General features: G+C 66.1%; 56 protein-coding genes, 3 tRNA genes and 1 pseudogene (1 of these 60 running past the window's edge). 31 read left to right on the top strand and 29 right to left on the bottom strand.

The features are described from left to right. Nucleotides 1-38: 38 nt before the first annotated feature. Nucleotides 39-280: pseudogene (locus GVY39_RS09330) on the top strand (Tn3 family transposase); the annotation flags it as partial. Between the two features lie 5 nt (nt 281-285). On the opposite strand, the gene GVY39_RS09325 reads toward GVY39_RS09330, so the two are convergent. The 10 genes from GVY39_RS09325 to rpmH form a co-directional block, all read right to left on the bottom strand. Continuing rightward, nucleotides 286-711 carry a hypothetical protein gene (locus tag GVY39_RS09325; RefSeq protein WP_159922168.1) on the bottom strand — a complete coding sequence of 142 codons (426 nt, stop codon included), beginning with the start codon at nt 709-711 and terminating at the stop codon, nt 286-288. Nucleotides 712-1,009: 298 nt separating this feature from the next. Next, complete coding sequence (locus GVY39_RS09320) at nt 1,010-1,735, bottom strand: GNAT family N-acetyltransferase (protein WP_159922518.1); 726 nt, start codon at nt 1,733-1,735, stop codon at nt 1,010-1,012. Nucleotides 1,736-1,978: 243 nt separating this feature from the next. Further along, on the bottom strand, nt 1,979-3,001 hold the full coding sequence (locus GVY39_RS09315; RefSeq protein ID WP_159922169.1) for a ParB/RepB/Spo0J family partition protein: 1,023 nt from the start codon (nt 2,999-3,001) through the stop codon (nt 1,979-1,981). Between the two features lie 67 nt (nt 3,002-3,068). After that, nucleotides 3,069-4,025, bottom strand: a complete 957-nt coding sequence (locus tag GVY39_RS09310) for an AAA family ATPase (protein ID WP_223521673.1) — start codon at nt 4,023-4,025, stop codon at nt 3,069-3,071. A gap of 2,010 nt (nt 4,026-6,035) precedes the next feature. Next, nucleotides 6,036-6,833, bottom strand: coding sequence for a 16S rRNA (guanine(527)-N(7))-methyltransferase RsmG (gene rsmG / locus GVY39_RS09305; RefSeq protein ID WP_159922172.1), 798 nt, complete (start codon nt 6,831-6,833; stop codon nt 6,036-6,038). A gap of 139 nt (nt 6,834-6,972) precedes the next feature. After that, the gene (locus GVY39_RS09300; protein ID WP_159922520.1) at nt 6,973-7,479 is read right to left on the bottom strand and encodes a protein jag; all 507 of its coding nucleotides are present in this window, start codon (nt 7,477-7,479) and stop codon (nt 6,973-6,975) included. A gap of 160 nt (nt 7,480-7,639) precedes the next feature. After that, on the bottom strand, nt 7,640-8,722 hold the full coding sequence (yidC, locus tag GVY39_RS09295) for a membrane protein insertase YidC (protein ID WP_159922174.1): 1,083 nt from the start codon (nt 8,720-8,722) through the stop codon (nt 7,640-7,642). A 4-nt stretch (nt 8,723-8,726) separates the two neighbouring features. Beyond that, nucleotides 8,727-9,125 (bottom strand): membrane protein insertion efficiency factor YidD, encoded by a 399-nt coding sequence (gene yidD, locus GVY39_RS09290; RefSeq protein ID WP_159922176.1) that lies wholly within the window; start codon nt 9,123-9,125, stop codon nt 8,727-8,729. Next, entirely contained in the window at nt 9,122-9,553 is a 432-nt protein-coding gene (gene rnpA / locus GVY39_RS09285) for a ribonuclease P protein component (RefSeq protein ID WP_159922178.1), read from the bottom strand. The genes yidD and rnpA overlap by 4 nt, the downstream gene beginning before the upstream one ends. A 21-nt stretch (nt 9,554-9,574) precedes the next feature. Then, on the bottom strand, nt 9,575-9,718 hold the full coding sequence (gene rpmH / locus GVY39_RS09280; RefSeq protein WP_006550910.1) for a 50S ribosomal protein L34: 144 nt from the start codon (nt 9,716-9,718) through the stop codon (nt 9,575-9,577). Nucleotides 9,719-10,351: 633 nt separating this feature from the next. Here rpmH and dnaA point away from each other — a divergent pair. The 7 genes from dnaA to gyrA all read left to right on the top strand — a co-directional run bounded on the left by dnaA (nt 10,352) and on the right by gyrA (nt 22,812). Beyond that, nucleotides 10,352-12,289: a chromosomal replication initiator protein DnaA gene (dnaA, locus tag GVY39_RS09275; RefSeq protein ID WP_159922180.1), complete on the top strand. Its 1,938-nt coding sequence runs from the start codon at nt 10,352-10,354 to the stop codon at nt 12,287-12,289. 881 nt (nt 12,290-13,170) lie between these two features. Further along, the gene (gene dnaN, locus GVY39_RS09270) at nt 13,171-14,346 is read left to right on the top strand and encodes a DNA polymerase III subunit beta (protein WP_159922182.1); all 1,176 of its coding nucleotides are present in this window, start codon (nt 13,171-13,173) and stop codon (nt 14,344-14,346) included. Between the two features lie 243 nt (nt 14,347-14,589). After that, nucleotides 14,590-15,870 carry a DNA replication/repair protein RecF gene (recF, locus tag GVY39_RS09265; protein ID WP_159922184.1) on the top strand — a complete coding sequence of 427 codons (1,281 nt, stop codon included), beginning with the start codon at nt 14,590-14,592 and terminating at the stop codon, nt 15,868-15,870. A gap of 354 nt (nt 15,871-16,224) precedes the next feature. After that, a complete protein-coding gene (locus tag GVY39_RS09260) occupies nt 16,225-16,785 on the top strand; it encodes a DUF721 family protein (RefSeq protein ID WP_159922186.1) in 561 nt (186 codons plus the stop codon). Nucleotides 16,786-16,918: 133 nt separating this feature from the next. Continuing rightward, entirely contained in the window at nt 16,919-17,830 is a 912-nt protein-coding gene (locus GVY39_RS09255) for an alpha/beta fold hydrolase (protein ID WP_159922188.1), read from the top strand. Between the two features lie 313 nt (nt 17,831-18,143). Continuing rightward, the gene (gene gyrB / locus GVY39_RS09250) at nt 18,144-20,189 is read left to right on the top strand and encodes a DNA topoisomerase (ATP-hydrolyzing) subunit B (RefSeq protein ID WP_159922190.1); all 2,046 of its coding nucleotides are present in this window, start codon (nt 18,144-18,146) and stop codon (nt 20,187-20,189) included. A 109-nt stretch (nt 20,190-20,298) separates the two neighbouring features. Next, nucleotides 20,299-22,812 carry a DNA gyrase subunit A gene (gyrA, locus tag GVY39_RS09245; protein ID WP_159922192.1) on the top strand — a complete coding sequence of 838 codons (2,514 nt, stop codon included), beginning with the start codon at nt 20,299-20,301 and terminating at the stop codon, nt 22,810-22,812. Nucleotides 22,813-22,920: 108 nt separating this feature from the next. Here the strand turns inward: gyrA and GVY39_RS35225 are convergent, their stop codons facing one another. Further along, entirely contained in the window at nt 22,921-23,202 is a 282-nt protein-coding gene (locus GVY39_RS35225) for a hypothetical protein (protein ID WP_159922194.1), read from the bottom strand. A gap of 21 nt (nt 23,203-23,223) precedes the next feature. Here GVY39_RS35225 and GVY39_RS09235 point away from each other — a divergent pair, with 21 nt between their 5' ends. After that, entirely contained in the window at nt 23,224-24,132 is a 909-nt protein-coding gene (locus tag GVY39_RS09235) for a DUF3566 domain-containing protein (RefSeq protein ID WP_159922196.1), read from the top strand. Nucleotides 24,133-24,357: 225 nt separating this feature from the next. Then, nucleotides 24,358-24,431 (top strand) — tRNA-Ile (locus GVY39_RS09230). 439 nt (nt 24,432-24,870) lie between these two features. Here GVY39_RS09230 and GVY39_RS09225 read toward each other — a convergent pair. Then, a complete protein-coding gene (locus GVY39_RS09225) occupies nt 24,871-25,563 on the bottom strand; it encodes a metalloregulator ArsR/SmtB family transcription factor (protein ID WP_159922198.1) in 693 nt (230 codons plus the stop codon). A gap of 126 nt (nt 25,564-25,689) precedes the next feature. Here GVY39_RS09225 and GVY39_RS09220 point away from each other — a divergent pair, with 126 nt between their 5' ends. The 3 genes from GVY39_RS09220 to folE are packed head-to-tail and all read left to right on the top strand — an operon-like array spanning nt 25,690 to nt 26,879. Then, entirely contained in the window at nt 25,690-25,881 is a 192-nt protein-coding gene (locus GVY39_RS09220) for a hypothetical protein (protein WP_159922200.1), read from the top strand. Next, a complete protein-coding gene (locus GVY39_RS09215) occupies nt 25,863-26,279 on the top strand; it encodes a hypothetical protein (protein ID WP_159922202.1) in 417 nt (138 codons plus the stop codon). The genes GVY39_RS09220 and GVY39_RS09215 overlap by 19 nt, the downstream gene beginning before the upstream one ends. Before the next feature lie 54 nt (nt 26,280-26,333). Further along, nucleotides 26,334-26,879 (top strand): GTP cyclohydrolase I FolE, encoded by a 546-nt coding sequence (gene folE, locus GVY39_RS09210; RefSeq protein ID WP_223521677.1) that lies wholly within the window; start codon nt 26,334-26,336, stop codon nt 26,877-26,879. A gap of 71 nt (nt 26,880-26,950) precedes the next feature. Here the strand turns inward: folE and GVY39_RS09205 are convergent, their stop codons facing one another. Both GVY39_RS09205 and GVY39_RS09200 read right to left on the bottom strand, forming a co-directional pair. Beyond that, nucleotides 26,951-27,754: a MerR family transcriptional regulator gene (locus tag GVY39_RS09205; protein WP_159922206.1), complete on the bottom strand. Its 804-nt coding sequence runs from the start codon at nt 27,752-27,754 to the stop codon at nt 26,951-26,953. Continuing rightward, nucleotides 27,747-28,283, bottom strand: a complete 537-nt coding sequence (locus GVY39_RS09200; RefSeq protein ID WP_159922208.1) for a VOC family protein — start codon at nt 28,281-28,283, stop codon at nt 27,747-27,749. Before GVY39_RS09200 ends, GVY39_RS09205 begins: the two co-directional genes overlap by 8 nt. Before the next feature lie 228 nt (nt 28,284-28,511). Here GVY39_RS09200 and GVY39_RS09195 point away from each other — a divergent pair, with 228 nt between their 5' ends. After that, entirely contained in the window at nt 28,512-29,156 is a 645-nt protein-coding gene (locus GVY39_RS09195) for a DUF4097 family beta strand repeat-containing protein (RefSeq protein ID WP_159922210.1), read from the top strand. 215 nt (nt 29,157-29,371) lie between these two features. Here the strand turns inward: GVY39_RS09195 and GVY39_RS09190 are convergent, their stop codons facing one another. The 3 genes from GVY39_RS09190 to GVY39_RS09180 all read right to left on the bottom strand — a co-directional run bounded on the left by GVY39_RS09190 (nt 29,372) and on the right by GVY39_RS09180 (nt 30,413). Beyond that, nucleotides 29,372-29,740: a VOC family protein gene (locus tag GVY39_RS09190; RefSeq protein WP_159922212.1), complete on the bottom strand. Its 369-nt coding sequence runs from the start codon at nt 29,738-29,740 to the stop codon at nt 29,372-29,374. Nucleotides 29,741-29,742: 2 nt separating this feature from the next. Further along, nucleotides 29,743-30,138 carry a VOC family protein gene (locus GVY39_RS09185; RefSeq protein WP_159922214.1) on the bottom strand — a complete coding sequence of 132 codons (396 nt, stop codon included), beginning with the start codon at nt 30,136-30,138 and terminating at the stop codon, nt 29,743-29,745. Between the two features lie 202 nt (nt 30,139-30,340). Next, a tRNA-Ala gene (locus GVY39_RS09180) sits at nt 30,341-30,413 on the bottom strand. Nucleotides 30,414-30,506: 93 nt separating this feature from the next. On the opposite strand from GVY39_RS09180, the gene GVY39_RS09175 reads away from it, so the two are divergent. After that, nucleotides 30,507-30,662 (top strand): hypothetical protein, encoded by a 156-nt coding sequence (locus tag GVY39_RS09175; protein ID WP_159922216.1) that lies wholly within the window; start codon nt 30,507-30,509, stop codon nt 30,660-30,662. 19 nt (nt 30,663-30,681) lie between these two features. Here GVY39_RS09175 and GVY39_RS09170 read toward each other — a convergent pair whose 3' ends face one another. Then, nucleotides 30,682-31,344 (bottom strand): TetR/AcrR family transcriptional regulator, encoded by a 663-nt coding sequence (locus tag GVY39_RS09170; protein WP_159922218.1) that lies wholly within the window; start codon nt 31,342-31,344, stop codon nt 30,682-30,684. A 132-nt stretch (nt 31,345-31,476) separates the two neighbouring features. Here GVY39_RS09170 and GVY39_RS09165 point away from each other — a divergent pair, with 132 nt between their 5' ends. The 7 genes from GVY39_RS09165 to GVY39_RS09130 all read left to right on the top strand — a co-directional run bounded on the left by GVY39_RS09165 (nt 31,477) and on the right by GVY39_RS09130 (nt 38,384). Continuing rightward, entirely contained in the window at nt 31,477-32,610 is a 1,134-nt protein-coding gene (locus GVY39_RS09165) for a VOC family protein (RefSeq protein WP_159922220.1), read from the top strand. Next, nucleotides 32,607-33,542: a fumarylacetoacetate hydrolase family protein gene (locus GVY39_RS09160; RefSeq protein WP_159922222.1), complete on the top strand. Its 936-nt coding sequence runs from the start codon at nt 32,607-32,609 to the stop codon at nt 33,540-33,542. Before GVY39_RS09165 ends, GVY39_RS09160 begins: the two co-directional genes overlap by 4 nt. Nucleotides 33,543-33,635: 93 nt before the next feature. Then, nucleotides 33,636-35,168: a bifunctional 3-(3-hydroxy-phenyl)propionate/3-hydroxycinnamic acid hydroxylase gene (locus tag GVY39_RS09155; protein ID WP_159922224.1), complete on the top strand. Its 1,533-nt coding sequence runs from the start codon at nt 33,636-33,638 to the stop codon at nt 35,166-35,168. 245 nt (nt 35,169-35,413) lie between these two features. Next, nucleotides 35,414-35,486, top strand: a tRNA-Ala gene (locus GVY39_RS09150). Nucleotides 35,487-35,692: 206 nt separating this feature from the next. Next, the gene (locus GVY39_RS09145) at nt 35,693-36,418 is read left to right on the top strand and encodes a ParA family protein (protein ID WP_159922226.1); all 726 of its coding nucleotides are present in this window, start codon (nt 35,693-35,695) and stop codon (nt 36,416-36,418) included. Next, nucleotides 36,418-37,209: a hypothetical protein gene (locus GVY39_RS09140; protein WP_159922228.1), complete on the top strand. Its 792-nt coding sequence runs from the start codon at nt 36,418-36,420 to the stop codon at nt 37,207-37,209. The genes GVY39_RS09145 and GVY39_RS09140 overlap by 1 nt, the downstream gene beginning before the upstream one ends. A 698-nt stretch (nt 37,210-37,907) precedes the next feature. After that, a complete protein-coding gene (locus GVY39_RS09130; protein ID WP_159922522.1) occupies nt 37,908-38,384 on the top strand; it encodes a C40 family peptidase in 477 nt (158 codons plus the stop codon). Between the two features lie 99 nt (nt 38,385-38,483). Here GVY39_RS09130 and GVY39_RS09125 read toward each other — a convergent pair whose 3' ends face one another. The 3 genes from GVY39_RS09125 to GVY39_RS09115 form a co-directional block, all read right to left on the bottom strand. Beyond that, entirely contained in the window at nt 38,484-38,732 is a 249-nt protein-coding gene (locus tag GVY39_RS09125) for a hypothetical protein (protein ID WP_159922230.1), read from the bottom strand. Further along, a complete protein-coding gene (locus tag GVY39_RS09120; RefSeq protein WP_159922232.1) occupies nt 38,729-39,034 on the bottom strand; it encodes a hypothetical protein in 306 nt (101 codons plus the stop codon). Before GVY39_RS09120 ends, GVY39_RS09125 begins: the two co-directional genes overlap by 4 nt. A 242-nt stretch (nt 39,035-39,276) precedes the next feature. Continuing rightward, entirely contained in the window at nt 39,277-39,981 is a 705-nt protein-coding gene (locus tag GVY39_RS09115; protein WP_223519743.1) for a YoaK family protein, read from the bottom strand. Between the two features lie 236 nt (nt 39,982-40,217). Between GVY39_RS09115 and GVY39_RS09110 the strand changes: the two genes are divergently transcribed. The 5 genes from GVY39_RS09110 (at nt 40,218) to GVY39_RS09090 (ending at nt 45,158) form a co-directional block, all read left to right on the top strand. Next, nucleotides 40,218-40,994 (top strand): SDR family oxidoreductase, encoded by a 777-nt coding sequence (locus GVY39_RS09110; protein ID WP_201295178.1) that lies wholly within the window; start codon nt 40,218-40,220, stop codon nt 40,992-40,994. Next, a complete protein-coding gene (locus GVY39_RS09105) occupies nt 40,991-41,533 on the top strand; it encodes a pyridoxamine 5'-phosphate oxidase family protein (protein ID WP_159922234.1) in 543 nt (180 codons plus the stop codon). The genes GVY39_RS09110 and GVY39_RS09105 overlap by 4 nt, the downstream gene beginning before the upstream one ends. Nucleotide 41,534: 1 nt before the next feature. Further along, complete coding sequence (locus tag GVY39_RS09100; RefSeq protein WP_159922236.1) at nt 41,535-42,464, top strand: acyl-CoA dehydrogenase family protein; 930 nt, start codon at nt 41,535-41,537, stop codon at nt 42,462-42,464. Between the two features lie 847 nt (nt 42,465-43,311). Beyond that, nucleotides 43,312-44,313 (top strand): ATP-binding cassette domain-containing protein, encoded by a 1,002-nt coding sequence (locus tag GVY39_RS09095; RefSeq protein WP_159922238.1) that lies wholly within the window; start codon nt 43,312-43,314, stop codon nt 44,311-44,313. Beyond that, nucleotides 44,310-45,158 (top strand): ABC transporter permease, encoded by an 849-nt coding sequence (locus tag GVY39_RS09090; protein WP_159922240.1) that lies wholly within the window; start codon nt 44,310-44,312, stop codon nt 45,156-45,158. Before GVY39_RS09095 ends, GVY39_RS09090 begins: the two co-directional genes overlap by 4 nt. Nucleotides 45,159-45,186: 28 nt before the next feature. Here GVY39_RS09090 and GVY39_RS09085 read toward each other — a convergent pair whose 3' ends face one another. Further along, nucleotides 45,187-45,399, bottom strand: a complete 213-nt coding sequence (locus GVY39_RS09085) for a hypothetical protein (protein ID WP_159922242.1) — start codon at nt 45,397-45,399, stop codon at nt 45,187-45,189. 106 nt (nt 45,400-45,505) lie between these two features. Between GVY39_RS09085 and GVY39_RS09080 the strand changes: the two genes are divergently transcribed. After that, complete coding sequence (locus tag GVY39_RS09080) at nt 45,506-46,033, top strand: peptidylprolyl isomerase (protein WP_304654079.1); 528 nt, start codon at nt 45,506-45,508, stop codon at nt 46,031-46,033. 4 nt (nt 46,034-46,037) lie between these two features. Continuing rightward, complete coding sequence (locus GVY39_RS09075; protein ID WP_159922246.1) at nt 46,038-46,910, top strand: rhomboid family intramembrane serine protease; 873 nt, start codon at nt 46,038-46,040, stop codon at nt 46,908-46,910. A 72-nt stretch (nt 46,911-46,982) separates the two neighbouring features. Here the strand turns inward: GVY39_RS09075 and GVY39_RS09070 are convergent, their stop codons facing one another. Next, nucleotides 46,983-47,468 (bottom strand): PH domain-containing protein, encoded by a 486-nt coding sequence (locus GVY39_RS09070; RefSeq protein ID WP_159922248.1) that lies wholly within the window; start codon nt 47,466-47,468, stop codon nt 46,983-46,985. A gap of 105 nt (nt 47,469-47,573) precedes the next feature. Further along, complete coding sequence (crgA, locus tag GVY39_RS09065) at nt 47,574-47,837, bottom strand: cell division protein CrgA (protein ID WP_040871406.1); 264 nt, start codon at nt 47,835-47,837, stop codon at nt 47,574-47,576. 97 nt (nt 47,838-47,934) lie between these two features. Here crgA and GVY39_RS09060 point away from each other — a divergent pair, with 97 nt between their 5' ends. Both GVY39_RS09060 and GVY39_RS09055 read left to right on the top strand, forming a co-directional pair. After that, on the top strand, nt 47,935-48,579 hold the full coding sequence (locus GVY39_RS09060) for an aminodeoxychorismate/anthranilate synthase component II (RefSeq protein ID WP_159922250.1): 645 nt from the start codon (nt 47,935-47,937) through the stop codon (nt 48,577-48,579). After that, nucleotides 48,576-49,256 carry a dihydrofolate reductase family protein gene (locus GVY39_RS09055; protein WP_159922252.1) on the top strand — a complete coding sequence of 227 codons (681 nt, stop codon included), beginning with the start codon at nt 48,576-48,578 and terminating at the stop codon, nt 49,254-49,256. Before GVY39_RS09060 ends, GVY39_RS09055 begins: the two co-directional genes overlap by 4 nt. 184 nt (nt 49,257-49,440) lie before the next feature. Here the strand turns inward: GVY39_RS09055 and GVY39_RS09050 are convergent, their stop codons facing one another. The 5 genes from GVY39_RS09050 to GVY39_RS09030 form a co-directional block, all read right to left on the bottom strand. After that, on the bottom strand, nt 49,441-49,860 hold the full coding sequence (locus GVY39_RS09050) for a CBS domain-containing protein (RefSeq protein ID WP_159922254.1): 420 nt from the start codon (nt 49,858-49,860) through the stop codon (nt 49,441-49,443). Nucleotides 49,861-49,967: 107 nt separating this feature from the next. Beyond that, a complete protein-coding gene (gene pknB / locus GVY39_RS09045) occupies nt 49,968-51,869 on the bottom strand; it encodes a Stk1 family PASTA domain-containing Ser/Thr kinase (RefSeq protein WP_159922256.1) in 1,902 nt (633 codons plus the stop codon). Continuing rightward, on the bottom strand, nt 51,866-53,386 hold the full coding sequence (locus tag GVY39_RS09040) for a protein kinase (protein WP_159922258.1): 1,521 nt from the start codon (nt 53,384-53,386) through the stop codon (nt 51,866-51,868). The genes pknB and GVY39_RS09040 overlap by 4 nt, the downstream gene beginning before the upstream one ends. 37 nt (nt 53,387-53,423) lie before the next feature. Continuing rightward, a complete protein-coding gene (locus GVY39_RS09035; RefSeq protein WP_159922260.1) occupies nt 53,424-54,890 on the bottom strand; it encodes a penicillin-binding protein 2 in 1,467 nt (488 codons plus the stop codon). Continuing rightward, a protein-coding gene (locus tag GVY39_RS09030) for an FtsW/RodA/SpoVE family cell cycle protein (protein ID WP_159922262.1) crosses the window boundary here: on the bottom strand, nt 54,887-55,818 show its 3' portion. The gene runs 553 nt beyond the window's last position; only the last 932 of its 1,485 coding nucleotides appear in the window; its start codon lies beyond the right edge, outside the window; the stop codon is at nt 54,887-54,889. Before GVY39_RS09030 ends, GVY39_RS09035 begins: the two co-directional genes overlap by 4 nt.

Genomic DNA, 55,818 nt, shown 5'->3' with positions numbered 1-55,818 from the left:
ACTATCGATCCTTCGACAGTGTCCGCGACAACCTGGTCACCCGAAACCTGATCGCGGTGCTGATCAGCCACTCCACCAACCTCGACCTCGCGCGGATGGCCGCCGCGGGCGGGATCTCCTACGACATCCGGGCGTGGACCGCGCGGAGTGGTACATGCGGGAGGGAGACGGTGCGCGTGGTGAACCTGGCGATCATCGGCTACCACGCCGGGTGCCGTTGACGCCGGTGTTCGGCACCGGCACGCTGTCCTCTTCGGACGGTCAGCGGTTCCCGGTGCAGCCCTTTCAGTCGAGATGTCCAGGCGTGTAGACGGCGAGTCCTTCGGGTTCGTCCTCGTCGTCGTCCGGGTCGTAGCTGAACAGCCGGAAGCCCTGGTCCCGGTACTCGATCGACTGCTCGATCGGGGTGTCGATGTAGGTCGCGACAAATCCCAGTGCGGCCAGGTCTGTCACAACGTCGCGCCAGCCTCTGCCGAGCAGGTAGACACCCTCGAACCGGGCGTCCACCAGGCGGCCCATCATGATGAGCTCGAGGTGCAGCGATGCGTTGTACGCCAGCCGCAGGCCCAAGCCCTCGAAGTAGTCGTCGGATGGGTGATCACGGGATCGGGGCACGACATCAAAGGGGCCGAGCCGGGCGCGGAGAGCGTCGCGGTGTTCCCCCAGCTGCGCGACGTCGAGGCCCTGACCGGCCAGCACGGTGAAGGACACGGCCTGATGGTGTCAGTTCGCCAGCTCGCGATGCAAGCAGATCGGGCCAGCCTCAGGATTCCGGACTCCCCCAGAACACCGGGACTCCCTCCACACCAGCCGATGTCCCGCCGTAGCGAACTCGACACCAACCGACATCGTCGCGCCAGACACCGGCAGCCCGCCATCACCGCTGGTCAAGGCAACTTCGTTGTTTTCCGCGCGATTACTACCGGGACCCCATGTAGCCCCGTACTCTCCGTAACGCGAAGCGCCCCCTGTCCTTTCGAATCCGACAGGGGGCGCTGCTACGTCTGTCTCAGCGTGCCCCGATGCGGGTCGGCGCGGTCATCGATGCCGCCGCGAGCAGCTGATCCAGCGCCCGTTCGACGTCTTCCTTCCAGCCGTGGTCGGAGTCGAGCTCCAACCGCAGACGCGGGAAGCGGTGATGCGGGGCCACCACCTCGAAGCCGACATCCTCCAAGAAGTCGGCTTCGATCATGCACCCCTCGGGTGAGCATTCGGTCGCCGCGCTCGCGCTCGCTCCCTTGATCGGAGCGACGATTCGCTCCAGCAGAGTCATCGAGCCGAAACGCTCCGACAGCGCCTGCGACGACGGTTCGGTGCGGATGCCGAACGCCTCCAGTGCGCGCACACCGCGGCGCACCAGATCGGCTACCACAGCCTGTATCAGGAGATGGGCCACATCGGCATCCTGATAGGGAGATTCGGTCCGCAGCGTGGTCAGCAGGACCGCGTCCGGGCTTACGGGGGAGGTGGGGAAGAGCGTGGCCCGCGGTACCGCGCTCGGGGGTGCGTAGAGGGCACAGCCGGCGACGTTGCCGTCGACATTCGCTACCTGTCCGCACGAACCCCACTCCAGCATGACCGTGGACAGCCAGGCTTCTTTCTCGAAGACCGGGTCGCTGAAGTTACGCGAGTCCTCCGCCACCGCGGGGTCCATCTCCCAGAAGACACAGCGGCGCGCATGCGCGGGAAGTTTTTCCAGTCCGCCGAGGGTTAGTGCTGTGACGCTGGTCGACACCGCTCTGCTCAGCCTCCAGCTGTCCGATTCATCCACGCTCACGTCGCATCAAAGTTTGCTCGCCAGCAAGAATAAGCGATCAAGGGAAACCCGCCTCATTCCATGTCGCTGTGCTGTTGGTCAGAAGAACTTGTGTTGCTGCGCCGGGGAGCGGCTCACGCTCCACGGCCGCGCGAACCCAAGCCGTCACAGTGACGTTTCGGCCGGGAAGCCGCACCTATTGGAACCACAAGTTACAATTCGTCACTTCTGTCGCACATCGGGTGTGTTCTGCTCCATCAGGGCGACGATTCGTTCGAGGTCTTCGACCGACCCGAACTCGACGACGATCTTGCCTTTGCGCTTACCCATGCTCACGAGTACCCGGGTGTCGAAGGAGCCGGACAACCGATCGGCCACGGCCTTCAGACCCGGCATCTCGATCGGCTTACGACGGGCGACGGGGGAGGGCGCGGCCGCGGCCTGCTCTCGGTTCGCCAGCATGACGGCTTCCTCGGTAGCCCGGACCGAGAGACCCTCGGCGACGATTCGGGTGGCGAGCGCCTCTTGAGCCTCCGCACCTGCCTCGAGACCGAGCAGTGCTCGCGCGTGCCCGGCGGACAGTACGCCCGCCGCGACCCGGCGCTGCACCAGGATCGGCAACTTCAGTAGACGGATCATATTCGTCACAACCGGGCGAGAGCGACCGATTCGGGCTGCCAATTCCTCGTGCGTGACATCGAATTCTTCCAGCAGCTGCTGGTAGGCTGCCGCCTCTTCGAGCGGATTCAGCTGCACCCGGTGGATGTTCTCCAGCAGGGCGTCGCGCAGCATCGATTCGTCCGCGGTCTCCCGGACGATCGCGGGAATGGTCGCCAGGCCGGCCTCCTGACAGGCCCGCCAGCGCCGCTCTCCCATTACCAGTTGATATCGGTCCACGCCCGGTTCGGTGCGTCGTACCACGATCGGCTGCATCAGACCGAATTCGCGGATCGAATGCACCAGCTCGGCCAGTGCGTCCTCTTCGAAGATCGTCCGCGGCTGCTTCGGATTCGGCTCTATCAGGTCCGGCGGGATCTCCCGGTAGACCGCGCCGCCTGCCTCGAGTTCGGCATTCTCGGCGGGATCGGGTACCCGATGCAGGTAGGTGGAGGGGGGCTGCGGCCCGACCGGATCCAAACCGATGACACTCGCGGCAGCACTGCTGAGGCCCGGTGATGCCGTCGGTGCCGTCGGGATCAGCGCGGCGAGTCCGCGCCCGAGCCCACCCTTCTTCGCCTGACTCATCGGTCTACCGACCCCTTCCTCGTTCCGCCAAACCGGACTGTGCCGAGCATCGACTCGGCCGGCCGAGTCACTCCGCCGACTTCGTAGCGGCGGCGTGCGGGGCCACCGCACGGGCCGCCATCTCGCGTCCGGCATCCAGGTAGCTCATCGCGCCCCGGGAGCCTGGATCATAATCGAGCACCGTCATGCCGTAACCCGGCGCCTCGGACACCTTGACGCTGCGCGGAATCACCGACCGCAACACGACGTCACCGAAGTGTCCGCGGACTTCCTCGGCAACCTGGTCAGCCAGCTTGGTGCGCCCGTCGTACATCGTGAGGATCACGGTCGAGACATGGAGTTCCGGATTCAAGTGCGCCTGCACCAAGCCGATGTTGCGAAGCAACTGCCCGACGCCTTCCAGCGCGTAGTACTCGCACTGGATCGGAATCAGCACCTCCTTCGCCGCGACGAGTGCGTTGACCGTCAGCAGCCCCAACGAAGGTGGGCAATCGATCATCACGTAATCGATGTCGTATCCGGCGATATTCGCCTCTTGGATCGCGGCTTTCAGCCGCCCTTCCCTGGCCACCATCGACACCAGTTCGATCTCGGCGCCTGCCAGGTCGATGGTCGCGGGGATGCACAGGAGTCGCTCGCTGTGCGGACTCGTCTTGATCGCGTCCTTGACCGAGACCTCGCCGATGAGCAACTCGTAACTGGAGGGGACGCCAGAATGGTGTTCGATCCCCAGAGCGGTACTGGCGTTGCCCTGCGGATCGAGATCGATCACGAGAACCGTCATCCCCTGATGCGCCAGGGCGGCCGCCAGATTCACGGCGGTGGTTGTCTTGCCGACGCCGCCTTTCTGATTGGCGATCGTGATGATGCGTTGCTCGTGCGGTTTCGGCACAGTCACCTTTCCTGGATGGAGGACTTGACTTGCACGCTGGGCTTCGGCGGCTATCGGGGTCTCACTAGGCGAGATGTGCCCGAACGGTGTGCTTCCGAATGCCTCCGTGTCGAAATTGCTGGAGTCCAGCATCCCCGGCACGCGCGACGCCGTTTCCCGTGAAACATTCGCCGGACCGCTCGACATAGACAGCTCCTAACCCGAGAAACTTTCAGAACACGTGCGCGCGAGGGACGGGTCGGCGCCGTGTCTGCAACAGCCTTTGTCGGATCGAACACGATGCACAACCGGGTTCGCAGCGCCCGATCGACCGAGCGGAGCTCCTCGCCGCTGTGACAACCAGATTCCTCCGTGGCATCTACGCTCACGCCCGACGCACACTAGCTTGCCAGCACTGAGCGCTTTAAGAAAGCTGAATCGCGGCGAGGCGCAGAGCGACACGCAAATCCGCATGAATTCACCTCGCCGCGCCCGTTGTTTCACATGAAACATCGCCCTGACCCGACAGGAACCGACAGTCCGGGCCGGTTGATTACACAGCCCTGCACGGTTTCCAGGCGTGCGGCGGTTCCCGAACGTAGAAGGCGACGTTCGTGATTCTCTTGGCTGTCTTGCCGTCAGCCACCGCGTGAGCTGTACTGCGCCGGACGCGACTCCTGTTCGTCATCTGCGACGCGACCGAGTCCGGTGCCCACGAGCAATGACGGAAAGCGTGAACCGGAGGTGCATATGACTGCCGACCAAACCGCCATTCCCCGTAGCTATCCGGTATCCGACGCGCGGGGACACCGAGAGCTCGTCCGTGGCACGGCAGCTGCCGAGCGTCAGGGCAGAGGTGTGGCGGCCTTTGATCAGGAACACGACCCAGGGATGTTTCACGTGAATCATGCAATGCGCGAACTGGCTCCCAGCCCAGCGGCGCTCACCTTCCCGGCCCTGCTTACACAGTCACGCGCGGCCCGAACGCGTACATCGCCGCACGCCTACATCGCCGCGTGCATCGCCGGGCACGGCTTCACTTTGCACCCCACGCTTTACAGCTGCGGCGCACACAATCACCAATCTGCCCCTATCCGGCCTGCTCGCAGCTCGTGTGCCGGCGGCCGTGGGGCCGTGGGGCCGTGGGGCCGTGGGGCCGTGGGGCCGTGGGGCCGACGAGACTACCGACCTACTTCCTAGCCCGGTGCCCATCGTTCGTTGTTAAGCAGAACGGTGATTCGACACCCACGACGGGAGCTTGATTCACGTGAAGCATGCGGCATTCCCGGCAGGTAGGCGCTCACATCCAGAAGTGCCTCTCTGCCGACGATGGTCTCAGTCCGCGCGCGGCGCATCCCGAGATAGAGCTCTGAGTGCTCGCTGCTGCCCCACGTAAGCCGGGGGCGTTGATTCACGTGAAACGTTGAATGGCAGCGGTGCCGCGGCCGCAGGGGCGAGCCCCTTCGCTCCGCACCAGAACCAAGCAAGCGGCGCTTCCGCACGCCTCAACCCGCTGCCGAATCTCCTCGTCACCCGAGTGGCTTGTACGGCATCTTCAGTACCGCGTGAGGCCCGCGCGGGCAGCAGATCGAGATTTCCTCAATCACAGGTGATTGACGGCGAGCGACCTCGCCGGTGCAGTGCGCGTCACTGTGCGGCCCGTCCGCAGCGCGGGGGTCAGAGGCGAAGCGCAGGAAAAGATGGGTGCGCCGCGCTCCGACTCCAGGCGAGAGTGCGCGGAGAAGTAGATGGGCTGAGTTTATGAGTTCGACTGAAAGTCGCGGCGATAGACGCTGAACACCGATTCACGTGAAACAAGACGCTGCGGGGAACCGTCGCTACCGCACCCCGGATGTCCCGCGGATGTCCCCGGATGTGAGCTCCGCTGCGCCGCAGTGGTCCTGAAGCGGAATGCGCGGAATGCTCGGAATGCTCGGAATGCTCGGCGGGGCGCATCACCTACCCTCGCCAGTTCAGCTCCACAGCGGCGGCAACCATCTCGCGACAGGATTCGACCAGCATTCATCACCGACGTGGGTTGGAAACCGGATTCGTCAGCGCTCGGCGATTACCGTTCCACCGCGTCCCGCTCACCATTCCGTCAGAGTGACGAAACGACTACGGGTCCCAAGGTCCAATCCTCGAGCCTGCTCGGACGAGCTGCTATTTGGACTTACGAGTGGCACGCTTGGTACGCCCACGCTCCGTCGCCGCGGTTTCACCCGTCGTCTTCGCTCCGCGCTCTACCGCTCGCTCGGCGCGCCGACGGGAAGTCCGCTCGGCGCGAGGGAGCCGCTCGGCGCTGATCACCATGGTGGGCGGGGACACCAGCCCGACGCCACATTCCAATACCACCGCATTGCCCGCTCCGGCTTTCGCCAGTGCGTCGCCATCGCGTTCCAATTCCTCTGTCGCGCTGGCACCCTTGAGCGCGAGCATGTGCCCGTGGTCGCGGAGGAGGGGGAGCGACCACTGGGCTAGCTTCCCGAGTGGGGCCACCGCGCGCGACGTGACCACGTCCGATCCACCAGCTTCCTTCATCACCCCGGATTGTTCGGCGCGCCCGCGCACAACGGTCACGTCCAATCCGATCGACTCGATGAACTCGCTCAAGAAGATGGTTCGGCGCAGCAGTGGTTCCACCAGGGTGATCCGGAGGTCCGGTCGCGCGATCGCAAGCGGGATACCGGGCAAGCCCGCGCCACTGCCGATATCCACCACGGAGGCGCCCTCGGCGATCAACTCTCCGAGAACCGCGCAGTTGAGGATGTGGCGGTCCCAGAGGCGAGGCACCTCACGTGGGCCGATGAGTCCCCGCTCTACGCCCGCGGTCGCGAGCGCCGTGCAATATCGACGCGCGAGATCGAGTCGGTCGCCGAAAACGGTGGCCGCCGACGCGGGTGGCTCCGATTCCGCGGGCACCGCGGCCGTTCCACCGAGATCTCGTTCCACGTGAAACATCCTTCCGAACTCGGGTCGATCTACGAGCGAGCAATCGGGCTTCGGACACGAACAAGGCCCCCGGTCCGAAAGACCAGAGGCCCTATCCAACCACTACCCATCCGGGCAGCGAAACACACCGTCCGCTTCGAGCAGACGCTCAGCCGGGAACGACCACCACGTGCCGATTCGGTTCCACGCCTTCGCTCTCGCTACTCACGCCCGCCACGGCGGCCACCGCGTCGTGCACGATCTTGCGTTCGAAGGGGGTCATGGGCGCCAGCGACTCCGGCTCACCGGATTCGAGCACGCGCTGCGCCGCAGCCGCGCCGAGTTCGCTCAGCTCCGATCGCCGCTTGGCCCGCCAGCCCGCCACGTCCAGCATCAGCCGGCTGCGCACTCCGGTCGCCTGCTGGACGGCGAGGCGAGTCAGCTCCTGCAAGGCGTCGAGCACCTCGCCATCGCGTCCGACGAGTTTCGTCAAGTCGCGCCCGCCGTCGATGCTCACGACAGCGCGGTCGCCTTCCACGTCGAGATCGATGTCACCGTCGAAGTCGAGGACGTCGAGCAATTGCTCGAGGTAGTCGCCGGCGATCTCGCCTTCCTCGATCAGCGCCTCCTCGGTATCACTCACGACATCGCCGGTGTCCGCTCCGTCATTCGCCATCGTCGTCGCCACGGTGGCGTCCCCTCCGTCGGTCTCAACAGTCATTTGATTTCCTTCATCTGCTCATCGCGCGCGCCGGGCAATCGCCGCCGGGCGGTACTCGCGATCAAGGGGGTTGCTCAGCGATCGAGGTGGGCGGCTCGAGCCACCCATCGTGTGGTCAGCGCCTGCGCTTCTGATTCGCCCTGCCCCGGTTGCCCGGTCGTTTCTGGCCTGCCGGACGGCGTGGGCCTGCGGCCTGCTTGGACGGCTTAGCGGTGCCATTCGTCGACGGGGCGGCACTGTCGTCGTCCGACGCGGTGTCAGCAGCGGCGGTAGGAGCGGGCTTCTTCTTCACGTTGACGGGTTTGGCGCCGGGCTTCGGCGCGTTCTGCGCGCGCTGCTCCAGCTTCGCCTGCTTCTTGGCTTCGTCTTCCTTCTCCATGCGCCCGAAGACGAGGTGCTGCTGCCCGTAAGTCCAGATGTTGTTGGCGACCCAGTAGAGCAGGATGGCGATCGGCAGGAACGGACCACCGACGAGCACGCCGAGCGGGAACACCCACAGCGCGAGCTTGTTCATCATCGCAGCCTGCGGGTTGGCCGCCGCTTCCGGCGTCTGCCGCGCCACGGAAGCGCGTGCGTTGAAGTGGGTGGCCAGACCGGCGATGACCATCAAGGGGATCGCGACGAGCGCGATGCTCAACCGGCTCGGCACACCGCCGTAGTCGGCGAAGGCCTGCAACTCGGCGACCGGTGTGGTGATGAACGCCGAGATCGGCGCGCCGAAGATGCGGGCGCTCAGGAAAGACTGGACGTCGGCGGCGCTGAACACATAGTTCGCGGTGTTCGCGTTCTGCTCGGGCGTCAGGCCCAGCTGTCCGAAGCCGTGGCCGGTCCGGTTGAACGACCGCAGCACGTGGAAGAGTCCGAGGAAGACCGGTACCTGCGCAAGGATCGGCAAGCAACCCATGAGCGGGTTGAAGCCGTTCTCCTTCTGCAGCTTCTGCATCTCGAGCGCCATCTTCTGGCGGTCGTTCTTGTACTTCTTCTGCAGCTCTTTGATCTGCGGCTGCAGCTCCTGCATCTGCCTGGTGGTGCGCACCTGCTTGACGAACGGCTTGTAGAGCACCAGACGCAGGGTGAACACCAGGAACACCACGGCCAGCGCCCAGGTGAGACCGTTGTCCGCGCCGAACGCGAACCCGAAGACTCGATGCCAGAACCAGAGGATCCAGGACACCGGGTAATAAATGAAGTCGAGCACGGCTCTATGCACTCCCGTCGTTCGTGTCGCCGATCACCGCGTGCGGCGATCCTTTACAAGCGTTCGGCTCCGACCGTGGTCCGGCGGGCAGGCTCGATTCCTGCGACGCCACATCGGTCGCTGCCCCGTCCGCCGGCTCGGCGCGCAGTGTGCTCCGCTTCCGCTCCGGGACGGGGTCCCACCCACCAGGGTGCCAGGGCGCGCATTTCGCCAAGCGCACGACCGTCAATACCAGCCCGATGAACAGGCCCCGACTGCGCAAGGCGGTAACGGCGTACTCGCTACAGGTCGGGGTGAATCGGCACACCGGCATGCGGGTGGGGGAGACGTAGGTCCGATACAGCTCGATCAAAAAGATCAGCGCGTTCGCGGGCAGTCGGGCGAGCTTCGCCGAGAGGCTCATGCCGGACCACCCGTCGGCACGCCCGCCTCGGCGCCGACGCGGAGCTTGCGCAGTGCGGTGCGCAGCTGGCGCAGCAGGTCCTCCGACGACGCCGTAGCGGCGCCAGGGAGCGCCCGGATCACAACATCGGTTCCGGGTGGCACTTCGTCCACCACCTGGGCGCACATATGACGCAGGCGGCGGGCCACGCGGTGTCGAATCACCGCGTTGCCCACCGCCTTGCTGACGATCAACCCGAAACGGGGTCCACCTACGCGGACCAGCACATCGTCCGGGACCTGATCATGTCGTCCATTCGCGCCCACGACTCCGTCATACCCGTGTGCGAGCGCATGCACGACCAGATCACGCCTCCCGATTCGCTGGCCGCGGCGCACCGTCCGGGAGAAGTCGGCACGATGATGCAACCGATACGGCTCAGGCAACACCCGAGCGTCCGAGAGCGAGGATCAGGCAGTGAGGGAAGCGCGGCCCTTGCGGCGACGCGCCGAGACGATGGCGCGACCCGCACGGGTACGCATCCGGAGGCGGAAGCCGTGAACCCGCGCCCGACGACGGTTGTTCGGCTGGAACGTCCGCTTGCCCTTGGCCACGGTCAACACTCCTCGAGTAGGCGGGCACCAGGTAGTGCCCGAAGCTTGTCGGTGATACGTGTATTGCGCAATGAATCGCAAGTCTGGTCATCATCGGCGCGTGTCGGTCCTGGCGCACAGTCGGTCGATCACGACCTAAACGCGGTCAGCACAGGACCGCCACCGCACCAAGGGGTGACTGTACGAGGGTACTGATCGGCCCGTGACGGGTCAAACTCGCCCCACCTTTCGCGCCGGAGCCGATGACCAGGCAGAATCGGCGCGGTCCGGTCAGGCGTACTCCCATGACCGTGAGTTCGTCCACACCCCTAGCCATCGCACACCTCGGCCACCAGGGTACGTAGCCAGACGATTGCTACAGAAGCGCAGGTCGCGGCGTTGCCGCCCTCCCGCGTATACGCGTTCTCCAGTTCCCCAGGGTTCTCCACATCTGTGGATAATTGTGTGGAAAGACCCCTGGAGTGGCATATTCGTAGGGCCGACGGTGCCGAGCCGCTGTCCAGATGGGGGACCCGGGCAGCGTCCGAACCGGTTACGGACGTACGCAGGATCACGGGACCGACCCCCGAGAATCACACTTCATGCGTGCCCCGGCCGTCTGCTCCTATCGACCTACTCCGGGGAGGAAACTGCATGGACGACGAGCAGAACGTGCTGGCCACCGTATGGCCCGAGGTTGTCACCGAGCTGACCACCGGCTCATCGGACGGTGCCATTCCGCCGGTGACCCGAGCACAGCAGGCTTGGCTGAAGCTGGTCAAGCCGCTGACAGTCGCACAGGGGTTCGCCCTGCTCTCGGTACCCTCGTCGTTGGCCCAAGAGGCCATCGAACGCGATCTGCGCGAGCCCATCCTCCGTTCCCTGGCTCGTCGGCTCGGCCCCCAGGTGGAAGGACTCGGCGTCCGCATCGCCGCCCCGACCACCCCCACCGTCGACCGGCAGAGCAACACTCCCCGGCACGCGCGGATGACGAGCAGGCCCGAGCGCCCACGCGAAGGCCGGGCGCCCGCCGCCTACCCGGGTTCGGACTTCCCCGGCCGCGACGCCTACCCGGGGCCGCGTTATGCACAGCCCGCCGACTTCACGCCCGCATCCGCGTATAACGACGGCTCGGATTACCCGAGCGCCGACTACGGGCAGGACTTCGCGCCGCCGGAGGAGTACCGCCAGTCGGAGTACGCCCGTGCCGACTACCCTCCGCGCGGCGAGTATTCCCAGACCGGCGAGTTGCCCACGATGTCCCCGCCGGACGTAGCACCGCGCCGAGAACCCGGACTTCCGCCGCGACGAGAGCCTGCCACCCCGCCGGGGCAGGAGTCGCTGTTCAATCCCGAACCGTCCCCGGGCGCTATGCGCGGCCCCCATCGTGCCCCTGTGCGCGAAACCCTCGACGACGACACCGGCCTGGCACACGATTCGGTGCGCGAGCCGGTCGGTGACCACCAGCGCGGCGATCACGACGACGAGCCCGTGGTGAACGTGCGCAACTCCTGGCCCACCTACTTCGCCAAGTCGCAGGAGTCGCCCGCTCCGTCGACGTCCTCGGCCAGCTTGAACGCGAAGTACACCTTCGAAACGTTCGTCATCGGCGCGTCCAATCGCTTCGCGCACGCAGCGGCCGTCGCCATCGCCGAAGCACCTGCCCGCGCGTACAACCCGCTGTTCGTCTGGGGGGCCTCTGGCTTGGGCAAGACGCACCTGCTGCACGCGGCCGGCCACTACGCACAGCGGCTCTTCCCGGGTATGCGGGTCAAGTACGTTTCGACCGAAGAGTTCACCAACGACTTCATCAACAGCCTGCGCGACGACCGGAAGGTCGCGTTCAAGCGGCGTTACCGCGAGACCGACATCCTGCTGGTCGACGACATCCAGTTCATCGAAGGCAAGGAAGGCATCCAAGAGGAGTTCTTCCACACCTTCAACACCCTGCACAACGCGAATAAACAGATCGTCGTCTCCTCGGATCGTCCGCCCAAACAGTTGGCCACGCTGGAGGAGCGGCTGCGGACGCGGTTCGAATGGGGACTGATCACCGACGTACAGCCGCCGGAGCTGGAGACACGCATCGCCATCCTGCGCAAGAAGGCGCGGATGGACCGGCTCGATGTGCCGCACGACGTGCTGGAGCTGATCGCCAGCCGGGTGGAGCGCAACATCAGGGAGTTGGAGGGCGCGCTGATCCGGGTGACCGCGTTCGCCTCGTTGAACGGTCAGCCGCTGGATCTTCCGCTGGCCGAGGTGGTGCTACGCGATCTGATGCCGGATACCGCGGCGCTGGAGATCAATGCCGCCACGATCATGGCGGTCACGGCGGAGTACTTCAACACCACGCTGGAAGAACTCACCGGTCCCGGCAAAGCGCGGCCGCTGGCCCAGGCCAGGCAGATCGCCATGTACCTGTGCCGCGAACTCACCGACCTGTCGCTGCCGAAGATCGGGCAGGCGTTCGGCCGCGACCACACCACGGTGATGTACGCGGAGAAGAAGGTGCGCAAGGAGATGACCGAGCGACGCCGCGTCTACGACCAGGTGCAGGAACTCACAGCCCGAATCAAACAGCGCTCCCGCTGAGCGGTATCCACACCCCAGCGCCGCCCCTGACCTGGGGCGGTGCTTTTTTGTGGGCTGTGGATTCCTCGAGGAATCCTTGTGGAGTCCTCGAGGAAACGCTGGTTTGTCCACCGATTCGCTCACAGGCCGGGGCGAGCGCGTGCTCGAGTTTCCTCACAGCCCGTTATGAACAGTTTCCCCAGGCTGGTTTGCACACACCCGCTGACCAGCAGGGTGTCCGGATCTGGCCTTGTGGAATCCTCGAGGAGTCCGTGTGGAGTCCTCGAGGATTCCTCGAGCTGTCCACGGTTTCGTGCACATGTGTGAACAACTGGGTGAATCCGGTGGAACAACTCGAGGAGCGCTCGAGGATGACTCGAGGACAACCGGGAAGCCTCCACAGACGCCGGGTGTTCATCCTCGAGACACCCCCTGGCCATCCCCACGGCACCACGCCCCCTGAGCAGCGGATTCGGCCGCAGTCCACAGAATCCACAGTGCCTACTACTACTTCAGTTCTTCTCATTAGAGATCTCTCTTCAAAACAGGGTGTGTGGAAAGTCGATCGAGCGACGCACCTTCCGAACCACCCCGGATTCCCGCAAGGACGACAGCGGCACGAGACTCGGTCCTGTCTGTCCCACAGGGCGATCGGGGTATACCCGCCACTTCGCGAGATACCCGCCGCCTCCCGCTGTCACCGGCCTCTCCGGCGGTGCTCAGGACGCGGCCATTCGTGGCGCCGGAGGGTCGGGCTAGGTGCACGCCCCGCGCGCGGGTACGGTTTGATGTCGGTCGCCTGTGCCAGACTGCGAAGGCGGCCGATTCGGCAGGACCCTTTCGAGCACCGACACTGACGAGCCGACAACAGATCACGGAACCGGGAGAGGACAGATCGGGCGATGGAGCTTGCAAGCATGAAGTTTCGGGTCGCCCGCGAGGATTTCGCCGAGTCCGTCGCCTGGGTGGCGCGCAGTCTTCCGTCCAGGCCTCCGGTTCCGGTGCTCGGCGGTGTGCTGCTGGTCGCCGATGAGGACGGTCTGACCGTCTCCGGCTTCGACTACGAGGTCTCCGCGCAGGTGCGGGTCGCGGCCGAGGTCGCGGGGCCCGGCAAGGTGCTCGTCTCCGGTCGTCTGCTTGCCGACATCACCAAGGCGCTGTCCAACAAGCCCGTCGACGTCTCGGTGGACGGCACCCGCGTACTGATCGCCTGTGGCAGCGCGAAGTTCTCGCTGCCGACCATGCCGGTCGAGGACTATCCCCAGCTGCCCGAGGTGCCGCAGCAGACCGGTGAGCTGAGTGTGGATGTCTTCGCCGAAGCCGTCGGCCAGGTCGCCGTCGCAGCGGGCCGCGACGACACCCTCCCCATGCTGACCGGTATCCGGGTGGAGATCGAGGGATCGCAGGTCGTGCTCGCGGCCACCGACCGGTTCCGCCTCGCCGTCCGGCACATCGAATGGCAGCCCGCGCGCGCCGACATCGAGACTTCGGTGCTCATACCGGCCAGGACGCTCTCGGAAGCCGCCAAGACGCTCGGACCCTCCGACGCGCCCGTCCAGCTGTCCCTGGGCACCGGTGCGGGGGCGGACGGCCTGCTCGGCATCGTGAACGCGGGCCGCCGGACCACCACCCGGCTGCTCGATGCGGAATTCCCCAAGTTCCGCCAGTTGCTTCCCAAGGAACACACCTCGATCGCCACCCTCGCCGTCGCCACGCTGACCGACGCGATCAAGCGCGTCGCGCTGGTCGCCGAACGGGGCGCTCAGGTGCGGCTGGAGTTCTCTTCCGACGGCCTGCTGTTGTCCGCGGGCGGAGACGACGCGGGCCGGGCCGAAGAGTGGTTGGAGGCCGATTTCCGCGGTGAATCGCTCACCATCGCGTTCAACCCCGGTTATCTCGTCGACGGCTTGTCCGCACTGCATGCCGACCGGGTCACCTTCGGATTCACCACGCCGAGCAGGCCCGCCGTGCTGCTGCCTGCGTCCGAAGACGAGCCCGAGGTGCTCGACTCCGGGACGTTCGCGGCGCTGTCGAGCCCGTACATCTATCTGCTGATGCCGGTCCGGCTGCCGGGCTGATCGCCTGTGCATGATCGGATATCGTGCGGATCCGCGCCGCGTGGTCCGGCGCGGGTGCGCGACCATGCCGCCGGAAAATCCCCAGCGACGTCGCGGAGTTCTGTTCCCGCGCAGCTGGGGTCACGCTTTATCCACAGGTGTTCCACAAGGAGACCGCACGCCGCACGAACAGTGACCGGCGCGGTCGCGATGTACCGATCGGCGGAAATGTCCGCTTCGGCCCAGGCAGGGGCGCGATAGCGGATGTTCGTCCGAGCTCTGTCGCTGCGTGACTTCCGCTCGTGGGAGCATGCGGAACTCGAATTATCCCCAGGTCGCACCGTCTTCTTGGGATCGAATGGCAACGGTAAGACAAACCTGCTGGAAGCGATCGGCTACCTGGCCACCCTCGGGTCACATCGTGTCGCCACGGAGGCGCCGCTGATCCGGACCGGTACCGCGCGGGCTCGGATCGGCGCCACGGTGGTCAACACCGGCCGCGAACTGCGCATCGACATCGAGCTGAATCAGGGCAGCGCCAATCGCGCACAGATCAACCGCTCGCCGGTCCGCCGGACCAGGGAAATACTGGGGATCCTGCAAACGGTGCTGTTCGCGCCCGAGGATCTCGCACTGGTCCGCGGTGATCCCGGAGAGCGCCGCCGGTTCATGGACGAGTTGTGCACAACCCGCCTGCCCAGACTGGCCGCCGTCCGCGGCGACTACGACCGGGTACTGCGCCAACGCTCGGCGCTGCTGAAAACCGCCGGTCGGCAAGCCAGGTCGAAGACGGATCTGAGCACCCTCGACGTGTGGGACGGACACCTCGCCGCACATGCCTCCGTTCTACTTGCCCAGCGGCTGCGCCTGGTGCACGATCTCGCGCCGTATCTCACCCATTCCTATGCTTCGATCGCTCCCGAGTCGCGGCCCGCCTCGATCGCCTATCGCAGCGCAGCGCTGCCCCCGGAGTTCCTGGATCCGGCCAGACCACCGGGCCCGGAGGACGCTGGGGAACTGGAGGCGATCCTGCTGCGCGAACTCGCCGCCGCCCGGCCGAGGGAACTCGACCGCGGGGTGTGCCTGGTCGGCCCGCATCGCGACGAATTGGACCTCCTGCTCGGGGATTCCCCCGCGAAGGGGTTCGCCAGTCACGGCGAGTCCTGGTCGTTCGCGCTGGCCCTGCGGTTGAGTGCGTTCGAACTGCTGCGCGCGACCGGCGCCGAACCGGTGCTGCTGCTCGATGACGTGTTCGCCGAGCTCGATCGTCGTCGCCGCGCTGCCCTGGCGGCCGTCGCCGCGGGCGCGGAGCAAGTGCTGATCACGGCGGCCGTACCGGAGGACGTGCCGGCCGAGCTGGCCGCCGTGCCGCTGCGAGTCGAAACCGCCGGCGCTCCCGAAGGCCGTGTGTCCCGGATACTCGCGCAAGACTCGCCTGGCAGCGGCGATCTCGGTGGCGAACAGCCGAACGACGAGGCCGCGTGGCCGACATCCGAAAGGCAAGATGATCCGGTCACCGGCTCGACCGAATCCTGGCCGCCGTAGCTATCCACAGGCGGAATGGACAGGCGATCCGCGCCTCCGCATCCGCCGCCCAGGTCCACTACAGTGACCACTCGTCGGGAACGACGAGTTCTCAACAGCTGAAACCGATTCCCCAACACCTGTGGAAAACTTGTCCGACCCTGGTGGGCGATGCCGCCGCACTCGATTCAGCAACTGTCAAGCAAGTAGCCGATCTAGTGGAGGAATTCGCCCTTCTGGGCGGCGAGAAGGTGGTCTCGTCAGCCATCTCGGCGCTTCGTGCAGAGATTTCTCGCCCCCGGCAACCTTCGGCGCAGGCTGGGGACAACTTGATCGAAGCTGGGGACAAGGTACTGCCGCGAAGGGAGAGGGGCGATGAGCGATCAGCCCGTGGAGTCCGAATCCGCAGGTTCGGAACCCGAATTGCGCGGAATCGACCTGGCGCGGCGTGCCCTGGAGGAAGCGCGCGCCGCGGCACGGGCGAGTGGTAAAGCTGTCGGTCAGGGTCGTTCCTCACCCCAGCGTAGGTTGCGGCCCGGCGTGCGCAGGCGCACCGGATGGTCGGGCGCGGGCCCGGACGACCGCGATCCACAGCCGTTGTCCAAGCTGGCCGGCTCCATCGCCAAGAACCGTGGATGGTCGAACAAGGTGGCCGAGGGCATGGTCTTCGGTCGCTGGTCGAAGGTGGTCGGTGAGGACATCGCCGCGCACGCCACACCCGTCACCTTGAAGGAGGGCGTCCTGAGCATCTCCGCCGAGTCGACCGCGTGGGCGACCCAGCTGCGGATGCTGCAGGGCCAGATCCTCGCGAAGATCAACGCCGCGGTCGGACAGGGCGTGGTGACGTCTCTGAAGATCTCGGGGCCCGCCGCGCCGAGCTGGCGCAAGGGCGAGCGGCATATCAGAGGCCGAGGACCGCGCGACACCTACGGATGACCTATCCGAGAAGTATCTGATACCTGGTGTTACGTTTATCCGAAATCGGCGTTTCACGTGGAACGTTTCGGCACGACGTCGCGCCTCCGGGCTCGCGCCTCCGGTGCCGAATCGTCCGGGCGGAAGGGTTTCCATGGCGATCACCACATCGGTCGGACCATTTTCGGCTGCCGCGACCCGGTCGGTTCGCCGGGGCGACGTCGAACTCGCGGTCTACGAGTGCGGCAATCCCGAGGGTGTGCCGGTGCTGCTCATCCATGGTTGGCCCGACACTCATCTGTTGTGGAGCCGGGTCGCGGCCCTGCTCGGCGGTCGGCACCGCGTGATCGCCTTCGACAACCGGGGTGTAGGTGACAGTTCGGCGCCGACAGCGGTCGAGGCGTATCGGATCGAAGAGCTCGCGGCGGATGTTCGTGCGGTCATCGACGCGGTCGCGCCGGGCGAGCGAGTGCACGTACTCGGACACGACTGGGGCTCGGTGATCGGATGGGAGGCGGCCGCCGCCGCTGACGCCGCTTCCGTGATCGCGTCGTTCACCTCGGTCTCCGGGCCGAATCTAAACTTCCTCGGCGCTTATCTGCGTGGCCCGCTCACCCCGGCGCGGCTGCGTGGCGCTCTCGCCCAAGCCGCTGCCTCTGCATACACCGTTGCGTTCCAGATCCCGAGAGTGCCGGATCCGGTGCTGCGGCTGCTGTCCGGCCGCTGGCCGCGCTTCCTCGCATTCTTCGACGGCCTGGATCCCGCGCTGGTGGAGACGGCGCCGACGCTGCGCACCGATATGATCAACAGCCTGAAGCTCTACCGCGCGAATATACGGCCCCACCTGCGTCATCCGCGGCCGCGTCCGATCGAAGTGCCCGTCCAGCTGATCGTCGCCACCGGTGACCGTGCCGTGCGGCCGGTGGCGAACGCCGAAGCCGACCGGTGGGTACGACGTTTGACCCGGGTCGAGATTCCGGCGCGGCACTGGTCGCCGATCTCGCATCCGGCGGAGTTGGCGCGCCACACCGCCGCCTTCATCGATCGGATCGACGCCGCGCGCTGATCCGCGACGGCCGCCGACAGGGGACCCCGCCAACGCATCTCTCAGCCCAATTCTGATGGATCAAAACCGCCGGAAGGCGGAACCGAGTCGCCGGAATCCGATTTCTCGCATCCACGGCGCTGTGAGGGGTGTCGGAGGTGGGTTGTAAGTTGGGTGTACCAGTAGGATGGTGACGTAACTAGCGGCGATACCTTCGGCGCGTTCCGCACAGTCCGCGCGTGGACCCTATCTCTCGAGCAGACATGATCAGGGCTCACGTGCGCTGTCCGATCGCTCTATGCCGGGATCAGCAAGTAAGGAGAGCTACCGACCAGTGGCTGCCAAAGACTCCAACGCATCGGGTTCGACCAGAGCGACCGGGAAGCAGGACTACGGTGCCTCCTCCATTACGGTTCTCGAGGGGCTCGAGGCGGTCCGCAAGCGTCCGGGCATGTACATCGGCTCCACCGGCGAGCGTGGTCTGCACCACCTGATCTGGGAGGTCGTCGACAACTCCGTCGATGAGGCGATGGCCGGGTACGCGACGAAGGTCGAGGTCACCCTGCTGGCCGACGGCGGCGTCGAAGTGGTCGACGACGGTCGTGGCATCCCCGTGGCGATGCACGCCCAGGGTGTCCCGACCATCGAGGTCGTCATGACCCAACTGCACGCGGGTGGCAAGTTCGACTCGGATTCCTACGCGGTATCCGGTGGTCTGCACGGCGTCGGTATCTCCGTGGTCAACGCGCTGTCGACCCGCTTGGAAGCGGAGATCGACCGGGACGGGTACCACTGGAGCCAGACCTACAAGGACGCCATCCCCGGCAAGCTGACCCAGGGTGAGCCGACCAAGCAGACCGGCACGACCATCCGTTTCTGGGCGGATCCCGAGATCTTCGAGACCACGACCTTCAACTTCGAGACGGTGGCCCGCAGGCTGCAGGAGATGGCGTTCCTGAACAAGGGGCTGACCATCAAGCTCACCGACGAACGCGTCAGTGACTCCGAGGTCATCGACGAGGTGGTCAGCGAAACCGCCGATGCGCCCAAGCACGCCGCGGAGAGCGGTGCGCCCGTCGAGCACAAGGTGAAGACCAGGACCTACCACTACCCGGGTGGTCTGGAGGACTTCGTCCGTCACATCAATCGGACCAAGCAGCCGATCCACAATTCGGTCGTCGGGTTCACCGGTAAAGGCACCGGCCACGAACTCGAGGTGGCGATGCAGTGGAACTCCGGTTACTCGGAGTCGGTGCACACCTTCGCCAACACCATCAACACCCATGAGGGCGGCACGCACGAAGAGGGTTTCCGCGCGGCGTTGACCACGGTGGTCAACAAGTACGCCAAGGACAAGAAGCTCATCAAGGAGAAGGACGGCAACCTCACCGGTGACGACATCCGTGAGGGCTTGGCCGCCATCGTGAGCGTCAAGGTCGGCGAGCCGCAGTTCGAGGGCCAGACCAAGACCAAGCTCGGCAACACCGAGGTGAAGTCGTTCGTGCAGCGCACCTGCAACGAGCACCTCACCCACTGGTTCGAGGCCAACCCGGCCGACGCGAAGACCATCGTGAACAAGGCGGTCTCCTCGGCGCAGGCCCGCGTCGCCGCGCGGAAGGCTCGCGAACTGGTGCGGCGCAAGTCCGCGACCGACCTGGGCGGTCTGCCCGGCAAGCTGGCCGACTGCCGGTCCAAGGACCCGAGCAAGTCCGAGATCTACATCGTCGAGGGTGACTCCGCCGGCGGCTCGGCGAAGTCCGGTCGTGACTCGATGTACCAGGCGATCCTGCCGATCCGCGGCAAGATCATCAACGTCGAGAAGGCGCGGATCGACAAGGTCCTCAAGAACAACGAGGTCCAGTCGATCATCACCGCCTTCGGCACCGGTATCCACGACGAGTTCGACATCAGCAAGCTGCGGTATCACAAGATCGTGCTGATGGCCGACGCCGACGTCGACGGTCAGCACATCTCGACGCTGCTGCTCACGCTGCTGTTCCGGTTCATGCGCCCGCTGGTCGAACACGGTCACGTCTACCTGGCGCAGCCGCCGCTGTACAAGCTGAAGTGGCAGCGCACCGAGCCGGAGTTCGCCTACTCCGACCGCGAGCGCGACGGTCTGCTGGAAGCCGGGCTCGCGGCGGGCAAGAAGATCAACAAGGACGACGGTGTGCAGCGCTACAAGGGTCTCGGCGAGATGAACCCGAAGGAGCTGTGGGAGACCACCATGGATCCGGCGGTGCGGCTGTTGCGTCAAGTGACGTTGGACGACGCGGCCGCGGCCGACGAACTGTTCAGCGTCCTGATGGGCGAGGACGTCGAGGCGCGGCGCAGCTTCATCACCCGCAACGCCAAGGATGTCCGCTTCCTCGATCTGTGAGCCCGTGCACGTCTCGTGACGCGCGAACCCACGATCCCGCACTACACCATCTTGCGGCGCTCATGACGCCCGGCGGACGCCCGAGCAGCCGCAAGACACAGGAGACCTCATGACCGACACCACCCTGCCCCCGACCGGCGGCGAGCGCATCGAGCCGGTCGATATCCAGCAGGAGATGCAGAACAGCTACATCGATTACGCGATGAGCGTGATCGTCGGCCGCGCGCTGCCCGATGTGCGCGACGGCCTGAAGCCGGTGCACCGGCGCATCCTCTACGCGATGCACGACAACGGGTACCGGCCCGACCGCGGTTACGTGAAGTCCGCGCGCCCGGTGGCCGAGACCATGGGTAACTACCACCCGCACGGCGACGTACCGATCTACGACACCCTGGTGCGCATGGCGCAGCCGTGGTCGCTGCGTTACCCGCTGGTGGATCCGCAAGGAAACTTCGGTTCTCGTGGCAACGACGGCCCGGCGGCCATGCGGTACACCGAGTGCAGGCTCACGCCCATCGCGATGGAGATGTTGCGCGAGATCGACCACGAGACGGTCGATTTCGTGCCGAACTACGACGGCCGCTCGCAGGAACCGGTGGTTCTGCCGTCCCGGGTGCCCAACCTCCTGATCAACGGCTCGGGCGGTATCGCGGTCGGCATGGCGACCAACATTCCGCCGCACAACCTCAGGGAAGTCGCCGAGGCGATCTACTGGGCGCTGGAGCATTACGACGCCGACGAGGAAGCCACGCTGGCCGCGTGTATGGAGCGGGTCAAGGGCCCCGACTTCCCGACCGACGGCTTGATCGTGGGCAGCCAGGGCATCCACGACGCCTACTCCACCGGCCGCGGCTCGATCCGCATGCGCGGCGTGGTCGAGATCGAGGAGGACAACAAGGGCCGCACCACGATCGTGATCACCGAGCTGCCCTACCAGGTCAACCCGGACAACCTCATCTCCTCGATCGCCGAGCAGGTGCGCGACGGCAAGATCGCGGGCATCTCCGACATCCACGACGAGTCCTCCGACCGCGCCGGTCTGCGCATCGTGGTCACCGTCAAGCGCGATGCCGTGGCCAAGGTGGTGCTGAACAACCTCTACAAGCACACCCAGCTGCAGACCAGCTTCGGTGCGAACATGCTGTCCATCGTCGACGGGGTGCCGCGCACCCTGCGGCTGGACCAGATGATCCGGCACTACGTCAACCACCAGCTCGACGTGATCGTGCGGCGCACCCGCTACTTGCTGCGCAAGGCCGAGGAACGGGCCCACATCCTGCGCGGCCTGGTCAAGGCGCTGGACGCGTTGGACGAGGTCATCGCGCTGATCCGCCGTTCGGCCGACACCGAGACCGCGCGCACCGGCCTCATGCGGTTGCTGGACATCGACGAGATCCAGGCGACCGCGATCCTCGACATGCAGCTGCGGCGCCTTTCGGCGTTGGAGCGGCAGAAGATCGTCGACGAGCTCGCCAAGATCGAGCTCGAGATCGCCGACCTCAAGGACATTCTGGACAAGCCGGAGCGCCAGCGCGCGATCGTCCGCGACGAGCTGCGGGAGATCGTCGACAAGTACGGCGACGATCGGCGCACGAAGATCATCGCGGCGGACGGCGACGTGGCCGACGAGGATCTGATCGCGCGCGAGGACGTGGTCGTCACGATCACCGAGACCGGCTACGCCAAGCGCACCAAGACCGATCTCTACCGCAGCCAGAAGCGCGGCGGCAAGGGCGTACAGGGCGCCGGCCTCAAGCAGGACGACATCGTCAAGCACTTCTTCGTCTCCTCGACGCACGACTGGCTGCTGTTCTTCACGAACAAGGGACGGGTCTACCGTGCCAAGGCCTACGAGCTGCCCGAGGCCAACCGCACCGCCCGCGGCCAGCACGTGGCGAACCTGCTGGCCTTCCAGCCGGACGAGAAGATCGCCCAGATCATCCAGATCAAGTCCTACAACGACGCGCCGTATCTGGTGCTCGCCACCAAGAACGGCCTGGTGAAGAAGTCGAAGCTGACCGATTTCGACTCCAACCGCAGCGGCGGCATCGTCGCGGTGAACCTGCGCGACGAGGACGAATTGGTCGGCGCCGTGCTCTGCTCGGCCGAAGAGGACCTGCTCCTGGTTTCCGCGCTGGGCCAGTCGATCCGCTTCTCGGCCACCGACGAAGCGCTGCGTCCGATGGGGCGCGCCACCTCCGGCGTGCAGGGCATGCGGTTCAACGACAGCGATGAACTGTTGTCGCTCAATGTGGTTCGAGACGGCACATATCTGCTGGTCGCCACGTCCGGCGGTTACGCCAAGCGGACCGCCATCGAGGAATACACTCCGCAGGGCCGCGGTGGTAAAGGCGTATTGACCATCCAGTTCGACGCGAAACGTGGCACCCTGGTCGGGGCGCTCATCGTCGACGACGAAGATGAGTTGTACGCGATCACCTCCGGTGGCGGCGTCATCCGGACGGCGGCCAAGCAGGTTCGTAAGGCTGGACGACAGACCAAGGGCGTGCGATTGATGAACCTCGCGGAGGGCGATACCTTGCTTGCGATCGCGCGCAATGCCGATGAGCCCGATCCCGATCAAATCGTCGGCGGCGGCGACACCGGCTCCTCCGAGAAGTAACCCAACAGCGGCGGCAACGAACGGATCTAAGGATTCCCATTGACCACTCCGAATCAGCCGAATGACGAGCGGCACCAGACGAACGGTGTGACCGAGCGGATCGCACCGTCACCGATCCCGCCGCGGCCGATCCCACGGCCGGTCGCCTCGGCCGAGAACGGTCAGCCCGGCGGCGGCCCGCAAAGCGGCGGTCAGCCTGGCGGGCACCCTGGCGCCGGGCAGCCCGGCGGCCATCCGGGCGGCCCGCAGCCGGGTGGGCTCCAGGGCCAGCCGAATGGGCCGCAGTCCGGCGGGCACCCGAACGGGCCGCAGTCCGGCGGGCACCCGGGTGGGCCGCAGCCCGGCGGGCACCCGGGTGGGCAGCCGGCCAACCAGCCCGGTGGCAACCAACCGAACACCCAGCCGCCCGAGATGCGTGATCAGCAGGGCGATTTCGCGCCGCAGCAAGGTGCGCCGGACCAGGGGCCCGGTGGTGACGGCCAGGACCGTTTCGACCAGAAGACGGCGCGGATCAACAATCAAGCCCCGCAGTCCGCGCCCGAGAGCGAGGACAAGCAACCGGTCGGTGCCGCGAACGGCGGGCAGCAGTCGCCGTACCAGGACGGGTGGTCGCAGCTGCCGCAGCGGGAGCCGCAGTCCAACCTGTACCGCCCTGGTCAGGCGCCGGTAACCGGACGCCCGAACTCGGCGGGCGGCGGATCGGTCGGTCTCGGTGGCGGGGCGTCCAACGCCCGCACCACCGCCGACCTGGCGGCCAAGGCGGCACGCAAGGAAGCGGCGATGGTGAAGTCCGTCGGCATCGACGGGCCCACCCGCAGTATCGCGCGGCCGGAGCTGATCAAGGACATGCCCGACCTGTCCGAGATCCGGCATCCACTGCCGCCGAGCGAAGCCCCCGGTCCGCAGTCCGGGCCGGTTTCGCCCGCGGTTCCGGTCGCGGTCGCCGCCGTCGCCTCCGGCGAGCCCCTGCGGGCCACGGTGCAGATCCGCCGCATCGATCCCTGGTCGACACTGAAGATCTCGCTGGTCATCAGCGTGGCGATGTTCTTCGTATGGATGCTGGCGGTCGGCCTGCTGTACATCGTGCTCGAGGGCATGGGCGTATGGGAGCGCCTGAACAACACGTTCACCGACATGGTGTCCCAGGACAGCGGCTCGGTGGGGCTGATCGACGCGGGCACGGTCTTCGGCTACGCGGGCGTGATCGGCCTGATCAACGTTGTGCTGTTCACCGCGCTCGGCACTGTCGGCACCTTCATCTACAACCAGTGCTGCGATCTCGTCGGCGGCATCCAGGTCACCTTGGCCGACCCCGACTGATCACAGATCGTTCTGGACGGCCGGTACCCGCTCTCACGGCGCGGGTACCGGCCGTTTCCGTTGGTGCTGTCCAGTGCGGCCGACGCTGCCGCCGGGCGCGCCTCGACCGACGCTGCCCCCACTGCCGCGAGCGACGGGCAGTAGGGCCTCTACCAGCCGTTTTGGTTGAGTGAAGAGGTGTTGTGTAGTCTCTACACGTTGTTGTTCACGCGACGACATCGGTACGGGCCTATAGCTCAGGCGGTTAGAGCGCTTCGCTGATAACGAAGAGGTCGGAGGTTCAAGTCCTCCTAGGCCCACCCATAGAACGCCAAGTCAAGACCGTGTTTCGCCGCGGTAGGCATCGATTTCATGTCACCCTGTTGCCGATAGACGGTTCTCGATCCGCATTCCGAAGTGTTTCCGACTGAGGGAACACCTTCACATGCTCGCCCCCGCCCCCAGGCACCGCACCGACGGCTCCATCGCCTGGCAGGTTCAGTTCCAGTCATACGACAGCGACCGCGTCCGTCACCGCGCCGTGGCGCCGGAGGCTTCCGCCTGACCGACCGGCTGACCCGCCCCACCGGACAGCTGTGGGGCGGCTTCGATCCCGTTCGACGCAAGTAGTACGCCCACATCGGCAACGACATCGAGCCGTTCTTCGGCGACATACCGTCAACGCCGCCACGCTCCGATGTGCCCCCGCGGTCGGCGGAAAGCGGCGCGGCATCGGTCGAACTGCGGATCGGCGGTGGTTCAGGTTGTCGCGCGCACTTCGACACAGCATTCGCCCTCCCGTGGTGCGAGTACCGCGTGCACGCTGTCGGTGCCGAGACCGGTCAGTATGCCGGAGCAGAAGGCATGGTTCAGACCGCACACCAACTCGGGGGCGGTCGTCGCCAGCGGGTGAAAAGGGCAGTTGCGCAGTCGCACGCAGGTCGGCGCTTCGCGGCTGGGTTCGAAGCCGTGTTCGGCGAGCATGCCCTGCATCAGGGTCAGAGCGCGCTCGACCCCCAGTCGGCCGGGCCTGGTTCGTTCCCGCTCGGCGCCGCCGAGTTCCTCGCCGCGTCGCTGCGCTACCCGCATCGCCGCCTCGCGCGCTGTTTCCTCGTCGCGCTCGCTCAGCACGGCACCCATCAGGATTTCGGCAAGCACCTCGTAGCGGCGATCGGGAATGCTCACCCGGACATCGGCGTCGGTGGGCTCGTAGACCTTCGGGGTTCGCCCGACGCGGCGAACGCCCCCAGGTGCCTCGTACCGAGCGCGCAGCAGTCCGGCGTCGACCAGCTTGTCCAGATGGAACGCGGCCAGTTTGCGGGAGATCCCGACCTCGGCCGCGGCTTCGTCCCGGGTGACGGGCCGACGGGCTCGCCGGATGAACCAGTACATCCCGCGCCGCGAGTCGTCATCGAGAACCGCGACGGCGCCGATCGCCGCTTCGTTGGTCACTAGACCATGATAACGGATATCAGAGTAGGCGAAAATGCCAGTCCCTGCCCAGAATGAGTGATGGGTTGACTGACGTAGTAATTTCGCCAATAATTTTTGGTATTATTGGACCGGTGTGGAGGTGCGATGAGCGGCGAACCGCAACAGGGCAAGCAGCCGGTGAGCCCGGCGCTGGCAGTCTGCGGCTATCTCGGCGGAAAACTCGCCTACCGCTACGGCGTCCGCGTGGCCGACGAAACCACCCAGGCCGCCGGATTTCGGCACTGCACCATTCGATCCGAACTTCCGAGGAGCAGATCATGGGCATCGCGGCATTGATCACCTGGTTGTCGACAGCCGCCGGTGGGTTCGTCCTGCTGGGCACGTGGATCACCAAGGGCGGAACACGGCAATCGGCTACCACCCATTTGCCACCGCCAGTCGTGTTCGGTCATTTCCTGCTCGCCGTCGCCGGGCTCGTCGTCTGGATCGCGTATCTGGTCGCCGACACCGACGCGCTGGCCTGGACCGCGTTCGCACTGCTGGTGCCGGTCGCCTTGCTCGGTTTCACCATGCTGGCACGGTGGCTTCCGGTCTACCGCGACCGTGCCACTCCAGCGCAGGATTCTCCGGCCGAACGGCATTTCCCCGTCGCGATCGTCGGTGGGCACGGTGTGTTCGCTGTCGCCACCGTCGTGCTGGTGCTGTTGACCGCTCTCGGCGTCGGTGGGAGCTAGCCCGTGTCACGCCCCGCGCTACGCGTTGTCCATGAACCGGTCCACACCATCGACATGCCTGCCGCCGAACGTGCCGCCGGTGAGTTCCTCACCGCGCTCGGTATCGGACTCGACGACGAACATCTGCGTGCCACTCCCGGGCGGATGGCCCGCGCCTACGCCGAACTGTTCACCCCACGGCCGTTCGACCTGACAACCTTCCCCAACGAAGAGGGCTATGACGAACTCGTCCTCGCCCGCCGCATCCCGTTGCGCTCGGTATGTGAACACCACCTGCTGCCGTTCGTCGGGGTCGCCCACGTCGGTTATCTGCCCGGCGACCGCATCCTCGGACTATCTAAACTCGCCCGCATCGTCGAGCACTTCTCCCACCGCCCCCAAGTCCAGGAACGACTCACCAAACAGATCGCAGACTGGCTCGCCGAACACCTGCAACCACAAGGCGTCGGCGTCGTCATCGAAGCCGAACACACCTGCATGACCCTGCGCGGCGTCCAAGCCACCGGCGCCACCACCGTTACCTCGACCTTGCTGGGCACCCTGCGTGAAGACGCCCGCTCCCGCCAAGAATTCCTCTCCCTCACCGGAATCACACCCTGATGCCCACCCCCCACATGGCCGCGAGCACCAGATCACGGGCATGTCGGGGTGCGGGCTTCCGGACCCGCGCTCTACTGCCAGCTCGCGGTGTCGGGGTCGATGCCGTGGGCGCGGGCGCTGGCGTCGACGATTCGACGTAACCACGTGGCAAGGCCGGCGCGGATGCCGTCGTAATGGGCAGCGAACCCCGGATCGGCTTCGAACATGCGGCCGAGACAGACCTGCATCTGCCTGGTGAGGGGAAAGTACGAAGCGAAAACTTCGCGGTGCCACTCGACGAGTCGATTCGCTTCTTGGCTACCAGGTGTGACGCCGGCGTCCATCGCATCCCCGAGTGCGCGTTCGAGGCCGGCGACGGCGTCGGCGATGGCCTGCCATTCCTCCGGACCGCGAGAGGCTGAGCGTTCGGCGTACTGCTGCCATTGCGTCGTGTCTCCGTAGCGCTGACGGGCTTGGGCGGGCCAGTCCGGGTTCCACTGGGGGCCGAAGATCGCGGCCTGCTGCTCGACGGTGAGCAGCAGGCCGCGCTCGTGGGCATCGATCATCCGATCCAGCCCGGCGCTGAGCTGCTGGAGGCGGTCGATCCGTGCCGCGACCTGGGTGCGCTGCGCGCGCAATGCGCCGGGCACGTCTGCGGTCGAGTCGTCCAAGATGGCCTGAATCCTGTCCAGGCCGAGACCGATCTCGCGGTAGACGACGATGCGGTGTAGGCGTTCCAGATCACCAGCGGTGTAGAGCCGGTATCCGGCGGCCGTGCGCAGCGACGGTCGCGCCAGACCGATCTCATCCCAGTGGTGCAGCGCGCGGACTGTCACGCCCAGACGCGTCGAGACCTGACCGACGGTCAGGCCATCGGCGTCAATGGCATCAGGCATGCTCCGCATTGTCGCCGCGACCGACGCCCGGTGGGGTGATCCCGACGGCTTCAAGGTCGCGTGCCTCCTGACTTGCCGGATCGAAGGGCTTGGCCGCGGTGAGAACGATCCGTGCGTTTTCGGGGGTGATCACCGCCACATCGCGGGTGTTCCAGGAAGTATCCCGTGGGCCATCGACCGAGTTCGGGCGCAAGGCACGACAAGCCTCGACAAGGGAATCGACCTGGTCGAGCACGCACGCGAAACTGAAGCTGATCTCTGGTGTCTGCTCCGGAACGCTCGCCGCCGCGATGAGCAGTACGTCTTGAAACGCCCACCGGCGCAAATGGACGAGCCTGCCGGGAATGCTGAACAGTTCGATGAACCCGAGCCCACGAATCCAGAAGTCCACCGACTCCGCCAAATCGCTCGTGGGGATCGTCACGAACGCGGGCATTCCATAGATGCCACGGAACGGCTCCGGCGCCACCGCATCCGGGCCGGGAGCGGGCACGGGACTCATCTCGAACGCGTTGTAGTAGTCACTCATGCACCCACCCTGGAGCCTCACGCAGCGTGAGGGTCAACCCCGATTTTCGAATCGCACTGGGACCAGACCGAACTCCGTGTCAGATGGCATGTCAGGTCGGCGTCAGGCCGGTGTCAGCCGGGCTGGCGACAGTATTCATGTGAGCAGCACAGCAAGCGCAGCTCACCGGCTGGGTCCGCTGACCCGCCGTCCGGTTCACAAGCCAACTCGCGCTGAAGGAGTACAGCCATGCCCGCATTCGAGACACCGGAACCGATCGCCGTCACCGTCGAGGTGCTGTCCGGCAACGTCACGGTCATCGCCTCGGACCGTACCGACACCGTCGTCGAGGTCAGGCCGGCCGATGCGTCCAAGACCGGTGACGTGCGTGCCGCCGAGCAGACAGAGGTCGATTTCGCCGCAGGCACACTGACGGTCAAGACGCCGAAAGGATGGCGCACGTACACCCCCTTCGGTGGCAACCCGTCGGTCGAGGTGACCATCGAGGTGCCCACCGGCTCCCGGCTGAAGGGCACCGCCGCTGTGGGCCGATTGCTGGGTAGCGGTGAACTCGGCCAGTGCGACCTGGAGATCTCCGCAGGCGACATCATCATCGAGCGCCCACACGGTTCGGTGACCGCGAAAACCGCGAAAGGCGACATCCGCATCGGCGAAGCCTCGCGCGGCGTGCTCCGGCTGGAGACATCGATGGGCGAGCTGGAAGTAGGTATCCGCCCGGGCAGTGCGGCACATCTGGAGGTCAACGCCCAGTACGGCACCGTGCAGAACCAGATGCAACCGGTCGGCCGGCCGCAGGACAACGAGGAAACCGTGCAGGTGTACGCACGCAACTCCTACGGCAACATCGTCATCCGGCACGCCACCGCCGCCTAGCGCAGCCAGCTCCCATCGACCCAGAGTCGCTCGGCGAGCTGTTCGACCGCGCGACATGCTCCCGGTCATCCGCAGCAAGGTCTTCGGGTGAGCGGGGGCACGCCGCCTGCGGTCACGCTGCCGATCGGGGCGGCCGGCAGCGTGACCGCGCCGGCGGCCGCTGCCGGGCAGGATCTTTCGCAGCTGGATGCGGGACGTGCGCTTCGTCTGGTGGGTTACTGCTGGAGGACGGATAAGACGTTGCCCGCGGGGTCGGTGAACCAGGCGATCAGGGGACCACCTCCGCGGTGTATGCCTTTCTCGTCCTGTTCGGCGAACTCATAGCGCTCGAAACGGACATTGCGGCGGGTGAGCTCATCGACGGCAGCCTCGATGTCGGGGACCGGAAAGTTCAATACCGTGAACGTCGCGGGACTGTGATCGGGTTTCGGGTACACCAGCACCGTGCCCCCGCCGCCGAGGTGCAGCTGGAGCATCCCGTTCTCCTCGGAGACCCGTATCCCCAATGTATCGGTGTAGAAGGTCTTGGCCGCCTCGATATCGTTCACCGAAAACCCGCTGAACGCGCTGCTGTCGGCAAGCATCACTAGCCCCTCTCGGTCATCTCGGCCCGATGCTGCGGGCTCAGCTGGATAAGTTGGACGTAGTTCCCATCAGGGTCTATCGCGGTGGCGAACAGGCTGCCGTCGCGATCATCGAGCTCGGCCAGCCACCGCCCTCCGAGGTCGTCGATCCGCCCGGCTATCGCCCGCGCATCGTCCACGTCGACGTTCAGGATCAGGCGGCCCGGCTCGGGGTTCGTGGGCCCGATGTCGTCGCGGCTGTCGATCAGAACATAGAAACCGCCGAAGTCCAGGACATCGTAGCCAGGCTCGCCCGGCGTGCGGTCCACCTTCAGGTCGAACGCCGCCGCATACCAGTCACGCAGGCGGACCGGGTCGGTGCTGGACAACAACAAACTGCCGATCGTGGGTGTAGTCATATCGGTGCAGACGGCACGAGGCCGACGAACTCATCGGTGCGGACCGACGGTCCGCCCGTCCTCCGCTGACTCGCTATCCGGAGCATCGCAGAGGGGTGCCGATTCCGGAACACGTCGACGAGGCGGCGACGGTCGGCCCGCGTACGGGGAGGGCGGGAAACAAGAAGGCGAGTGCTCTCATGAGCACCCGCCTTCGATTGTGTGGAGCCTAGGGGAATCGAACCCCTAACCCCTGCCTTGCAAAGGCAGTGCTCTGCCAATTGAGCTAAGGCCCCGTCACGGCTTCCGACGTACAGACGCCTCGAAAACGGTACCTTCTCGCCGTTGACGTGGTCAAAACGGCAGGATGGCGCGGCCACAGGAGGGCAATGGCCGGTATACGAGAGCTGGCCCCGGTGGTCGACCCGTTTCAGGCCCGGTACCACCCGCGCTGGTTCGGTCGTTACGTTCCGGATCTCGACATCGAGGGCGCTGAACTGGAAAAAGAGTTCACCCGGAGTGGCGCAGGTAGCACGACTGTCTGACTGCTGAACGCCCGCGCGGTCAGGCGGCGTCGTCGCGCCGCGGCAGCGCGTCGAGGGACAGCAGGGGAAGCGAGCAGATCTCGCGCGCCTCGTCGGCGGGGACGCCGAACATCCGCAGCAGGTCCTGGGTGACCTGATCGGTGGCGGCCGCGTCGTCGCGCTCGGGCTGATCGTGCAGCAACTGGCCCAGGCACAGGGCGGCACCGGCCACTATCGTCATGGCCAATTCCGCGTCGCTCATCTGGAATCGGCCTGCGCGGGCCGCGGCCTCGATATCGCGACGAGCGCGCGGTGCGAGCCCTTTCTCGGAGGCGGTGAGGGCGAGTCCGTTGTTCAGCAGCACCTTGCTGAGGGTCGGGTTCTTCCGGTGCATGCGTCCGGTCAACCGGAAACTCTGCGCGAAAACTTCGGCCGGGTCATCGATGCCTTCGGTCAGGATGTCGAGGACGGCGCCGTGCTGGTCGAGCGCCTCCTCGACTGCCGCATGGAACAGCTCTTCCCGGCTCTGGAAGTGGTTGTAGAACGACCCCATGCCCACGTCGGCGGCTTGGGTGATCTCCAGGATCGGCGCGTTCAGTCTTCCGTTCGCGATGAACGACTGCGCCGCCGTCACGAGGGCGGCGCGGGTACGGGCTTTGCGGCGCTGCAAGCGGTTGGGCTCCGCACCGGTCTGATCGGTCATGCGCGCTCCTGTCCCTGTCGGTCGTCCGACCATGGTAGCCGCCGCGGCTCACTTATGACGAATTCATCAGAGCTTGTTGACTGAGTATCGAGTCGCATGTGACGATATCGTCATATATGGAGGGAGGGGTCGATGCTCGACCATCACGACCCACACACCGGATTGCACAGCGAGGACGGCGCGGTGGCGGGCGAACATCCGGGCCGAGCGCTCGATCCGATCGTGAAAGTGCACGATCTGGCGTGGCTGGAGTTCGAGAAGCCGGACCTGGCGCGCGCCGAGGTCTTCGCGCGCGCGTTCGGTTTCGCGACCTCGCTGCGCACGGCGGACGAACTGTACTTGCGCGGTACCGACCCGCAGTCTCCCTGCGTGGTGATTCGCCGGGGCATGCGCTCGCGGTTCATCGGCCCGGCCTTCCGCGCGGCCGACACCACCGACCTGCTCCGGCTGGCGAACGCCGGTGGAAGCAAGGTGGTGAACCTGCCGGAAAGCCTCGGCGGGTCGGCGATCGATCTGACCGACCCGACCGGATTGCGGGTGCGGGTTGTCGCCGACACCCACAAACTTCCCGCCCTCCCCGCGCAGACACCTCACACGCTCAACTTCGGACACGAGGTGGCTCGCGCGAATCGGACGCAGCGGCCGCCTCGCGAGCCGGCACGGGTGCAGCGGCTCGGGCATGTGGTGGTGCAGACCACCAAGTACCGCGAAACGCTGGATTGGTACCTGCGGCGTCTGGGGCTGATCGTCAGCGACTTCCTCTACTACCCGGACCAACGCGAGCGCGGTCCGGTGATGAGCTTCATCCGCTGCGATCGCGGCCGGACGCCGGCGGACCATCACACATTGGCGTTGGTGCTCGGGCCGGCGAACCGGTACGTGCATTCGGCCTACCAAGTCGCTGACCTGGATGCTCTGGCCGTGGGCGGCGAGTACCTGCGTGATCGCGGTTACCACCGGTCGTGGGGGATCGGCAGGCACATCCAGGGCAGCCAGATCTTCGACTACTGGCGTGATCCGGACGGGTTGCTGGTCGAGCACTTCAGCGACGGCGACATGTTCGACTGCACGGTGGAACCCGGGTGGGCACCGTTCACCGCCTCCGGGCTTGCGCAATGGGGGCCGCCGGCCAGCAGAGACTTCCTCGGCATAAGACCGGGCCGAGAATCCGTTCGCGAGCTGCGCGCGATGGTCGACGCGCTGCGCGAGGACAACGAATTCGATCTCCGCCGCTTGCGCGGCCTGTTGAAAGTAGCCGGCTCATGAGCATTTCCGTTCTCCGCACCGCCGACGCCTGGTGGGTGGCCACACCAGCGGGCGCCGCCGAGGTCGATACCGCCGCGACCACCACCGGGCAACTGTTGGCCGACCGTCCGGCGATCCGCGCGGCATCCGCGAGCAGCGAGGTCGTGCCGGTCGAGAGCCTGTCGCTGGTCTCGCCGGTGACCGCGCCGTGCCGGGTGGTCGCGCAGATGACGAATTTCGCCTCGCACGTCACCGATTCCGGCGGTGATCCGGAAAAGGTGCCGCTGACGTTCTTCCGCAAGACCTCGGGGTCGATCAGCGGCCCGCACGACGACGTCATCCGGCCCGCGCACGTGCGGCTGCTGGATTACGAGGTCGAGATCGGGCTGGTGTTCGGCCGCGAGATGCCGGTCGGATCGACGATCACAAGCGAGAACCTCGCCGACTACATCGCCGGTCTGGTCGTCACCAACGACATCTCCGCCCGCGACCTCCAGCTGCCGAAAACCCAGTTCTACGAGGCGAAGTCCTATCCGACATTCACCCCGGTCGGGCCCGCTCTGGTGCTGCTGGAGGCAGACGAACTGAAGCGGTTCACCGACCTGCGGTTGCGGTTGTGGGTCAACGGCGGGCTGCGGCAGGACATGACCGTCGCCGACATGATCTACCAGCCGCTGGAAACCCTGCGCGTGTTGACCGGTTTCCAGCGCATGGACGCCGGTGACCTGTTGCTCACCGGAACACCCGTCGGCACGGCGATCAGTGCACCGCCCAAGCCGGTCGAAATCATCGGCTCGCTGCTGCCGCCCGCGGTGAAGTGGAAGCTTTTCTTCAAAGGCCAGGCGAAGAATATGAAGTACCTGCACGACGGTGACGTCATCGAGGCAACGGTGTCCACCGACGACGGCGCCATCGACCTGGGCCGCCAGCGCACCACGGTGAGGCACCGGTGACCGAGAACGTGCCGACCCTGGACCCGCTGTGGCCACTATCGTGACTCGCCTCGTCACCGTCGTGTCTCTCGAGACGCTGTTCGGAACCGCCCGATGAGCGTTCCGGTCGTGATCGTCGGAGCCGGGCCGACCGGGATCACCGCGGCTGTCCTGCTCGCCCGATACGGTGTCGAGTCGCTGGTGCTGGAACGGTGGGAAGGCATCTACCCGCAACCGCGCGCGGTTCACCTGGACGGGGAGATCCGCAGGGTCTTGGCGAGGATGGGCGTCGAGGAGGCATTCGACGCCATCTCCAGGCCCGCACTCGGCCTGCGCCTGCTCGACCGGAACCTGCGGGTGATGGCCGAATTCCATCGCGATCCGGCGGGCAGCAGCAACGGTTACCCGGACGCGAACATGTTCGACCAACCGGAGCTGGAGGGGATACTGCGGGCCGCCGCGCGTCGCCACCCGGCGGTGACTGTTCGAGGCGATGTCGAAGTCACCGCGGTGACCGTGGAAACCGACGGCGTCCGAGTCGAGTTCACCGATCGGACCACCGGCGCGACGGCGTCGGTTCACGCACGGTACGTATTGGGCTGCGACGGCGCCAACAGCGTGGTCCGCGCCGCCATCGGCGCCGAGATGCGGGATCTGAGTTTCGAGCAACGGTGGCTGGTCGTAGACGTGGCCACCACGGTCGAACTCGGCGCGTGGGACGGCGTACATCAGGTGTGCGATCCGGTCCGCGCCGCGACCTACATGCGCATCGGAAAGGCACGCCACCGTTGGGAGTTCCGGCTGCGTCCCGGTGAGACAGCGGCCCACTACGGCGAGATCGGTCGGATACACGCCCTGATCCGACCGTGGACCGGTGGCGTTCCGATCGAGGACCTCCAGTTGCTCCGAGTGGCCGAGTACACCTTCCGCGCCCAGCTCGCCGACCGCTGGCGGGCGGGACCGGTCTTCCTACTGGGCGACGCGGCTCATCTCACGCCACCCTTCATCGGTCAGGGCATGGGCGCCGGACTGCGCGACGCGGCCAACCTCACCTGGAAGCTGGCCGGAGTGCTCGCCGGAGACCTGCCCGAGCAGGTGCTGGACTCCTACGAGACCGAACGAAAACCGCACACCCGGACGATGATCCGGCTGGCCAAGGTCACCGGGATGGCCATGACCGACGGCGGTGAACTGGGCAACCTGGTGCGCCGACTCCTCGCTCCGCAACTGCGTCGCCTGCCTGGCTTCCACGCTCTGGTCGCCAGCGGGGAGACGCCGCCGCTGCGCCGATCCGAGCTCGTCACGCGGCCGCGTCTGGGTCGTGGCCGGGCGGGGCATCTGATTCCCAATGTGGTCCTGGACGACGGCCGTCGCTACGACGATGTGGCCGCGGGCCGCTATACGATCGTCACCACGATTCAGCCGTCGTCTTTGCAGCGCACCCGGATCATCGAACGCGGCGCGGCAGTGGTGGTCGCGAGTCCCGGAAGCGAACTGCGGCGCTGGCTGCGCCGAGGCGGTACCCGTGCCGCGCTCGTCCGGCCCGACGGCGCTGTCCAGTGCTGCGCCATGGACTTGGAGGCGCTCTGCGTAGTCATGCCTCGATTCGGCCCTGGTCGCGCCATAGAGGTGAACATGAATGACTGACGGCTCGATCATGGCTGACGAAATATTCATTCCGAGATCTCGAGGCAGATCGACGGAACGCCGTGTTCGAGCCGGGACTCCCGGCCTGAGACCCCTGGGCGGGCTCTCGGCAGCACAGTAGGGTGGAGACCATGAAAATTCTCCTCACCGCCGGTGTGGTGGTTCTGGTCCTCTTCGGCATCTCCAAGCTGCGCCGGCGTGGCGACGCGGACATGTGGCACGAGGTGACCACCCGCTGATCCCCCGGGGCCTTAGCTCAATTGGCAGAGCACTGCCTTTGCAAGGCAGGGGTTAGGGGTTCGATTCCCCTAGGCTCCACTGGAACGCTGCTTGATTACCGGTTCGGGATGCAAGCGGCAAGTGCGCTACCCGAAAACCGAATCAGCTGAAATTTTGTGTCCAATTGGACACAGAGCGGTGACGCCACAGTCGCTACCAGGCCGGGCAATCAGACGAAATCAGACGTTTCTGTGCCAAACTGGCCTCGCACAGTAATGCACTCCTCACCCTCCGGAGGACCGTCTATGACGAATTCTGTTGCGCCACTCGAATTGCCCGAACCCCTCGTCATCACGCTGGGGAATCTGAAGGGCGGTGTCGGCAAAACGACATCAGCGTTCTTCTTGGCGAGCTACTTCGCTTCGGTTCACGAACTGCGGGTGCTGGTGATCGACGCCGACCCGCTCAGCCAGACCGGATACTCCTGGTACCGCAGGCTGGTCAAGGGGGGCATCGAGGTGCCGTTCGACCTGGTTGCGTTCCCTTCCCGGCATGTCGACGACTGCATCACCGACAATGCCGCCGATTTCGACGTCATCATCGTGGACGCCGGGGGTGAGTCCGCCGAGATCTTCAAGGCCGCGATACCGAAAAGCGATGAGCTCTTGTTGTTGACGAGTGTGAGCCCATCCGAAGTCAAACGAGTCCCGAGTACATTCAAGGCCGCCGAGGAGGCGGCGGCGGGCAGTGACCGTGAAATCCGGGTGCGGGTGCTGATGACCAAAGTCCCGGTGATCATGAAGAAAGGCGTGAACGTCTCCACCGAATACCGGGCGCAGCGGGGGCACCTGGAGAGCGCGGGCTACGACGTATTCAACTCCTATTTGAGCGCTTGGAAATGGTATCGGGAGGCGGCCGATGGGGAGGTCGGTGAGGGCGCCGAGAATCCGATCGAGAATTTGGGGGAGTACCAGCAGGTGGGCGACGAGCTGGTGCGCTCGTACCGGGCACTGATGGAGGTGCCGGCCTGATGCCTCCACAACGCAGGAAAGCCTCTATCGGCGGCGCCAACCCGCTCTCCGACGGCGCCGAGCATACGCCACCGGTTTCGCCGCTGCGCGATGCCGAATGGCGACGGTCGAAGCCGGCCGTGAGCCCGAACGTCTTGACCATGCCGGTCCCCGATGCGGGCGACGGGCCGCTGAGCGACCGCGAGCGGGCACAGTTGACGGTGTGCGAGTCGTCGATCGATACGCTGCGCATCGCATTCTGGGCGGCAGGGCGCGCACTGCAGATCGTGCGTGACGGCCGGCTCTATCGCGACAGCCACGAGACGTTCGACGAGTACGTGGAACAGCGCTGGGATATGCAACGGTCCTACGCCCACAAGCTGATTCGCGCCTGGCCGCTGGCCGCTCGGTTGCATCCGATAGCGCCCGCGATCAACGAGGGACAAGTTCGCGAATTGCTACCGGTGGTGGCCGAGTACGGCGAAGACGCGGCGGTCACCGTGTACACCACCGTGGCCGCGGGCGCCGATGTCAAGGTCACCGCGGGAAAGCTGCGGCAAGCGGTCGCACTGCTTCCCGAACGCTATGACGAGCAAGAGGTGGTGGAGCGGCTGCGGGCGTGGTTGCGCGGTGAGTTGCCGGACGGCCAGAACGACCGCGCGGCAGACATCTTCACCGCCATGGAGTCTCGGCTCGCCGCGCTGACCAGACGCGTCGTCAAGGGCTCGAGCGGCGACCCCCGGGCCGCACGGGAATTCGCCGCGAAGCTCAGGACGATCGCGAAGCAGATCGAGGAACAGATCATTGTGTGATGCCGGTGAACCAGCGGTGGCCCCGCAGCGGGATGGATTCCCCTGTGGGGCCATTGCGTCGTGGCACAGAATTCCGGGAAGGAAAGTTCATATTCACGAATGACACGGTATGAACGAGTTATTGTTTCGTTATGAATTTATGGCGTGTTGTGCTTTGCGTGTTGTGCATGATGCCGAAAGGTGAATGCTCGGATCGGATCCGCTGGGACTGAAGAAGCACCGTGATGGTTTTCGAATCAATTCGAGGTCTTCGGTGAAGCCAATCGCGCCGCGAATCGCGGCGTCGTACGGCTCTCCGGAGAACGGCGATATGAGCATCGGAGGACCGCATCATGGCATCAAAGACCGACGTCCGATATACCCGCCTGCGACGTGCTGTTTACTGGGTACTCGCCGCCGGGGCGGCCGTACTGCTGGGCATGTTGTTCAACGCCGCGGAGGCATCCGCACAGCCGGTAACCATCCCGGGCGTGGGAACGATCGAACTTCCCGCCGAAATTCCGCTTCCCGAAGCGCCAGAAGAATTGCTGCGGCACAACGCAATACTTCCGGTCACCGATACGCCGGTGAAGGCCGCGATCTCGGGAATGGAGCACTCTGCCGCTATGACGGTCCCGGAAATAGAGATCGCTCCCGCGACTCTCGGCCCGGCGGTCGAATTCCCGGTCTCGGTGGTCGTTCCCGTGATCGAGCTGCATATGCCGACGGTCCTTCCGGCGATCGAAATTCCGCTGCTGGGCGTACTGCCGGAAATCGAGCTGCCCTTCCTCGCCGAGTTCCCGGAGATCATGCCCAGGGCGCCCACCCCGCCCGCGACGGTGGTACCGCAGAAGAGCGCCGGCGAGATGGCAGTCGACGCGGCGCTGACCAAACTCGGCTCCGACTACAGCTACGGCGCGGTCGGCCCCGACTCCTTCGATTGCTCGGGACTGGTGCAGTGGTCCTACGAGCAGGCCGGTATAGACCTGCCACGCACCAGCTACGACCAGCTCGCCGCCGGAACGCCGGTGCCGCTCGAAGACCTGCGGCCAGGCGATATGGTCTCCTACTACGGTGGAAGCCACTCCGCCCTCTACGCCGGCGACGGCAAAGTCATCCATGCGTCCACCTACGGCATAGGGGTGACCACCTCCCCCCTCTCCTCGATGCCGGTAACCGGCGCCCGCCGATTCTGAGACCAATCACCGACTCCGGCCATCACCGGTTCAGCAGCGACGAGCAAGCGGCCCCAGCCAAGCTCACCATCGCGCAGCCAGCGCAGATGCCGGCCCCCACTACGCAACCCGCGCACACGCCCGCGCAGACCACAACACGGCTCCTGCTTTGGTCGTAGACGCTCGAAGCAGCACGAAAAGCACCTCTCCCAGCACGCCCGCGGTAGCCAGCGCGGCGACAGATTTGGTCTCGGCATGCTTGACCAAGCCGATGACCAGCTCCAGGGCTCGCCAGGCAGCGTGAATGCGCTGATTGTCCCGGCCGACCAAGTGGGGCATCCTTCGCCAGTGCCGCGCGGTCCAGCTCATCCGGCAATCCCCCTCTTCCGCAGACGGTTCGCCAGTGTGGTGATCCGGTCGCGCCGGTCGATCTCACGCTGCGCCCGATCGTCCCGATCCGCTTCGTTGATCTTCTCGAACTCGTTGTGCAGCCAGCTTTCCGTGCGACGAGTATCGAGATCTTTCGCGGCGATGTCCTGACTTTCGCGCTTGCTCACGTACCGCTCATGCAGATTCGTTCCGGCCTGTGTCCGGCGGTAAACGCGTTCGTCATAGGCAGTCCTGCCGCTCAGCACCTTGGCCAAGGCAGGCAGGCAGAGCTGGTCGCCCACCCGGCAGACGAGTGCCTCATGAGCGCTCGGCTCGAGCAGTTCACCGATTTCCCGCGAACGCCTGTGAAATGTGCGTTTGCGTACGTCGTCGAGGTTGCGTTGCGCGACGATCGGAAAACGGCGGCTTCGGTTCGGCCAGGCTCTGGACCTCGGGCTCTAGCAAATTTCGTATTTCCGGGGTGGAAAGGTCCGGGATCGGGGGAGGCCGGTCAGGTCGGCGACCGCATGGCCGCGGCCTAGGCCTACTGCCTGAGGGGACCGTGCCGGTCCAGGTGCAAGTAGGTGTAACCGGTGACGAGCAGGCACACGACGGTCGCGGTGATCAGCATGGCCCAGCCTGCGACCAGCAGGCTCAGCAAGCCGCCGATCAGCGCGCCGAGCGCGAAACTCGCGTAGAGCAGGAAATACCCGAGCCAGTCCGCGTAGTCGCCGCCACTGATATGGCGTTCGATGCCCTGGCCCAGCTTGACCAGTGTCCCCGTGACATAACTCAGCGGCACCGACACCTCGCCGTTCTGCACGAACGACGTGTTGAGCGCTCCGACTCCGAAGGCGACGAACATGATCGGCAGCAGGCCGATCGGCTCGGTGGCCGTCTGGTACTCGAGTATGTCGATGACCGAGGCGAGCGCGAGGCAGACAGTGGTGAGCAGGGTGGCTCCGTGCGGGTGGCCGGACCAGTAGCGTCTGCGGCACCACGAGGCCACTACGACACCGGACAGGAACGAGGTCAGCAATCCGGCGGCAGCCAACGCCATGTCCGGCTCGTCATGGAAGTACCCGAGGACGGCCCGTTCGGTATTGCCCGTCATGAAGGTGACGAAGTAGCCGGCCGTGTGCATGAACGCCGCCGCACCGATCAACCCGGCGAGCGCGGCCAGCACCCAGGACAGTCTGGCCTCGGAGTCGAAAAGTGCCTGTTTACGAATTTCTTTCAGTTCCGGCACGGTCGAACTCCTTCCGGTGCGGCGATGCCTCAGTGAACCAGGCCCCTGAGAGGAATACGCCCACGCAGCGCCGAGGGTTGCTCATTGATCGCCGGTACTTCGAACGCGTGCGGTCGCCGGTTGGTTCCCGCGTGGTAACCGAGTGACTTGGAAGTGCCGTCTTCCCTGGTCCGCCCCGGTGACGCAAGATCATGTCGGTTACGAAAAGTAACTGACCGAGAAAGGGATCTCCGATCGTGAACGCAGGAAAGAAGGCCGTGGTCACCGGCGGGACGCACGGCATGGGGCTGGCCATCGTCGAGGCATTGCTCGCCGAGGGGGTCGAGGTGGTGGCGACCGGGCGCAACGAGCACACGCTCGAGCAAGCTCGGGCCAGACTGTCCGGCCGGGCTGCCCATGTCGTGCGGTCGGACGCGGCCAGCGCGACCGATATCGAGGCGCTGGGCGACCTCGTCGAACAGCGTCTCGGCAGCATCGACGCGCTGTTCGTCAACCACGGCACGGCCGAATTCCAGACGCTGGAACTCGCCACCGAGGAATCGTTCGACCGCCAATTCACCGTCAACACCAAGGGCGCGTTCTTCACCGTTCAACGACTGGCTCCACTCCTGGTCGCGGGTGGCTCGATCGTCTTCACCACCGTCGCCAACGACGTCGTGTTTCCCGGACTCAGCGCCTATTCCGGTTCGAAGGAAGCGCTGCGGGCGATCGCCCAGGTGCTGGCGGCCGAGTTGCTGCCGCGCCGGATCAGGGTGAACTCGGTGGCGCCGGGGTTCATCGAGACGCCGACGATGGGCGTGGTCGGGCTGACCGAGCAGCAGCGAGCCGAGTTCTTGGAACAAGGTGAGCGCAGTACGCCGTTACGGCGCAACGGAACCGTCGAGGAGGTCGCGAAGGCCGCGCTGTTCCTTGCTTTCGACGCCACATTCACTACCGGAGTCGAATTTCCCGTCGACGGCGGCTGGGGGCAGGGGCTCGGGGTGCCCGGGTCGGTAGCAGAGGCGGCGGCATGACGCAGAAGGTGGCGACGTTCGCGGAGATCGAGGCGGAATTCGACGCCTACGTCGGGCGCATCGTCTACGCGACCATGGTGACGGTGGACAAACGGAATCGGCCGCGCACCAGGGTGCTGATTCCCATCTGGGAAAACGTGGGCGGGCGCCCGCTCGGCTGGCTGGGGACCTACCGGACGCCGGTCAAGGAAGCTCACATCGCGAACAATCCGCATGTCAACTTCTCCTATTGGGCGCAGGGCACCAACAACTCGGTCGCGGTCGACGCAACCGCGCAGTGGGTGGATACTCCCGACATCCGGGAGCGGGTATGGGAGCTGTACCGCAAGACGAGTCCGCGCGGCGCGGGCTACGACCTGGGACAGTTCTGGCGGTCGCCGAACGATCCCCAATTGCAGATCCTGCGCTTGGAGCCGTGGCGCATCCAGGTGATCCGCGGCATGGATCTGCGGAGCCGAATCTGGCAGGCGCCCCCGGATAGCGGCGGAGACGCTCGGCCGGGCCCGCCCCGAGGAGTCGCTGCTCGGTTACCGTGCTGAGGTGGATACTCTGCTCGACTTCCTGCTGACCGAGCCGGTGGCGGCGGCGCCGCTGGACGATGTCGCCGCGGCGTGGACGCGACATCGCGTGGCGGCGAACAGATTCGACCAGCCGGTGGAGGTGGCGGTCGCGGGCGGCTTCGGGGCCGACCGGCTGGGGTTCGCTTTCCTGTCCGGCTATCAGGAGGCGCTGCGGACGCTGATTCCCCAGCTGCCGGATGACGAGCTGGTGACGATGTGCGCGACCGAGGAGGGCGGCGCTCATCCCGCCGCGATCCAGACCACGCTCACCGAGCGAGATGGCCTCTGGCTGGTCGACGGCGCGAAGTCGTTCGCGACCATGGGCACGTTCGCGCGACAGCTGGTGGTGATCGCCAGCGTCGGCGCGGGGTCCGACGGGCGAAACCTACTGCGCGCGTGCATGATCGACGCTCGAGCAGCCGGGGTGTGCTTGACCGATCGCGCCGCTCTCCCTTTCGCGCCCGAGGTTCCACACGCCTCGGTCGTGCTGAGCGGCGTACCCGCGCGAGTACTGCCCGGCGACGGATATCTGGACTACCTCAAACCGTTCCGCACGATCGAGGACATCCATGTGCTCGCCGCCACTCTGGGCTGGTTGACGCGAGTCGCCCGAGCGTCGGACTGGCCGCGGGCGAGCAGGCAACGACTGCTGACCGCCGTGGCCGCCGTGCGCGGACTGGACATCGCCGCGCCGAGTTCTCCGGGCGTTCACATCGCGCTCGGCGGCGTCTTCGAGTTGTTCGGTGGACTGCTGGCGGAACTCGATCCGTTGTGGGAATCCGCGGACCCGGTGACACGTCGGAGGTGGGAGCGCGACCGGCCACTGCTCGCCACCGCCGGGCGCGTGCGCGGGCAACGGCTCAGCGCCGCGTGGCAGGCGGTGGAACCAGACGTCGATCAGCCGGAATAAGCGTCCGAACCGGCCCGGAAATGGGGAGCGGGCCTCGGCGAAGGGGGGGAGTTAGCCGAGGCCCGCGTAGGGTCGGCCCGGGGGGGAGGGGCCGACTTGAACGATGCTACTCGATGATCCGCGATTGTGTGTGCGCGAGGACGTCCACGTTCTCGAGATTTTTCGGGTTGGCTTACCTCCGGGGAGTTCGACAGTCACTGTCGCCGGCCGATCGTCTCTCCGTGCCGTTCCTGACCGTTGGCCGGGTGTTTGCCAAAATCCTTGGACGACAAGTGGTTCGGTGCTTCGCTGGCGACATGACCTGCCGCGGCGTCAGGTGCCGCAGAGCATGCCGACCAATCGCCACGCGACGAATCGAGGGGGCTTTACGGGGTGTCGATCACGTCGGAACCGGTCGGTCCGCGTGTCGCCGGATTGCGCGTGCCGCCCGAACTTGTCGTACCCCGATGCGAACATGTGTTCGTGTCCACCGACTCGACAACCCGTCCGGCCCATACCCACTCGACGGTACGGTCCGCGTTCCGGCGTTCGCTGTCCGAGTACCGGTCTTCCACGATTCGGGTAGTCCGCTACGCGCGCTTCGATGCCCGACCGCGCGGGACCATCGAGCAGGTCGCATTCCGATCCGGTACCCCCGAGCACCGACTGGATCGGAATGCGGCCTTCTCGCGCTGGGGCGTCGCTGGATCATTGCCCGGCCATTCGAAACAAATCGGGTGAATCTGTCGGTCGGCGGGACAATACTGACTCGGGTATCGGCCGGTCATCCGACCGGCGAATTGATCGGCGCCCGGGAATCCCGGCCGTCGCAGGCAACCACATCGAACTCATAGATCTCAGGAGAATCATGCCCGACGCAATAGTCGCCGAGGGTCTGGTCAAACGATACGGCCAGCTGGTGGCCCTCGATGGACTCGACTTGAACGTCCCGGAGGGGACCGTCACCGCACTGCTCGGTCCCAACGGCGCAGGTAAGACCACCGCCGTACGTGTGCTCACCACCCTGTTGGTGCCGGATGCCGGGCGCGCGACGGTCGCGGGCATCGACGTGCTGCGCGATCCACAGGCGCTGCGCTCCCGCATCGGGGCGTCGGGCCAGTACGCCGCGGTCGACGAATACCTCACCGGATTCGAGAATTTGGAAATGGTGGGACGTCTCTATCACATGGGCGTGCAGCGGAGTAAGGAACGTGCGCGCGAATTGCTCGAACGATTCCGGCTCACCGACGCCGCCGACCGGCCGGTCAAAGGATACTCCGGCGGTATGCGCCGCCGCCTCGACCTGGCCGGCGCACTGGTCGCGAATCCCCCCGTCCTGTTTCTCGACGAGCCGACCACCGGTCTCGATCCCCGTGCGCGCCTGGACCTTTGGGACGTCATCGAGGAACTGGTCGCCGGTGGGACCACGTTGCTGCTCACCACGCAGTACATGGAAGAGGCGGACCGGCTCGCCGACTCCATCGCGGTGATCGATCACGGCAAGGTGATCGCCAAAGGCACCGCGGACGAACTGAAGACCATGGTCGGCGGCGACCGCATCGAGCTGACCGTCGATCGTGTGGAAAACCTCGCGACGGCCGAGGCCGCGCTGAAGAGCCTGGCCGACGGCGAGATCCATCTCGAGCCCGGATTGCGCAGGATCATCGTCCCGGTCGCCGACGGATCGCAGGCTCTGGTGGAGGCGGTCGGGCGGCTGGCCGAGCACAGCGTGCAGATTCACGATGTCGGTCTGCGGCGCCCGTCGCTGGATGACGTCTTCCTCACCCTCACCGGCCATGAAGCGGCGCGGGCCGCCGACGGCGACAAGAAGATCGGCAAGCTGGAAGCTACGGAAGGAACGACCCGATGACCGCGACGGCCCCTGCCCTGACCAGGCCCTCGTTGGGCGAGCGGCTATCCATAGTGGTCAGCGACAGTGTGACCATCGCGAAACGCAACGTCATCAAGATCAAGCGGGTACCCGACGTCCTGATCTTCTCCACGCTCTCGCCGATCATGTTCGTGCTGCTGTTCGCCTACGTCTTCGGCGCGGCCATCGACGTGCCCGGGCTCTCCGGCGGCTATCGCGAGTTCCTCATCGCGGGCATCTTCGCGCAGACCGTGGTGTTCGGCGCGACCTTCACCGGTGCGGGCCTGGCCGAGGACATGCAGAAGGGCATCATCGACCGATTCCGCTCCCTGCCGATGGCAACGTCGGCGGTGCTGGTCGGCCGCACGATCAGCGACATGGTGATCAACGTGGTCAGCCTGACGGTCATGTCGCTGACCGGCCTGGCTGTCGGCTGGCGGATACGCGGTTCGTTCCTTGACGCGGTGCTGGCTTACATCCTGCTGCTGCTGTTCGCCTACGCGGTGTCCTGGATCATGGCCGTGGTCGGACTGCTGGTGCGGGCGCCCGAGGTGTTCAACAACGCCAGCTTCATGGTGATCTTTCCGCTCACCTTCATCGCCAACACCTTCGTCCCGAGCGAGAAGCTGCCCACCGTACTGCGGGTGATCGCGGAATGGAACCCGGTGTCGGCACTCACTCAGGCGACTCGTGACCTGTTCGGCAACACCAGCCCCCTGGCACCGACGCCGGACGCTTGGTCGTTGCAGCACCCGGTCATCACGTCCCTGGTCTGGGTGGTGGTGATCCTGGTGGTGTTCGTGCCGCTGGCCCTGCGTCAGTACAAGAAGACGGTCAGTCGCTGACCTGCAGTCGCTGACCTGCGAGCCCGTGTCAGCGATCGTGTTCCGCGCCGGCTCCCGCGACGTGGGTCGGCGCGGAGCCGTTGCGGGAGTATCCGATGCGCGGCGGCGCGGGGGCGGGTTCCGGCTGCTGCGGCCGCCGGGCGCGGACCAGATAGGCCACGCCGCCCGCCAGCGCGACGGCGGCCGCGACGATGAGCCGGTTACGTGAACGCGAAGAGACATGCAGGCGCCCCGAGGTCATTGGACCACTCTATGCACAGCCCGGCGATTCGCGCAGGAGGCCCAGCTCACAGCGTGGTGCGGCCCAGTTCGGCGGTCTCGGCTCCGACCGTGGCACGATGGGCGGCGTGACCTCACCGAATCAGACATCCGTGGCAACGCTGCACACGAATCACGGCGATATCAAGCTCGCGCTTTTCGGTAACCACGCGCCCAAGACGGTCCGCAATTTTCTAACTCTCGCCGACGGTTCGGCGCCGTACACCACCGCGAACGCCAGCGGAGGCAACACCGGCCCGTTCTATGACGGCGCCCTGTTCCATCGTGTGATGGCGGGCTTCATGATCCAGGGTGGCGATCCCACCGGTACCGGTCGCGGCGGCCCGGGCTACGAATTCGGCGACGAGTTCCACCCGGAGTTGCGGTTCGACCGCGGCTACCTGTTGGCGATGGCCAACGCGGGCCCTGGTACCAACGGCTCGCAATTCTTCATCACGGTCGGCCCGCAGCCGCACCTCAACCGCAAGCACACGATCTTCGGCGAAGTCGTGGATCCGGACTCCCGCAAGGTCGTCGACGCGATCGCGACCGCCAGGACCGATCGCAACGACCGGCCCATCGAACCCGTAGTCATCACCAAGATCACGATCGAATGAGCTCATGAATCCCCAGCCGCCCGCACCTTCCTGCGTCCGCCACCCGAATCGTCCGACCGGCCTGGCCTGCACGCGGTGCGGGCGGCCGTCTTGTGCCGAGTGCCTGCGTCCGGCGGCCGTCGGCCAGCACTGTGTCGACTGCCTGCGTTCGGATCAGCGCAGCGTCGCGCCGGTGCGCACCGTTTCCGGCGCGGCGGCTGCTCGCACGGCCGCGCCGTACGTGACCTACGCGCTGATCGCGTTGAATGTAGTGGTCTACGCGATCACCGCGGCCCAGGCGAAGAGCCTGATGGACAACCAGCGTGGCTCTGCTCTGTTCTTGGACTGGGTGCTGTACGCGCCCGCGGTCGCGGAGGGCGAATGGTGGCGAGTGCTCGGTTCCGGCTTTCTGCACTACGGGCCGATCCATCTGCTGCTGAACATGTTCGCCCTGTACGTCGTGGGCCGGGACGCCGAACTGGTGCTCGGCCGGCTCCGCTATCTCGCCGTGTATCTGGTCTCGCTGCTCGGCGGGTCCGCCGGGGTGATGTTGTTCGCGCAGAACAGTCTCACGGCCGGTGCGTCCGGCGCGGTGTACGGCATGTTCGGCGCGATCACGGTCATCCTGATCCGGCTGCGGCAGAACCCGAATCAGATGCTCATCATCATCGGCATCAACGTCTTCATCAGTCTGTCGCTGCCCGGAATCTCGCTGTGGGGGCATCTCGGTGGTCTGGCCGCGGGGACACTCGCGACGCTCGGCATCCTGTTCCTGCCCGGTTGGTTGCGAGTGAAGACGCCTGAGACGGCGCGGGCGATCGGCTGGGTGGCGGTAGCGGTCGTCGCGATCGCGGCCCTGGCGACGGTGACTGTGAGCGCCCTCGCTTTGGCTGCCTGACAGCGGGATTCGCTTCACGTGAAACATTCGGCGTCCGGCCGCCTCGGATTGCTCGAGGTCCCGGACGCGGAGTCAGCGGGCCTTGTTCTCGGTGAGCCGTAGCGCTTCGACCAAGTCGCGGTACACGAACTCCGGGTTGGCGCCCAGATCCCAGCGGCCGAAGATCAGCAGTCGATCCGAGCCGTCGCGCTCGACGTCGATCTCCAGCATCGGCATCTTGCGCCCCAATCGCCGGTAGCTCACCACCCGCGCGCGAATGATCTGATCGGGGACGTACTCGTCCGGTCCCGTCAGTGTGCGGACTACCAAGCGAGGGTGTGCCCCGGACACGACGGAGAGGCGAGGGCGTTGCCGGAATCCGAGTCCGGCCAAGGCGAGGAGTCCGATGGCTGCCAGTCCCACGAGCAGACGACTGGGCGCGTCGGTGGTCACGACCGCGGCAACGGCCAGGACGATGCCGCCCACCGTGACCGCGACGAGCGCGGCTGTGGGCGTGGTCCAGGCCAGGCTCGGTTCATCGCGGTCCCGCGGGCCGGGGACCGGGGGCTCCGGACTCACAGCACTCCTCAATCGCTCCTCGAGTTGTCCACAGGCTCATCCACAGGTGTGCATGAATGACACGTCTGTAATCCGTGTCTGTAATCCGTCTTGACGCGGCGGAGCTCAGCGCCAGCGCATCGTCATGATCAGGCCGACCACCATCAGGCCGAAACCGATCAGGAAGTTCCATGCGTTGAGGTCGTTCATCCAGCTGATCTGCTCGGCCGCCAAGTAGTAGACGAGCAGCCACACCAGACCGGCGAGCATGAACCCGAGCATGATGGCGACATACCAGACCGGAGACGGCCCAGCCTTCACCTTCACCGGGGTCCGGCTGGCAGGGTTGATCGTATAGTCGGTCTTCTTACGGACCTTCGACTTGGGCATGACGTCCTCGTATTCGGCGTGCAGGTCGTGGTCTCTAGGCTATCCCAACAGGTAATGGATGCGACGCCGCGCCGGGCAGGGACGTAATCTCGATGCCATGCGTGTTCTGGTCGTCGACAATTACGACAGCTTCGTCTTCAACCTGGTGCAGTACCTCGGTCAACTGGGTGTCGATGCCGTCGTCTGGCGTAACGACGATCCGAACCTGGCCGACGTAGACGCGGTCGTGCGCGACTTCGACGGCATCCTGATCAGCCCCGGTCCCGGTACTCCCGACCGTGCGGGCGCGAGCATCCCGTTGGTGCGCGCGTGCACCGAACAGGCTGTTCCGCTGCTCGGCGTGTGTCTCGGCCATCAAGCGATCGGCGAGGCGTTCGGCGCCACCGTCACCAGGGCTCCGGAGTTGCTGCACGGGAAGACGAGCGAGGTCTTCCACATCGGCGCCGGCGTGCTGGCCGGTCTGCCCGACCCGTTCACCGCCACGCGGTACCACTCGCTCACCGTGGTCGAGGACACCCTGCCGGAGGAGGTCGAGGTGCTCGGACGCACCGAGAGCGGGATCGTGATGGCCATGCGACATCACACGTTGCCCATTCACGGCGTGCAGTTCCATCCGGAATCGGTGCTGACCCAGGGTGGGCACCGGATGCTGGCGAACTGGCTCGGCGTGTGCGGGAAGCGTCCCGCCGAAGGTTTGGTGCGGAGGCTGGAGGCGGAGGTCGCCGCGCTGGTGCTGCAGTGACCCGTCCGCACGTGCTGCTGTCGGTCGCGGTGAGCATCGACGGGTACATCGATGACGCGAGCCCCGAGCGGCTGCGCTTGTCCGACGCGGCGGACTTCGATCGCGTGGATCAGGTCCGCGCGGAATCGGACGCGATCCTGGTCGGCGCGCAGACCTTGCGCAGCGACAATCCGCGCTTGCTCGTCGACAGCGCCGAACGCAGGGCGGCCCGCGTCGCGGCGGGTAAACCGGAGTATCCACTGAAGGTGACGGTCTCGGCCGGCGGTGACTTGGATCCTGAGCTGCGGTTCTGGCACCACGGCGGCGACAAGCTCGTGTACACCACGACGGCAGGCGCGCCGGAACTCGCCGCTCGGCTGACCGGACTGGCCCAGATCGTGGATCTCGGTCGCGAACTCGATTTCGGCGCACTGCTGGACGATTTAGGCGGACGCGGCGTCGATCGCCTCATGGTGGAGGGCGGCACCCGCATCCACACCGCGTTCCTCGCCGCCGATCTGGCCGACGAACTCCACCTGGCGGTCGCTCCCATCCTGGTGGGCGACGCCGCGGCGCCACGCTTTCTCGGCCCGGCCGACTTCCCGGGGGCGCCGTACCGCAGGATGCGACTCGCGGGCGTGACCCAGGTCGGTGATGTCGCCGTGCTGCGATATCTGCCGAAAACCGACCAAGCCTGACGCTGGAGTCGCACGCCGAATATCGCGTGCTGGAGCAAGCGCCGACGCGCGGCCGCCCGTGGTCGGCATCAGCTCGCAGCGCCTCGACCAGGCGCCGACGAGGCAGTCACGCCGACCGAAAGCGGCGACGGGAGTGACGCGAGGAGGCAGTTTCGCTGAACCGCCCCCTGCGCCGGTCCGAAAGCTAAGGACGCCCGTATACGGCGGTCACGAACTCGCCGAGCTGGTTGTCGTCCAGGTGCCTGGCCAGGTCCGCCTCACTGATCATGCCGACCAGCCGTTTGTTCTCGATCACCGGCATGCGCTTGACCCGGTTGCTTTCCATCTCATCGAGAACGACCTCGATGTCGGCGTTGGCGTCGACCCACCGTGGCGTCGCTTCGCACAGTTCAGACACCCTGCAGGCCGATGGCGACTTGCCCTGGGCGATGCACTTCACGACGATGTCGCGGTCGGTGACGATGCCGCACATCCGCTCGTTCTCGTCCGAGATGATCAAGGACCCGACATCGAGTTCGGCCATGGTGCGTGCGGCCTGCTCGATGGTCGTGTCCTTCTGGATCCACTGAACGCCGGGTTTCATGATGTCCTTGGCAGTGGTCATGAGCTACCTCCTCGTGCTCAGCTGCGCTGATTGGGATGGAGCAGCATCATTCTCCCGCAATTCACACCGGGTGGTCTCGTTTTCTCGATACCGGCGACCGCGGCCGGTCACGGCGGCCCCAGCACCCCCACGCCGACCAGGATGGCACTGTTCTTCTGGATCGAACTGCCCGCCGACGGTTGCTGGCTGAGGATGCGGCCGACATTGCCCGCGTCGAAGGTGCCCTGCGGAGACTGGCTGATCTGACTGGTGCTACCGGTCCAGCCTTCGGCGCGCAGCTTCTCCACGGCCTGCGAGACGGTGAGACCGAGCAGCGACGGCATCTTGAGATCACCCGCGGACACCTGGACGGTGACCGTGGAGCCCTTCTCCGCGTTGCTGCCGCCCGCCGGACTGGAAGCGACCACTTCGCCTTTGGGTTTCGAAGACTGCACCTCTTGGACGACGACCTTGAATCCGTTGCCCTCGATGTTCGGTTGCGCCACATCGATCGACTGGCCGACGACGTACGGGACGCGGACCGCCTCGGGGCCGGTGCCGATCGTGACGACGACCTCCCAGTCGACGTCGACCTTCGAACCCGGTGACGGATTCTGCTCGATCACCTGATCCTTCTCGGCGGTGCTCGACGGTATGCGCTCGACGTTCGGGTTCATCCGCAGGCCCTTGGAGTTCAACTCCTGCTCGGCCTGCTGCTGGGTGAGACCGGTGAGCTTCGGCACCTGTACCTGCGCGGGCCCGGTGGATACCTGGACTGTGACGGTGCTTCCCTCATCGATCCGCGAGCCGCCGAGCGGCTGTGTCGCGATCACGTTGCCTGTGGCGACCTTGCTGTCGGGCTTCTGCTGTATCGCCACCGTGAAGCCGAGCTTCTGCAAAGCCTCCTGAGCCTGCTGCGAGGTTTTGTTGGACAGGTCGGGAACGGCGACCTGATCCGGTCGGCTTCCCGGCCCGAGCAGCACCCAGAACAGCGCGAACACCACGGCGACGGCCGCGACGGCCCCGAGGGCGATATAGGCAGGCCGACGCTGGCCGTTCGGTTCGGCCGGATCCTGCTCGGCGGTGTCGTCGTCGCGCTCGACGGTGCGGTAGCTGCGCGGCGGGGGCTCGTCCGCGCCCATGATGGTGGTGCGGTCCTCGTCGGTCATCACCATCGGTGCGCTGGGCTTCTGGCCGCCGAGCACCCGGATCAGGTCGGCGCGCATCTCGGCGGCGGTCTGATACCGGTTGGCCGGGTTCTTGCTCATCGCCTTGAGCACGACCGAGTCCAGCTCGCGCGGTACCCCGGGATGTACGTGCGAAGGCAGCCGCGGATCTTCCCGGACGTGTTGGTAGGCGACGGCGACCGGCGAGTCGCCCGTGAAAGGCGGCTCGCCGGTGAGGATCTCGAACAGCACACAACCGACGGAGTAGACGTCCGAGCGGGCGTCCACGGTTTCGCCGCGGGCCTGTTCCGGCGAGAGGTACTGCGCGGTGCCGATCACCGCCGCGGTCTGCGTCATCGGGTTGGAGCTGTCGGCGATCGCACGCGCGATGCCGAAGTCCATCACCTTCACCGCGCCCGAGCGGTTGATCATGATGTTCGCGGGCTTCATGTCGCGGTGCACGATTCCGGCCTTGTGGCTGAAATCCAATGCGGCGCAGACATCCGCGATGATCTCCATCGCGCGGCGCGGCGGCATCGGCCCTTTGCCGCGCACGATGTCGCGCAGCGTATCGCCGTCCACGTACTCCATCACGATGTACGGCAGTGGACCACCGTCGATCTCGGCCTCGCCGGTGTCGTAGACCGCGACGATGGCGGGGTGGTTGAGCGCTGCGGCGTTCTGCGCTTCGCGCTTGAACCGAAGGTAGAACGTGGGGTCGCGAGCCAGGTCCGCCCGCAACACCTTGATCGCCACGTCCCGGCTCAGCCGGACATCGCGCGCCTTGTGCACCTCGGACATACCGCCGAACCCGATGATCTCGCCAAGCTCGTAGCGAGACGAGAGATTCTTCGGGGTCGTCATGGCTGTCCTTGCGAAGGAGTGGCGAATCCGCTGCGGGTAGCCGAGGGACCTCGGGCGCCGGGAATCTCCGGGAATGGTATTTCGATGGTGGGGACGCGCGGCCGGGTGGTGGTGGCCGAGGGCGCGGTTGTGGTCGGCTTCGTCGTGCTCGGTGCCGTGGTGGTGGGCGGCGGGGTGGTCGTCGTCGGCTCCGGGGTCGTGGTCGTCGGCTCGATGGTGGTCGGTTCCGGGGCTTCGGTCACCACCGGAGGAGGTGCGGGCTTGGGTGTGGTGGTGCTGGCAACCGGCGGGGCGGGCTTCGGGTTCGGCACGATCGCCGTGGTCGGCGAGGGCGTCGATCCCGGGTTGGTGTCCCCACCGAACAGCAGGAAGACCGTGAGGGCACCGAGCAGTACGGCGCCGATGCCGAGCCCGGCCAGCCATTTCTGTGTGGGGGTGAAGCGTTTGTCGTCGCCGGGCGGTGGATTGCCCGCCGCGCCACGGCTGAGCATGGTGGCCGGAGCTGCGACTGTACCCGCGCGATTCGCCGCGTCCACCGAGCCGGCCGCGGGCGTCGAGTAGCGCACCGTCGCACCGTCGAAGTCGGCTGACGCGGAGGGGATCACGGCGGTCGGGCCCGGTGGGAGCACCCGCGTGGCGCCGGTCAACGGCGCGGCGGGGTGGGCTCCACTCGGCGGAGGCGGACGCCGGCCCGCGCGCACCGCGGCGGCCGCGTCGGCGAACTCGCCACCGCTGGCGTATCGGCGGGTGGGGTCCTTCTCCATCGTGATCTCGATCAGTTCGCGAACGTTGCCGGGAAGGTCGGCAGGCATCGGAGGCGGAGTCTCGCGAACATGTTTCATCGCGACGGTGAGCGCCCCCTCGCCGGTGAACGGCCGCTGTCCGGCCAGCACCTCGTAACCGACCACGGCGAGCGAGTAGACATCGCTGGCTGCGGTGGCGTCCTCGCCGACCGCCTGTTCCGGCGCGATGTACTGGGCGGTGCCCATCACCATGCCGGTCTTGGTGACTGGGGAGGCATCCACCGCCTTGGCGATACCGAAGTCGGTGATCTTTACCTGGCCGGTGGGGGTGACCAGGATGTTGCCCGGTTTCACGTCGCGGTGCACGACGCCCGCGCGATGCGCCACCTCCAGCGCTCGCCCGGTCTGCTCGAGCAAGTCCAGGCCCTGGGCCACCGACAATCTGCCGAGCCGGTTGAGCACGGTGTTCAGCGGCTCGCCCTGGACGAACTCCATAACCAGATAGGCGATCTCGCTGCCCTGCGGATCGATGGTCTCGCCGTAGTCGTAGATCCCCGCGATACCGGAATGATTCAGCTGGGCGGTGGTCTTCGCCTCGGTGCGAAATCGATGCCGGAACGTCGGGTCGGCCGAGAACTCCGACTTCAGCACCTTGACCGCGACCCGGCGGTCCAGCCGCGTGTCCAGCGCTTCCCAGACTTGGCCCATGCCGCCGGTCGCGATCAGTCGCTGCAGCCGGTACCGGTCGGCGATCATCGCACCGTTGTTCAGCATCGAGGTCCCCGTACCTTCACTCGCACATCCATATCGTTCAGCCCCCTCGAAGACCGGCGTCCAAGACCGCGCGAGCCACCGGCGCGGCCACCGAACCACCGGTCGCGGCAAGCGCCCGGTCCCCACCGTTCTCCACGATCACCGCGATGGCGATCTTCGGGTTCTGGGCGGGAGCGAACGCGATGTACCAAGCGTGCGGCGGCGTGTTGCGCGGGTTGGACCCGTGCTCCGCGGTGCCGGTCTTGGACGCGATCTGATAAGGGGTCCGGCCACCTCCGGCGGTGTTGCTCTCCGACGCGATCATCAGGTTGGTCAGGTTCGACGCTACCTCTGCGCTGACGGCTTGGCCGACCGAGACCGGCTTGGTCTTGGACAGTTCACTCAGATCCGGGCGCTGCAACTGATCGACCAGATATGGCTCCATCCGGACGCCGCCGTTGGCGATAGTCGCGGCGACGACCGCGTTCTGCAACGGCGTCAACGCCACGTCGCGCTGCCCGATGCTGCTCTGCGCCAGCGCCGCGTCATCGGGAATCGTGCCGACGGTGCTCTCCGCCACCGGCATCGGAATCCCGGGGTGCGGTCCGATACCGAACGCGGCCGCTTCGTCCTTGAGTTTCGCGGCGCCCACCTTGACGCCGAGTTCGGCGAACGCGGTGTTGCAGGAGCGCCGGAACGCCTCGAACAGCGAAGCGGTCGGGTCGGGACCACACGTGGAGCCGTTGTAGTTCTCCAGTGTGGTGCTGGTGCCGGGCAGCGTGATATTCGGCGCGGCGGTGAACTGGTCCTCGGGAGTCGCGACGCCGTTGGCCAGCGCGGCGGCGGTGACCACGACCTTGAACGTGGACCCGGGCGGGTAGGTCTGGGAGATAGCGCGATTCAACATGGGATGGCGCGGATCCGCACTCAGGGTTTCCCACGCCTGGGTGCCGCGTGCGCCGTCGTGCCCCGACAGCAGATTCGGGTCGTAGCTCGGCGTAGACACCATGGTGAGGATCTTGCCGGTACTCGGCTCGATCGCCACCACCGAGCCGGTGTAGCCCTTGCTGGTCAACTGGTCGTAGGCGACCTGTTGCATCGCCGGGTCGATCGTGGTGAGCACGTTGCCGCCCCGCGGATCACGTCCGGAGATCAGGTCGACGAGGCGGCTGCCGAACAGTTGGTTGTCGGAGCCGTTGAGTACCGAGTCCTCGGACCGTTCCAATCCGGTGCTGCCGTACTGCATCGAGTAGAAACCGGTGACAGGTGCGTAGGCCTCCGGCTCGGTCGGGTATGCGCGCAGGTACTTGTAGCGGTCGTCGGTCGCGACCGAGCTGGCCAGCACGGTGCCGCCCGCCGAGATCTGCCCGCGCTGGCGGGCGTACTCGTCCAGCAGCACCCGGGAGTTGCGTGGATCGGAGCGCAGGTCGTCGGCCTTGATCACCTGAACGTAGGTGGCGTTGGCCAGCAGCGCGACGACCATCACCATCACCGCGACCGCGACTCGGCGTAGTGGTGTGTTCATGTCAGGGGCCCCGCCTCGGGTCGTCCCGCGTCGCGGCGCAGCAGTTCCGTCTGCGCGTCGGCGAGTGGTGCCGGCTCCTTCTTCCGCACCGGGGCGGGTGCGCGGGCGGCGTCGGAGATCTTGATCAGCAATGCCAGCAACGCGTAGTTGGCCAACAGCGAAGAGCCGCCGTAGGACATGAAGGGTGTGGTGAGGCCGGTCAGCGGAATCAGCTTGGTCACACCCCCGACGACAACGAACAGCTGGATCGCGATGGTGAACGACAGGCCGGCCGCGAGCAGCTTGCCGAAGCTGTCGCGCACCGCGAGGGCGGTGCGCAACCCGCGCACCACGAAAACCAGGAACAGCACCAGCACCGCGGTGAGCCCGATCAGCCCGAGTTCCTCACCGATGGTGGTGATGATGAAGTCGGTCTTGGCGAAAGGCACCTGGTTGGGCCTGCCGCTGCCCAGACCGGTCCCGGCGAGACCGCCGGTGGCCAGGCCGAACAGTGACTGGGAGATCTGATAGCCGGTGTTGTTGTAGTCGTCGAACGGGTGCAGCCAGGTTTCCACCCGGACCCGCACATGGCCGAACAACTGGTAGGCGAAAACGAATCCGAGGGCCAGCAGTCCGCCGCCGATGACCAGCCAGCCGACCCGTTCGGTGGCGATGTAGAGCATCACGAGCACCGTGCTGAAGATCAGCAGTGAGGTACCGAGATCCTTCTCGAACACCAGCACGCCGATGCAGACGATCCAGACCGCCAGGATCGGGCCGAGGTCGCGGCCACGGGGGAACTCCATGCCGAGCACGTGGCGACCGGCGGCGGTGAACAGCTCACGCTTGGCGACCAGCACCGACGCGAAGAAGATGATCAGCAGGATCTTGGCGAACTCACCCGGCTGGACGCTGAAGCCGGGCAGCCGGATCCAAATTTTCGCGCCGT

Source organism: Nocardia sp. CY15, from assembly GCF_009829295.1.
GTDB classification, from domain to species: Bacteria; Actinomycetota; Actinomycetes; order Mycobacteriales; family Mycobacteriaceae; genus Nocardia; species Nocardia sputi.
Note: the sequence above shows the minus strand (reverse complement) of the source record. Positions and strands in the feature narration are given on the sequence as shown.

What these genes read in the sequence shown, in the direction of transcription:
- GVY39_RS09215 (WP_159922202.1), top strand. Translation starts at nt 25,863, where the DNA reads ATGGGCATCGCGGCATTGATCACCTGGTTGTCGACAGCCGCCGGTGGG.
- GVY39_RS09175 (WP_159922216.1), top strand. Translation starts at nt 30,507, where the DNA reads ATGGCCGGTATACGAGAGCTGGCCCCGGTGGTCGACCCGTTTCAGGCC.
- GVY39_RS09075 (WP_159922246.1), top strand. Translation starts at nt 46,038, where the DNA reads ATGAATCCCCAGCCGCCCGCACCTTCCTGCGTCCGCCACCCGAATCGT.
- GVY39_RS09310 (WP_223521673.1), bottom strand. Translation starts at nt 4,025, where the DNA reads ATGCTGGACTCCAGCAATTTCGACACGGAGGCATTCGGAAGCACACCG.
- GVY39_RS09170 (WP_159922218.1), bottom strand. Translation starts at nt 31,344, where the DNA reads ATGACCGATCAGACCGGTGCGGAGCCCAACCGCTTGCAGCGCCGCAAA.
- GVY39_RS09185 (WP_159922214.1), bottom strand. Translation starts at nt 30,138, where the DNA reads ATGACTACACCCACGATCGGCAGTTTGTTGTTGTCCAGCACCGACCCG.
- GVY39_RS09035 (WP_159922260.1), bottom strand. Translation starts at nt 54,890, where the DNA reads ATGAACACACCACTACGCCGAGTCGCGGTCGCGGTGATGGTGATGGTC.
- GVY39_RS09315 (WP_159922169.1), bottom strand. Translation starts at nt 3,001, where the DNA reads ATGAGTCAGGCGAAGAAGGGTGGGCTCGGGCGCGGACTCGCCGCGCTG.
- gyrA (WP_159922192.1), top strand. Translation starts at nt 20,299, where the DNA reads ATGACCGACACCACCCTGCCCCCGACCGGCGGCGAGCGCATCGAGCCG.
- rsmG (WP_159922172.1), bottom strand. Translation starts at nt 6,833, where the DNA reads ATGTTTCACGTGGAACGAGATCTCGGTGGAACGGCCGCGGTGCCCGCG.
- GVY39_RS09140 (WP_159922228.1), top strand. Translation starts at nt 36,418, where the DNA reads ATGCCTCCACAACGCAGGAAAGCCTCTATCGGCGGCGCCAACCCGCTC.
- folE (WP_223521677.1), top strand. Translation starts at nt 26,334, where the DNA reads ATGCCTGCCGCCGAACGTGCCGCCGGTGAGTTCCTCACCGCGCTCGGT.
- GVY39_RS09090 (WP_159922240.1), top strand. Translation starts at nt 44,310, where the DNA reads ATGACCGCGACGGCCCCTGCCCTGACCAGGCCCTCGTTGGGCGAGCGG.
- crgA (WP_040871406.1), bottom strand. Translation starts at nt 47,837, where the DNA reads ATGCCCAAGTCGAAGGTCCGTAAGAAGACCGACTATACGATCAACCCT.
- GVY39_RS09105 (WP_159922234.1), top strand. Translation starts at nt 40,991, where the DNA reads ATGACGCAGAAGGTGGCGACGTTCGCGGAGATCGAGGCGGAATTCGAC.
- GVY39_RS09095 (WP_159922238.1), top strand. Translation starts at nt 43,312, where the DNA reads ATGCCCGACGCAATAGTCGCCGAGGGTCTGGTCAAACGATACGGCCAG.
- GVY39_RS09300 (WP_159922520.1), bottom strand. Translation starts at nt 7,479, where the DNA reads ATGGCGAATGACGGAGCGGACACCGGCGATGTCGTGAGTGATACCGAG.
- GVY39_RS09085 (WP_159922242.1), bottom strand. Translation starts at nt 45,399, where the DNA reads ATGACCTCGGGGCGCCTGCATGTCTCTTCGCGTTCACGTAACCGGCTC.
- GVY39_RS09060 (WP_159922250.1), top strand. Translation starts at nt 47,935, where the DNA reads ATGCGTGTTCTGGTCGTCGACAATTACGACAGCTTCGTCTTCAACCTG.
- GVY39_RS09165 (WP_159922220.1), top strand. Translation starts at nt 31,477, where the DNA reads ATGCTCGACCATCACGACCCACACACCGGATTGCACAGCGAGGACGGC.
- recF (WP_159922184.1), top strand. Translation starts at nt 14,590, where the DNA reads ATGTTCGTCCGAGCTCTGTCGCTGCGTGACTTCCGCTCGTGGGAGCAT.
- GVY39_RS09195 (WP_159922210.1), top strand. Translation starts at nt 28,512, where the DNA reads ATGCCCGCATTCGAGACACCGGAACCGATCGCCGTCACCGTCGAGGTG.
- GVY39_RS09155 (WP_159922224.1), top strand. Translation starts at nt 33,636, where the DNA reads ATGAGCGTTCCGGTCGTGATCGTCGGAGCCGGGCCGACCGGGATCACC.
- dnaN (WP_159922182.1), top strand. Translation starts at nt 13,171, where the DNA reads ATGGAGCTTGCAAGCATGAAGTTTCGGGTCGCCCGCGAGGATTTCGCC.
- GVY39_RS09050 (WP_159922254.1), bottom strand. Translation starts at nt 49,860, where the DNA reads ATGACCACTGCCAAGGACATCATGAAACCCGGCGTTCAGTGGATCCAG.
- GVY39_RS09040 (WP_159922258.1), bottom strand. Translation starts at nt 53,386, where the DNA reads ATGCTGAACAACGGTGCGATGATCGCCGACCGGTACCGGCTGCAGCGA.
- yidD (WP_159922176.1), bottom strand. Translation starts at nt 9,125, where the DNA reads ATGAGCCTCTCGGCGAAGCTCGCCCGACTGCCCGCGAACGCGCTGATC.
- GVY39_RS09260 (WP_159922186.1), top strand. Translation starts at nt 16,225, where the DNA reads ATGAGCGATCAGCCCGTGGAGTCCGAATCCGCAGGTTCGGAACCCGAA.
- GVY39_RS09205 (WP_159922206.1), bottom strand. Translation starts at nt 27,754, where the DNA reads ATGCCTGATGCCATTGACGCCGATGGCCTGACCGTCGGTCAGGTCTCG.
- GVY39_RS09125 (WP_159922230.1), bottom strand. Translation starts at nt 38,732, where the DNA reads ATGAGCTGGACCGCGCGGCACTGGCGAAGGATGCCCCACTTGGTCGGC.
- dnaA (WP_159922180.1), top strand. Translation starts at nt 10,352, where the DNA reads ATGGACGACGAGCAGAACGTGCTGGCCACCGTATGGCCCGAGGTTGTC.
- GVY39_RS09130 (WP_159922522.1), top strand. Translation starts at nt 37,908, where the DNA reads ATGCCGACGGTCCTTCCGGCGATCGAAATTCCGCTGCTGGGCGTACTG.
- GVY39_RS09220 (WP_159922200.1), top strand. Translation starts at nt 25,690, where the DNA reads ATGAGCGGCGAACCGCAACAGGGCAAGCAGCCGGTGAGCCCGGCGCTG.
- GVY39_RS09190 (WP_159922212.1), bottom strand. Translation starts at nt 29,740, where the DNA reads ATGCTTGCCGACAGCAGCGCGTTCAGCGGGTTTTCGGTGAACGATATC.
- GVY39_RS09145 (WP_159922226.1), top strand. Translation starts at nt 35,693, where the DNA reads ATGACGAATTCTGTTGCGCCACTCGAATTGCCCGAACCCCTCGTCATC.
- pknB (WP_159922256.1), bottom strand. Translation starts at nt 51,869, where the DNA reads ATGACGACCCCGAAGAATCTCTCGTCTCGCTACGAGCTTGGCGAGATC.
- GVY39_RS09235 (WP_159922196.1), top strand. Translation starts at nt 23,224, where the DNA reads ATGCGTGATCAGCAGGGCGATTTCGCGCCGCAGCAAGGTGCGCCGGAC.
- GVY39_RS09160 (WP_159922222.1), top strand. Translation starts at nt 32,607, where the DNA reads ATGAGCATTTCCGTTCTCCGCACCGCCGACGCCTGGTGGGTGGCCACA.
- GVY39_RS09255 (WP_159922188.1), top strand. Translation starts at nt 16,919, where the DNA reads ATGGCGATCACCACATCGGTCGGACCATTTTCGGCTGCCGCGACCCGG.
- GVY39_RS09200 (WP_159922208.1), bottom strand. Translation starts at nt 28,283, where the DNA reads ATGAGTGACTACTACAACGCGTTCGAGATGAGTCCCGTGCCCGCTCCC.